The sequence below is a fragment of the Leifsonia aquatica H1aii genome (assembly GCF_000633535.1).
Lineage (GTDB): Bacteria > Actinomycetota > Actinomycetes > Actinomycetales > Microbacteriaceae > Leifsonia > Leifsonia aquatica_A.
In genome coordinates this window covers 1-55278 of the sequence record NZ_AYMR01000034.1, presented here as the reverse complement: position 1 = coordinate 55278, position 55278 = coordinate 1, and the positions used below count along the sequence as shown (strand labels likewise).

The window sequence follows — 55278 nt, the reverse complement described above, 5'->3', positions numbered from 1 at the left end:
GCCCGACTGGCTCCGGACGTCGCCGAGGCCGTCGCCGAGGCCGCGTCCACCGCCCACGGTGCGCTGGGCCTGCGGCACCTGTCGCGGATCGACCTCATCGTGGACGAAGCAGGAGTGCCGTGGTTCCTCGAGGCGAACGTGCTCCCCGGCCTGACGGAGACCTCGATCATGCCGCAGGCGATCGCCGCGTCGGGTCGGGATCTCGGCGAGGTCTACGCCGCTCTGGCCATCGCGGCCATCGCCGAGGGCTGACTCCGTCCGACCCCGTCGTCGGCCGTCGGATCCGCCGGCCCAGCTGCCTCAGTTGTAGCTGGGCTGGCCGATCTCGTCGAGGATGCGGTTCAGGTCCTGGATCGTCGCGAAATCCACCACGATCTGGCCTTTTCGTGCGCCGAGGGTGATCTTCACGCGGGTGTTCAGGCGGTCGCCGAGCTTCTCGGCGATCTCATCGAGGTGTCCGCGGTGCTTTCCGGGAGTCGCCTTCGAGCGGGCCGGCTTGGGGCTCTTGCTGGCAACCGCCTCCGCCGCGCGTACGGAGAGGTCCTCGTTGACGATCTTGTCGGCGAGCTTGACCATCGCCTCCTCACCCTCGCCCAGGGAGAGAATGGCGCGGGCGTGCCCGGCACTGAGGACGCCGGCCGCGACGCGACTCTGTACCGGAGCGGGGAGCTTCAGCAGCCGGATCGTGTTCGTGATCTGCGGACGCGAGCGTCCGATGCGGGTGGCGAGCTCGTCCTGCGTGATGCCGAAGTCAGCGAGGAGCTGCTGGTAGGCGGAGGCCTCTTCGAGCGGGTTCAGCTGCGACCGGTGCAGGTTCTCGAGAAGGGCGTCGCGGAGCATCGCGTCGTCCGCCGTGTCCTTGATGACGGCAGGGATGTTCGCGAGCCCGAGCTCCTTGGTCGCGCGCAGCCGGCGCTCGCCCATGATGAGTTCGTACTTGTCGGCCTGTCCGGCGAGGGGGCGGACGACGACGGGCTGCAGGACTCCGACCTCACGGATGCTCGCGATGAGCTCATCGAGAGCATCCTGGTCGAACTCGGTGCGCGGCTGCACCGGGTTCGGCACGATGTCGGCGGGGGAGAGGTAGGCCAGTCGGGCGCCGGGGACGGCGACGAGCTCATCGGAGACCTGGGCGGTGGAGTCCGGGAAGAACACGTCCACGGGGCGCGCCGACTGGTCCGACGTCGGGATCAGGGCGCCGATTCCGCGGCCCAGGCCGGTTCGCTTCGCTGCCATTAGCGGGGTGCTCCTCTTCGTGCGATTTCTGCGGCCGCTTCGAGGTACGACAGCGAGCCGGACGAGTTGGCGTCGTAGCTGATCACGCTCTGACCGTAGCTCGGTGCCTCCGAGATGCGGACCGAGCGGGGGATGATCGTGTCGAGGACCTCGTCGGGGAAGTGCTCGCGGACATCGGCCGCGACCTGGTGCGCGAGATTGGTCCGCGAGTCGTACATCGTCAGCAGGATCGTCGAGACGCGGAGCTTGGGGTTCAGGTGCCGTTCGATCAGCTGGATGTTCTTGAGCAGCTGGCTCAGGCCCTCCAGCGCGTAATACTCGCACTGGATCGGGATCAGCACCTCCGTCGCCGCCACGAAGGCGTTGATCGTAAGGAGCCCCAGCGACGGCGGGCAGTCGATCAGAACGTAGTCGATGTCGTACTCGTCGAGGAAGCGCTTCAGAGCGCGCTCGAGACGCTGCTCACGGGCCACCATCGACACGAGCTCGATCTCCGCGCCGGCGAGATCGATGGTCGCTGGAATGACGAACAGCCCGTCGAACTCCGGGCTCTTCTGGATGACCTCTTCGAGCTCCTTGTCGTCGACGATCACGTCGTAAACGCTCGGGGTGCCCTCGCGATGCTCGACACTCAACGCGGTGGAGGCGTTCCCCTGCGGATCCAGGTCGATCACCAGAACCCGCGCACCGGACTTCGCCAGCGCCGCCGACAGGTTCACCACGGTGGTCGTCTTGCCGACCCCGCCCTTCTGGTTGGAGATCGTGAATACGCGAGTCCGGGAGGGGAGGGGAAGAGTTGTCGATGCGATCGCTTGCCTCCTGCGCGCGAGTTCCTCGATCTCCCGAGCCAGGGGGGTCGATTCATCGAAGGCGGGCTGCTCCGCCTCGATGGACGGATCCTGGTCCGGTTGTTTCACGTGAAACCTCGTCGCTCGATCGGGTGCGCCGCACCGGTTTTCTCGGGACTGCGCGCCGAGGGCGCGCCACTGTTCAACTCTAGCTTGCCCATCCGACTCGCTCCCCCTGGTGTAGCCGTCGGTGCTGGCATCCGGGTACGGCTCGACCGGCCGAAGGGGACCGCTCGCCGGCGGCCACCGCATCCCAGGCCCGGGCTCGCTCCTCATCCGACCGGACCCCTGTGCCGCTCGACGCGCGCAGTGCCGCGGTCGCGGATGTGCGCTGATGCCGTCGCATGTCGCCGCCCCGGGGGTGAGTAGGTGGTTGGGAGGAGGGGTCGACGGGGAAGTGCGGGGAGGAGGCGGCTGGCGGGAAGGAGACGACGAATAGCGGGAAGGAGACGACTAGCGAGAACGAGACGAATAGCGGGAAGGAGACGACTCCTGGAGAGGAGTGCGGAGTCAGGGGGAAGGTCAATGCCGGGAGCGGAGTGCGTAGCCGGGGGAGAGGGGCACAGCCGGGGCGACGGGGCACGGCCGGGGCGCGGTGCGGGGTGAGAGAAGATGTCCTTGCCGCCGCGCTCGAGATCGGCATCGCCGGCTCCAGCTCCGGATCCGGCTCCGGCATCAGCAAGGGCATTCCACACGGCATCGCCGTCAGTTTCGGTGCCGCACCGGTTTCGGCTCCGGCTCGAACTCCGGCTCGAACTCCGGTGCGGACCCCGGCTCCAGCACCAGCACAATGCCGTTCCCGCTGGGATCAGCGGGAGCTGTGGGACGACGCACGGTCGACACGCCAGAAGCCAGCGGCTGGCAGCGGCTCTGGGCGAGACGGCGGGCAGGTGGAGCGCGCGGGCAACAGCCCCTCCGCGATCTGAAGCTGTCGCGAATGCGCGCGCGACACCGGGCTCCAGGACGGAGAGTGGGCCTGCCGCTACCCGCATCAACGTGTCCCGACCTGAGCGTTCGGGCGCTGCTCGATCACCCTCGACTCTTCCCTCGGTTGCCGATGAGGGAGTGCGGAGTGGATTCAACGCTGCCACCCGGCGCGGGATGTTTCACGTGAAACTGAGGGCGGAGTCGTACGTTTCACGTGAAAGGGTGGATGGCGCCGCGTGGGCCGGTGCGGTCGCTCGTGATTCGAGGGTGCGCGGTCCGTACTCAGCCTCCGCGTGGCGTCGAACGTGCGGGACAAGCAACGACGGCCCAGCGTCTCGGCCGCCACCCATCGGGCACCGACGGGCCAGCTCGGCCGCCCGGGCTATCGATCCAAGCGACCGCCCCGGCGGCAGGACCCTTGACCGGCGTAGGCCACCGCACCGTGGCGCGGAGGCGGCGCGCGTGACGGTGGCGCACCACCGGCGGCCGTACGACCCAGGGAACACGACGCGTGGATGGGCAAGACCGCGCGGCGCACGCACGAAGCCCTCACTCACTCACGGGATGCCAGCACTCCGGTGAGCGCAACGACGTGCACACGTGACCGTTCGCGCCGTCCCCTTTCGCGCGACGATCGCGCCCAGGGCCCCGATCTTCACGATCGTCTCCGCTCGACTCATCACACGCCGGCCGGGGGAGCAGTGAAACTGACGGGACCGTAGGGCGCGGTTTCACGTGAAACATGTGCGTGAGGCACTCACGGCGGCGTCCGGCATCGCGGCGGCGGCTCAGTAGGGCACGCGGTACCGGCGGGCGACGTCTCCGTGAGGCACACCCTGACTCGGGACAGATGAAGAGGGCGGCAGCACGAAGGGGGTCCGGTCCCTCGGCACAGCATGCCCGAGCGGATCGCGCCCACGCTACAACCGCCTCCCACGATTGCAGGTGTTTCACGTGAAACGCGTGGACTGCTGGAACGACCCCACCCCCGCTATGCTGCAACTCCATCCGGCAGGGAACTGACGTCTACAATGAACGCATCCGACTCGCGGCCGTCACGAGCTGACCGCTGGCTTCACGTGAAACGCTCTCTTCGAAGAGAGAACGGGCCTACCCACTCACCCAGCCGCGCGGCGGCGGACCAGCCCAGCCTCCCCTCTCTACTCCGGCTCTACCGAGAGTGGGACTGATCAAGCCCCATCGACGCGGCATCGATGGCATGCCCGTCCGCCGTCGGCCTGACTGTGACCACCGGCCAAGGCCACGAGTACACACAAGCGGGCGGACCACAGGATGTAGCCCGAGCTCCCTTCGGTCCGCCACCCGAAGACCGACTCCGGCGACACCGCGCGCCGCGCGCGTCGGCCAACGCGCGAGAGAGCGGGGGAGCGAGAGAGTAGCAGAATGGGGGAGCGGGGCAGGCAGAGCCGAAGGAGATCGACGGGAACCTGCCGGAGCAGCCGAAGAGGGCGGGCGGGCCGATCACCGCCGAGGCCGCGTCCGCGTCTTCCGCGCGCTGCGGACCGAAGATCCTGCAGCGCACGATCCTGCCGGCGTCCGCGACGGGAGCGCTACCCCAGCCGGCAGCGCGCAGAAACATGGACGGACCGATCGCCCGGACAGCGCCGACGAACTCGCACCGAGCGGTTCACCGGTCGACCTCCACGCTGTCGGGGGAGTGCATCGACATCCATACCTCCCACTCAGCGGAACGGACGCGCGACCTCCATCCACCGCTACCGAACAGGTCGAGGGAAACGGCACTGGTGCGACGCGATCGGGCCTCACATCGTGCACCTCGGGACGAGAAACAGCCGAAAAACAGCCGAAAACGTTGCGCCCGAGTCTCTCGAAACGCCCGGAGGATGGCTCTCTCAGCGCCGAAACACCCTGCTTCCGCGCTCACAGAGCCATTCTGCGCATGAAGCCACCGCGGCGATCCGCTCGGAATCCGCTTGGCCGGCACCGATATCCGGTCGAAAACCGGGTCGCGGGCGCCGCCCTCAGCGCACCGTGGCGCGAATGACCCGGGTGACCTCATCGAGGACGCCGTCGCCGAGGACCTCGACTGTCACGTCGTGGACGCGGAACCGGCGGATCTCCTTGGCGGCCGCGTCGACCTCCGCCTGCGCGCCGGCACCCTTCATGAGGACGAGCTCGCCGCCGTCCCTCAGGAGCGGGGCGGTGAGGGGAAGGAGCTTGCGGAAAGCGCTCACGGCCCGCGCGGTGACCTGATCCAGCGGAGCCTCCAGCTTCACGTCCTCGGCACGGGCACGGACGACATGCACATTCGAGAGTCCGAGCTCGTCGACCTGCTCGCTGAGCCAGGCGATCCGGCGCTCCATCGGCTCGATGAGCACGAACGAGACATCGGGACGAGCGATCGCCAGAACGAGACCGGGCAGTCCGGCGCCGCTGCCGATGTCGCCGACCACGCCGGGCCGGAGCAGCGGAGCGACGATCGCGCAGTTCAGGATGTGGCGGGACCAGAGCCGGGGGAGTTCGAGCGGACCGATCAGCCCACGCTCCTCGCCCTGCGCGGCAAGGTTCTCAGTGAACGTTCGAGCAACATCCAGGCGTGCGCCGAAGAGAAGCGCAGCGGCGGCGGGCTCGGCCTCGAGTGAATCCGTCACGGCGGCGCGCGGAATCAGGCCGCGGTGATGACCGTGTGACGGTCACGACCCTCGCCACGCGAGTTCGAGACGAAGCCCCGGTCGGAGACGATGTCGTGCACCAGCTTGCGCTCGTACGAAGACATCGGGGGCAGCGCCGCCTCGGCAGCGCCCTCGTCGATCCGGGCGATCGCCCGCTCCACGAGGATCCCGAGCTCCGCCTGGCGGGCATCGCGCGAACCGGCGATGTCCAGGATCAGTCGCGAGAAACCGCCGGTCTGGTTCTGCACGGCGAGACGAGTCAGCTCCTGCAGGGCGGCGACAGTGTCCGGCTTCGACAGCAGCTGCAGGTTGGTGCCGTCCTCCGCGTTCACCGAGATGTAGGCGCGTCCATTGCGGGCGTCGATGTCGATATCGCCGTCGATGTCGGCGATGTCGAGGAGCTCCTCGATGTAATCCGCGGCGATGTCGCCTTCACGGTCGAGCTCTCCGGGCGTCGGCTCCGAGCTCTCACCGTCGGCGAGTTCGGGCGCCGTCGTCGCGGCCTCCTCGATCTCGGCGTCCGCGGTCGGAAGAGAATTCGTCTCGGTCTGCACGTCGGTCATGGCTGTCCCTACTTCTTTCCGGCCTGCTTCTTGGCGCGGTTCTTGCTCACCGGCTGAACCCGCTGCGTGGTGATGGGCTTCTCCGGCTGCGCTTCTTCGATGGTGAGGACGATCGAGCCGTCCTGCGCGACGAGCTTGCCCTTCTTCGCGAGGCGGGCCTCACGCGCCTTGGCGGCGTCGGAACCGGGGGTCGGCATGTTGCGGATGACCAGGAACTGCTGGCCCATGGTCCAGATGTTCGAGGTGAGCCAGTAGAACATGACACCGAGCGGGAAGGCGAAGCCCGAGAACAGGAACACGAAGGGGAGCAGGTAGAGCAGGATCCGCTGCTGCTTGAACTGCGGGCTGGCCTTGGTCTCCGGCGACATGTTCTTGGAGACGATCTGCAGCTGGGTGAGGAACTGCGAGCCGGTCATCAGCACGACCATCACGGCGGCGATGACCATGACGACGACCTGCGGCGGGTTGGCGTTCATCGCGCCCTGGAAGCTCTGGTGCAGCGGAGCCACACCGAACAGGCTGGCACCGCCGAACTGGACCGCGAGCGCCTCGTTGAGCGGGCCGACGCCGGCGTGGCCGCTCTGGGCGCCGTTGAGCACCTGGAACAGCGAGAAGAAGATCGGCATCTGGAGCAGGAGCGGGAGGCAGGAGCTCAGCGGGTTCGTGCCCGTCTTCTTGTACAGCTCCATGGTCTCGCGGGACATGGCCTCACGCGAGAACTGGTCCTTCTTGCCCTTGTACTTGTCCTGGATCTTCTTCAGCTGCGGCGCCACCTCGAGCATGCGGCGCTGGTTCTTGATCTGACGGACGAAGATCGGGATGAGGGCGGCGCGGACGACGACGGTGAGGCCCACGATCGACAGCACCCAGGTGAGTCCGGCGGCCGGGTCGAGCCCGATCTGCGAGAACAGCCAGTGGAAGGCGACCAGGATCAGCTCCACGACCCATTTGATGGGCCAGAGGATCGTACCGATGAAGTCCATGTCTGCTTACTAAGCCTTTCCGTGGCTAAGAATACTGTGCTGCCCGCCGGCGCCGCCCGGCCGGGTGAAGCCGTTCGGTCCCGTGCTGTCCGCACGTCGAGCCACGACGAAACCGAAGGGGGTGACGCGATAGCGCTGCATCTTCTTCGCGGGGACGTCGTCGACCCCTCCCGCCGCCCACGGATGGCAGCGGGCGATGCGGCGCGCTCCCAGAGCGCTCCCCACGATCACTCCGTGCTGTTGAATGGCCTGCAGCGCGTAAGACGAGCACGAGGGGTAGTAGCGGCAGACGTCTCCGTAGAGCGGTGAGATGACCGCGCGATACGCTCGCAGGATCAGCACGGCGATGTTCCGCGGAACGAGCAGAACTGCGGTGATCGCGGCGTACATGGACGGACACTGCCCTTATCTGGTGGAACTACGGCGAACGTAGCGGCTGACGGCTCGGCTGACCTCTTCGTGCAGGGTAGCCCACCGCGCCTCCGCAGAAGCTGGTAATGCTCTGATCACGATGTCCACTCCGCCCACCGTCGCCGCGCTCTCGCGAAGCGCCGGGACCAGCTCGTAAGCGGCCGCCTTGAGGCGGCGGCGCACGAGGTTGCGGCGCACGGCGTTCCCGACGGCCTTGCTCACGATGAAACCGAATCGCACCACGTCGGGGTCGGAGTTCGGACGGACGTACGCGACCGTGTTCTCCGCGGTGAAACGGGAACCCTTGCGCACCGTCGCCCGGTAGTCCGCCCCCCGCGTGATGCGATTGGCTTTCGCGAGCACCGGTCGGGTCTAGGCCGAGATCTTCTCGCGGCCCTTGGAGCGGCGAGCCGACAGGATGGCGCGGCCGGCACGCGTACGCATGCGGAGGCGGAAGCCGTGCTTCTTGGCACGCTTGCGGTTGTTCGGCTGGAACGTTCTCTTGCTCATAATCTCTATCTCCGTGGTGGTCGCTTCGCAGGCCGGTGCTGATGGATGTAACCAGCACGGGGAGGCCAGAAAAGTTTCAGGGCAGCCTGAACGGCTGAAGTCAACTGATTAAAACTACGGCCTATAGAGGACCGAGGTCAAACCGATCGAGTCAAATCCACTGATTATGCACGGGATTTGCAGGATGCTTCGCAACGACGCGCCGTGTTTCGGCGACGTATTCCAGCAGCCGAATTTGATCCACATCCTGTGGACAAGTTAGCGTGAGGGCGAAAGTTATCCCCAGCCCATCCAAAAAAGGCCGGAGATCGCTACGGTATTGCACACGCAGCGGTGGATAACTCTGTGAATACCTCCGGGCGGCGAGCACGCCGCCGGCCTGACCCGAGTCATCCCGAGGACGACTTCTGTCTCTCGGCCGACGGCATCCAGATGAAAGCGAAGACGGGGAACGATGGCAGGCGGCGAAGAGTCCATTTCTGCGGCATGGCAATCCGTGCTGGGAAAGCTTGAGACGGACGATCGCATCACCCCGCAGCTCTACGGATTCCTCAGTCTGGTCGAGCCCAAGGGGATCATGGCCGGCACCTTCTATCTGGAGGTCCCCAACGAGTTCACCCGGGGCATGATCGAGCAGCGCAGCCGAGTCCCGCTGCTCAGCGCCATCGGTGCGCTCGACGAGACCCTCGCGGTCAACACCTTCGCCATCGTGGTCAACCCAGAGATCCAGCAGGAGACGATGGCCGGCCCGGTCGAGGCGGAGGCCGCACCATATCTGGAGGCCGGGACCCCGATGGTCTCCCCTCCGACCGAGATCACCGCACCGCCGCGCAACGGCGACACGCGTCTCAATTCCAAGTACAGCTTCGACAACTTCGTCATCGGCCAGTCGAACCGCTTCGCGCACGCGGCCGCGGTCGCCGTGGCCGAGGCGCCGGCGAAGGCCTACAACCCCCTCTTCATCTACGGCGACTCGGGGCTCGGCAAGACCCACCTCCTCCACGCCATCGGCCACTACGCGATGAGCCTCTATCCCGGCATCCGCGTCCGGTACGTGTCGAGTGAGGAGTTCACCAACGACTTCATCAACTCGATCGCGAACAACCGCGGCTCCTCCTTCCAGGCGCGCTACCGCAACATCGACATCCTGCTGATCGACGACATCCAGTTCCTGCAGCGTGCGGTGGAGACGCAGGAGGCGTTCTTCCACACCTTCAACACGCTGCACGACCACAACAAGCAGGTCGTCATCACCAGCGACCTGCCGCCGAAGCACCTCACCGGGTTCGAGGACCGGATGCGCTCGCGGTTCGAGTGGGGCCTGATCACCGACGTCCAGGTGCCCGACCTCGAGACCCGCATCGCGATCCTGCGCAAGAAGGCGCAGAGCGAGAAGATCCAGGTGCCCGACGACATCCTCGAATTCATGGCTTCGAAGGTGTCGAGCAACATTCGCGAGCTCGAGGGGACGCTCATCCGCGTCACCGCGTTCGCGAGCCTCAACCGCACCCCCGTCGACATGCCGCTCGTGCAGACGGTGCTCAAGGATCTGATCACGCTCGACGACGACAATGTGATCGCGCCGACGGACATCATCACCAACACGGCCGAGTACTTCAAGCTCAGCGTCGACGACCTCTACGGCTCGAGCCGGTCGCAGGCCGTCGCGACGGCACGCCAGATCGCCATGTATCTGTGCCGCGAGCTGACCAATCTCTCCCTCCCGAAGATCGGTCAGCTCTTCGGTGGACGCGACCACACCACCGTGATGTACGCGAACAAGAAGATCAGCGAGCTCATGAAGGAGCGGCGCTCGATCTACAACCAGGTGACCGAGCTCACCAGCCGCATCAAGCAGAACCACCGCTACGGCAAGTAGCGACGCTCCGCTCCGTCCGGCAACCCATCCGCCCCGGCCACGACCATCGGTCTGAGACCGCGGCGCGGCGACGGCCGATCGCTCGATGCCGACGCGCGCCACGCCGGGCGTCGACGTCGAGTGCGGGACGAGTTATCCCCAGATCTATCCCCAGAGTGGGGAGAGTTCGTTATTAACACGTGTGGATAACTTGTGGAGAAGTTCCGGAAACTCCGTCGTTTAATGGGGACGAACGACGACCGCCTGTGAAAAGGACCTCCGAGGACTTCCACTCGGGATGCGAGTGAACAGGCGGATTCCTCAGCTCATCAACAAGTCGCACCACTGTAGTTCCCTGTGATTTCCAGGCCTCCACAAAGTTATCCACAGTTTCCACAGCGGTTAACACGATTAATGATTAACTCTTCTCAGTTAAGGCCGGGCGACAACCTCAAGCGCTCGAACGAATGACAAACTTCTCGCCCAGAGGGCACGCGCTAGGATTCTTTCGATCCGTATCCGTCAGCTGGCAGGGGTGACTTCGTGAAGTTCCAAGCAAACCGGGATGTCTTCAGCGAGGCCGTCTCCTTCGCAGTGAAGCTCCTTCCGCAGCGGACGACACTGCCCATCCTCAGCGGCGTGCTCATCGAGACCACCGACTCAGGGCTGCAGTTGTCGTCGTTCGACTACGAGGTCTCCGCACAGACGCAGATCCCCGCCGAGGTCGAAGAGCCCGGTCGCGTCCTGGTCTCCGGTCGTCTTCTGGCCGAGATCGCCTCCAAACTCCCCAATGCGCCGGTGCAGTTCTCCACCGAGGACGCCAAGATCAGCGTGCGCGCGGGATCGGCCAACTTCACGTTGCTCTCCATGCCCGTCGAGGAATATCCGAGCATCCCGCAGGTCAGCGGAGAGGCCGGCCTGGTGCCGGCCGAGGAATTCGCCGAGGCCGTGGCACAGGTCGGCGTGGCCGCCTCGCGCGACGATGTGACCCCGGTCATCACCGGCGTCCAGCTCGAGGTCGGCGACAACACGCTCGGTCTGGTGGCCACGGACCGGTACCGCGTCGCCGTCCGGCAGATCGACTGGGACAACGGCACCACCTCGGGGGAGACCCACACCGCCCTCGTGCCCGCCCGCACCCTGACGGAGATCGGCAAGACCTTCGGCCACAGCGGAACCGTGTCGGTCTCGATCACCAACCGCGACGATCGGGAGCTGATCGCCTTCACGGCGGACAAGAAGACCGTGACGTCGCTTCTGATCAAGGGCAACTTCCCGCCGGTACGCCGCCTCTTCCCGGAGCAGGTCGACAACCACGCGGTGCTCAACACCGCCGAACTCATCGAGGCGACCCGTCGTGTCGCCCTCGTCCTCGAGCGCGAAGCCGCGCTCCGCTACACCTTCACCGCCGACGGACTGACGCTGGAAGCGATCGGCTCCGAGCAGGCTCAAGCATCCGAGAGCATCGACGCTCTCCTCACAGGCCAGGAGACCGTGGTTTCGTTGAAGCCGCAGTTCCTGCTCGATGGTCTCGGTGCCGTGCACTCCGAATTCGTGCGCATCTCCTTCACCAAGACCGAGAACCCCAACAAACCGGGACCTGTGCTCATCACGAGCCAGACCTCCAAGGACCAGGCGGGCTCGGACTCCTACAAGTACCTGCTGCAGCCCAACCTGCTCCTGCGCTAGGAACGGTCCCACTCCACGAGAGAAGAAGGACAATCATGCACATCGGCCTCATCGGTCTCGGACGCATGGGCAACAACATGCGTGCCCGTCTCGAGAAGAACGGCATCGAGGTCACCGGCTACGACACCAATCCCGAGGTGTCGGACGTCCCGACCCTGGCCGAGCTGGTCGCCGCGCTCCCCGCGCCGCGCACCGTCTGGGTCATGGTCCCGGCCGGCGAGATCACCGACTCCGTCATCCGCGACCTGGAGCCGCTTCTGGAGAAGGGCGACCTCGTCATCGACGGTGGCAACTCCCGCTTCACCGAGGACTTCACGCACGCCGAGCTGCTCGCCCCCAAGGGGATCGACTTCATGGACGCCGGCGTCTCCGGCGGCATCTGGGGTCTCGAGAACGGCTACGGGCTGATGGTCGGCGGTTCCAAAGAGCAGGTCGAGCGCGTCATGCCCGTCTTCGATGCGCTGCGACCGGAGGGTCCGCGCGAGGAGGGCTTCGTCCACGTCGGCGACGTGGGCGCCGGCCACTACGCGAAGATGGTGCACAACGGCATCGAGTACGCGCTGATGCAGGCGTATGCCGAGGGCTACGAACTCCTCGACACGCGCAAGGACATCATCCACGACGTCACCGGCACCTTCAAGGCGTGGCAGCGCGGAACCGTCGTGCGTTCCTGGCTGCTCGATCTCCTGGTGCGCGCCCTGGAACAGGACCCGGAGTTCGAGCACATCGAGGGCTTCGTGCAGGACTCGGGCGAGGGCCGTTGGACCGTGGAGGAGGCGCTCAACAACGCCGTCCCCGTGCCCACGATCAGCGCCTCGATCTTCGCCCGCTTCGTCTCCCGCCAGACGGACTCGCCCGCGATGAAGGCCGTCGCCGCTCTGCGCAACCAGTTCGGCGGCCACGCGGTGAAGGCCGTCGACTGACGAGCTAACCCTCTGTGCGAGTTACACATCTCTCCCTGACCGACTTCCGCAACTATCGCACCGCGGAGGTGCCGTTCGCGGCCGGCGCGAATCTCTTCGTCGGCCGCAACGGCCAGGGAAAGACGAATCTGGTCGAGTCGCTCGGCTACCTGAGCACCCTCGGGTCGCATCGGGTGTCGAGCGACCAGGCCATGATCCGCAAGGGGGCGGACGCCGCGATCGTCCGCTGCCGCATCCAGCACGAAGAGCGCGAGCTGCTCGTGGAGGTGCAGCTCAACCGCAGCACCGCCAATCGCGCGCAGGTCAACCGTTCGGCGATCAAGCCACGGGAACTGCCGCGGTACTTCTCGAGCGTGCTCTTCGCCCCGGAGGATCTCGCGCTGGTGCGCGGCGAGCCGGGGATCCGTCGCCGGTTCCTCGACCAGCTGCTCATCCAGCGCAACCCGCGCTATGCCGCGGTGATCGCCGACTACGAGCGCGTGCTCAAGCAGCGCAACACCCTGTTGAAGTCGGCGCGGGCGTCGCGGATCAAAGCCGACCAGCTCGGGACGCTGGACATCTGGGACGATCGGCTCGTCGCTCTGGGCTCCGAGCTGATCGATGCCCGGCTGGATCTCGTCGCCCGACTGAGCGAACCCCTCGTGACCGCCTATCGTTCGGTCGCCGGCGACGACCACCATCCGCGCCTCCTCCCGCAGCTCACGATCCGCGGCGCCCACGTCGACGACGAGGACGAAGAGGACAACGATGTCGTAACCGAGTCATCCGGTGTCGACACGGCGGACGTCTTCCGCCAGGGACTCGCCACGGTTCGTCCGAAGGAGCTGGAGCGGGGGCTGACCTTGGTCGGACCGCATCGCGACGACGTGCTCTTCGAGCTCAACGGCCTGCCGGCCAAGGGCTACGCGAGCCATGGCGAGTCCTGGTCCTTCGCCCTCGCCCTCAAGTTGGCGTCGGCTGAGCTGCTGCGGCACGAATCCAGCACCGGCGACCCGGTCCTCATCCTCGACGATGTGTTCGCCGAGCTCGATCAGTCGCGACGTCGGATGCTTGCAACCGCCGTATCCGGTTACGAGCAGGTGCTCATCACGGCGGCGGTCTACGACGACGTCCCGCCCGAGCTCGCCGCCCACACGGTGCGGATCGAGGCCGGGGCGGTGGTGGAGGCCACCGATGCCTGAGAGCACGGGTCCGAGCGAGGCGAGCCTGGTCTACCTCCGGATGAAGGAACTCTTCACCGGGACCCCTGTGCGCAGCCGCCGCGCGAAAGTGCGCGACGACGAGGTGGGCGGCAGCAAGCCGTTCACCGCCGGCCGCGATCCGCGCGGGCTGGGCGACGTGGTCGACGCCCTGGCCGCTCAGCTCGGCTGGACGTCCGCGCTCGCGCAGTCCGATCTCCTGGAGGGATGGCGTGAGCTCGCGGGGGAGGAGACGGCGAAGCACGCCGTTCCGGACGCCATCACGGACGGCGTCCTGGTCGTCCGGTGCGAGTCGACGGCGTGGGCGACGCAGCTGCGGATGATGCGCTCCGAGTTGCTCGTCCGGATCGGCGAGAGGTTCCCGGAGGCCGACATCCAGTCGATCCGCTTCCAGGGACCGGACGCCCCCTCGTGGAAACGCGGTCCCAGGTCGATTCCAGGGCGCGGCCCACGCGATACTTACGGCTGAGTGCACAAAAGAGGTAGCCCGCGCGAAGAAAACGCGTCAGAAGGGCATTTTCCGCCATTTCCCCAGCCCGCGCTTGGTAGAATGGAGAGTCACTGTTGAGTGCGGTCAGGAGCCTAATTTCATATGACGATGGAACCGAACGGGGCCGAGGCGGAACACGACTACGGCGCGAATGAGATCCAGATCCTCGAGGGTCTCGAAGCCGTCCGCAAGCGACCCGGAATGTACATCGGTTCCACCGGTCCACGGGGTCTCCATCACCTGGTCTACGAGATCGTCGACAACTCCGTCGACGAGGCGCTCGCCGGGCACGCCGACAACATCGAGGTCACGATCCTGGCCGACGGCGCCGTGCGCGTCATCGACAACGGCCGTGGCATCCCCGTGGACGAGCACCCGGTGCAGAAGAAGTCGACGGTGGAGGTCGTGCTCACGATCCTGCACGCCGGCGGCAAGTTCGGTGGCGGCGGATACGCCGTCTCCGGCGGTCTGCACGGCGTCGGCAGCTCGGTGGTGAACGCGCTCTCGTCGCGGCTCGACGTCGAGGTCTTCCGACAGGGTTCCGTCTGGCGGCAGAGCTACCGCGACGGTGTGCCGCAGGCGCCGCTCGAGCAGGGCGAGGCGTCGGACCGCACCGGCACGACGATCACGTTCTGGCCCAGCCCGCAGACGTTCGAGACGACCGTCTTCGACTACGACACGCTGCGGACCCGCTTCCAGCAGATGGCGTTCCTCAACAAGGGGCTCCGCATCGCGATCACCGACGAGCGCGCTCCCGAGATCATTCCCGTGGAGGGCGAGATCGAGGAGGAGAGTGAGGAGTTCACCGCGCGCAGCGAGGTGTTCCTCTACGAGCAGGGTCTCACCGACTACGTGCACTACCTCAACTCCGCCAAGAAGGCCGAGGTCGTGCACGACGAGATCATCTCGTTCGAGTCCGAGGACACCGAGCGCAAGATCGCGCTCGAGGTCGCCATGCAGTGGACCACGAGCTACAACGAGAGTGTCTTCACCTACGCCAACACGATCAACACCCACGAGGGTGGAACCCACGAAGAGGGTTTCCGAGCGGCGCTGACCACCCTGGTGAACAAGTACGCCCGCGAGAAGAACATCCTCAAGGAGAAGGACGACAACCTCTCCGGCGACGACGTGCGCGAGGGTCTCACCGCCGTGATCTCGGTGAAGCTCTCGGAGCCGCAGTTCGAGGGGCAGACGAAGACGAAGCTCGGCAACACCGAGGCCAAGGCGTTCGTGCAGAAGGTCGTCGGCGACCAGCTCGCCGATTGGTTCGACCGCAACCCGAACCAGGCCAAGGAGATCATCCGCAAGGCGCTCCAGGCCGCGACCGCCCGCATCGCCGCCCGCAAGGCGCGGGAGACCGCACGCCGCAAGGGGCTGCTCGAGAGCGGCGGGATGCCCGGCAAGCTCAAGGACTGCCAGTCGAAGGACCCGACTCTCTCGGAGATCTTCATCGTCGAGGGCGACTCCGCAGGCGGCTCCGCCGTGCAGGGCCGCAATCCCGAGACGCAGGCGATCCTCCCGCTTCGCGGCAAGATCCTCAACGTGGAGAAGGCCCGGCTCGACCGTGCGCTCGCGAACAACGAGGTGCAAGCGATGATCACCGCGTTCGGCGCGGGCATCGGCGAGGACTTCAACCCGGAGAAGGCGCGCTACCACAAGATCGTGCTCATGGCCGACGCCGACGTCGACGGCCAGCACATCACGACGTTGCTCCTGACCCTTTTGTTCCGCTACATGCGGCCGATGATCGAGCTCGGCTACGTCTACCTGGCGCAGCCGCCGCTCTACCGCCTCAAGTGGTCGAACGCCGAGCACGAGTACGTGTACTCCGACCGGGAGCGCGACGCGTATCTGTCGGACGGCCTCGCCGCCGGCAAGCGCATCCCGAAGGACAACGGCGTGCAGCGCTACAAGGGTCTGGGTGAGATGGACTACAAGGAGCTGTGGGAGACCACCATGAACCCGGAGACGCGCACGCTGCTCCAGGTGACGCTCGACGATGCGGCCGCCGCCGACGAGATCTTCGCCACGCTGATGGGCGAGGACGTCGAGTCGCGCCGCTCGTTCATCCAGACGAACGCGAAGGACGTGCGGTTCCTTGACATCTGATGAATCGACGCCCGACGAGAACGGCACCACGGGAGAGAACATCGTGACGGACGAAGACAACGCCGGCGCCGGTTTCGGCATCCACGGCAGGATCGACCAGGTCGACCTGCAGGCGGAGATGAAGCGCTCCTACCTCGACTACGCCATGAGCGTGATCGTGGGTCGCGCGCTGCCGGAGGTGCGCGACGGCCTGAAGCCCGTGCACCGTCGCGTGATCTACGCGATGTTCGACGGTGGGTACCGCCCCGACAAGGCGTTCTCGAAGTGCGCCCGTGTCGTCGGCGATGTGATGGGTCAGTTCCACCCCCACGGCGACTCGGCGATCTACGACGCGCTCGTGCGTCTCGTGCAGCCGTGGAGCCTCCGCTACCCGCTCGCGCTCGGTCAGGGCAACTTCGGCTCGCCGGGCAACGACGGGGCCGCCGCTCCGCGGTACACCGAGACGAAGATGGCGCCCCTTGCGCTCGAGATGGTCCGCGACATCGACGAGGAGACCGTCGACTTCCAGGACAACTACGATGGGCGCACCCAGGAGCCGGCCGTGCTCCCCAGCCGCTTCCCGAACCTGCTCGTCAATGGCTCGGTCGGCATCGCGGTCGGCATGGCGACGAACATCCCGCCGCACAACCTCCGCGAGGTCGCCGACGGCGCGCTCTGGCACCTGGCCCACCCGGAAGCCTCCCGCGAGGAGCTCCTGGAGGAGCTGATCAAGCGGATCAAGGGACCGGACTTCCCGACCGGCGCGCAGATCCTCGGCGTCAAGGGCATCCAGGACACTTACCGCACCGGCCGCGGCTCCATCACGATGCGGGCCGTCGTCAGCATCGAGGAGATCCAGGGCCGGGTCTGCCTGGTCGTCACCGAGCTGCCGTACCAGGTCAACCCGGACAATCTGGCGATCAAGATCGCCGAGCTGGTGAAGGACGGCCGCGTCGGCGGCATCGCCGACATCCGTGACGAGACCTCGGGCCGCACCGGCCAGCGTCTCGTCATCGTGCTCAAGCGCGACGCGGTGGCGAAGGTCGTGCTCAACAACCTGTACAAGCACACGCAGCTGCAGGAGAACTTCGGCGCCAACATGCTGGCGATCGTGGACAAGGTGCCGCGAACCCTCGCCCTGGATGGGTTCATCACCGCCTGGGTCGACCACCAGATCGAGGTCATCGTCCGGCGTACGCAGTTCCGCCTCCGGAAGAAGGAGGAGCGGGCGCACATCCTGCGCGGCTATCTCAAGGCGCTCGATGCGCTCGACGAGGTCATCGCGCTCATCCGCCGCTCGCCGACGGTCGAGGACGCGCGCGAGGGACTGAAGACCCTCCTCGACGTCGACGACATCCAGGCCGACGCCATCCTGACGATGCAGCTGCGACGTCTCGCCGCACTGGAGCGCCAGAAGATCATCGAGGAGCACGATCAGATCGAGCTCGACATCGCCGAACTCAAGGCGATCCTCGCCGACCCGACCCGTCAGCGCACGATCGTGAGCGAGGAGCTCACCGAGATCGTCGACCGGTTCGGCGACGACCGCCGAACCGAGGTCATGTTCGGCTTCGACGGCGACATGAGCGTCGAGGACCTCATCCCCGAAGAGGAGATGGTGGTCACCGTCACCCGTGGCGGCTACATCAAGCGGACCCGCAGCGACAACTACCGTCAGCAGCACCGCGGCGGCAAGGGCGTCAAGGGCGCACAGCTGCGCGGGGAGGACGTGGTCGACCACTTCTTCGTCACGACGACCCACCACTGGCTGCTCTTCTTCACCAACAAGGGCCGGGTCTACCGCGCCAAGGCGTACGAGGTGCAGGAGGCCGGCCGCGACGCGAAGGGCCAGCACGTCGCCAACCTGCTCGCGATGCAGCCGGACGAGGAGATCGCCGAGATCCTGGACATCCGGGACTACGAGGCGGCGAAGTACCTGGTGCTCGCCACCCGTGACGGGCTGATCAAGAAGACCGCGCTGAGCGAGTACGACACCAACCGCTCCGGCGGCATCATCGCGATCAAGCTCCGCGAGGAGGACGAGCTCGTCTCGGCACTCCTGGTGGAGGAGGACTCCGACCTGCTGCTCGTCTCGCGCAAGGGCATGTCCATCCGCTTCACCGCCTCGGATGAGGCGCTGCGACCGATGGGTCGCTCGACCTCCGGTGTGATCGGAATGCACTTCCGCGGGGAGGACAGCCTGCTCGACGCGTCCGTGGTCTCCGACGAGGGGTTCGTCTTCGTCGTGACCGAGGGCGGGTACGCCAAGCGCACCTCCGCCGACCAGTACCGCCTGCAGAACCGTGGCGGACTGGGCATCAAGGTGGCCAAGTTGAGCGATGATCGCGGCGATCTCGTGGGCGCTCTGATCGTGGACGAGGACGACGAGGTCTTGGTGGTTCTTGCCAGCGGCAAGGTGGTACGCTCTGCCGTGGCCGAGGTACCTGCCAAGGGCCGCGACACCATGGGTGTCGTCTTTGCACGTTTCGCCGAGACCGACAAGATCATCGCTCTGGCAAAGAACACCGAACGCAACCTCGATTCGCAGGATCCAGCGGACGACCAGACTGATGGGTCAGAATCGGAGGCCGTCGGGAAGGAAGAGACCGTAGATGAGCAGTAGCGTCGCCGAGAAACTGGCCAAGAAGTCGTCGCGCCGGCCCGCATCCTCCAAGCAGGTGCGGCTCAAGCTGGTGTACATCGACTTCTGGTCGACCGTGAAGCTCTCCTTCCTCGCCGGGATCTGCCTCGCGATCATCGCGATCGTGGGAACCTTCCTGATCTGGACCGTGCTCGACCGGACCGGGATCTTCGACCAGGTCAACAGCCTGGTGAAGGACATCTCCGGCGCCGGCGGCGGCGACCTGCGCGCCGTACTCGGCCTCGGCCAGGTGATGGGCTTCTCGCTCGTGGTGGCCATCCTCGACATCGTCGTGGTCACCGCACTCGGCGCGGTCTTCGCGCTCCTCTACAACCTTTCCGTGAAGATCACCGGCGGCCTGCTCGTCGGCTTCACCAACAACTGACGATCGAGCCCTGCTCGATTTCGTTTGCGGTGGCAGATCAGGTACCCTCTAATCTGTTGCCCATTCGGGGATATAGCTCAGGCGGTTAGAGCGCTTCGCTGATAACGAAGAGGTCCGAGGTTCAAGTCCTCGTATCCCCACCATGTACACCCACCCGGGGCCTTAGCTCAGTTGGTAGAGCGCCTGCTTTGCAAGCAGGATGTCAGGAGTTCGAATCTCCTAGGCTCCACCCTCCTTCACTCCCTCCTGTGAGCGGCCTTCGTCTCGGTCGTGCGGACCGTCGCGTGATCCTCCGCGGTGAGTTCCATCGGCGCGAGCTCGATGTCGACGCGGTCGATGCGGCCCGTGAACGCGAACGGAGGTCGATAGGCGGGCGTCACCGGTTGCCCGGTGTCCTCGCCGATGCCGAACGTGTCGATGCCGAATCGCGCGAACACCGTCCTGTCGGCGTGCGCCTGCGCGACCGGTGAACCGTCGACCGAGAGCGTGATCGTCCCGCCCTTGCCGATCCCACCCCCGTCGTAGTCGAAGGCGACCCGCACCACACCGGCTCCGACGCTGAGCGGATCCGGCGACGTGACCGAGGTGTAGACGCCGTAGTAGTTGTAGACGAAGGTGGGCACCCCGTCCTCGACGTAGAGCGACATGCCGCCGGCGACTCCGCCGATCGCCATGATCACGCCGCTCGTCTGGCCGCCGTTCGTCTGCAGCCGCGCCTCCAGCGTCCAGCTCCGGTTCTTCATCGAGGGAGCCGCCGTCTCCGGAAGGCGCGTGGCGCCCTCATAGAAGGTGAAGCGGGTGGCGTCCGCCGCGGACCCGGGTGGGTGCGGCTTCGGCTGGAGCAGCCGTCCGACCCCGCGGTCGTCGAGCGGATAGACGTGGTACCGCTCCGCCGCCTCGTCGAACGTCCTTTTGAGCTGCTCGACCCTCTCCGGATGCCGGTCGGCGAGGTCGCTGGCCTCGGTGAAGTCCTGATCGAGGTGGTAGAGCTCCCACCGGTCGTGCTCCCAGCCTCCGGGCGCGATGTCCTGCCGCCAGGGGAGGGTGTGCTGGGCGTTGGCCTTCCAGCCGTCCTGATAGATCGAGCGATTGCTCATGATCTCGAAGTACTGTTCGGTCCGGCCCTCGTAGGCGGGGTCGGTGAAGCTGGAGAGGAAGGATCGTCCGGCGAGGGGCAGCTGGTCGATGCCGTCCACGGTTCCCGGCATCTCGACGCCGGCGGCTTCGTACAGCGTCGGAGCGATGTCGACGAGGTGCAGGAATGGATCGCGTGGCCGCGGGTCGGGCGCGATCCGCGCCGGCCAGCTGACCACCATCGGGTTGCGCGAGCCGCCGAGGTGGGAGGCCACCTGCTTGACCCACTGGAACGGCGTGTTCCCGGCCCAGGCCCACCCGATCGGATAGTGCGGCTCGGTCTCGGGGCCGCCGAGCTTGTCCAGATCGGCGAGGATCTCGTCGATCGTCGGCACGATCCCGTTGAGGTTCTTGATCTCGTCCAGCGTGCCGTCCGGCCCGCCCTCCGCGGACGCGCCGTTGTCACCGACGATGTAGAGCACGAGCGTGTTGTCCGCGTCCGGCAGCCCCTTGATCGCGTCCAGCAATCGCCCCACCTCGTGGTCGGTGAAGGCGAAGTAGCCCGCGTAGTTCTCGAACAGGGCGCAGTAGACCCGCTGCTGTTCCGGCGAGAGCGTGTCCCACTCCTGCACCCAGTCGGGGCGGGGACTGATCCCACTGTCGGGCGGAACGATCCCCATCCTCTTCTGATTCTCGAAGACCTGCTCCCGATACTTCTCCCAGCCCATGTCGAACGCGCCGGCGAACCGGTCCCGCCACGGCTTGGCCACATGATGCGGGGCGTGCATCGCTCCCGGGGCGAAGTAGAGGAAGAACGGCTTGTCCGGACTGACGGACTTCGCGTAGCGCATCCGCGAGATGGCTCGGTCGGTCAGATCCGTCATGAGGTGGTAGCCCTCGTCCGGACCCCGGTCGGGTTCCACTGGCGTCGTGTTCTCGAACAGCACCGGGTAGTACTGGTGCGTCTCGCCGGCATTGAAGCCGTAGAAGTACTCGAAGCCGAGTCCGGTCGGCCAGCGGTCGAAAGGACCGGCCACGCTGGTCTCCCAGTCGGGGGTGTTGTGGTTCTTGCCGAACCACCAGGTCGCGTAGCCGTTGGCTTTGAGCACCTGGGCGATGGTCGCGGTCGATCGGGGGATCATCGTCGTGTAGCTCGGGAACCCGGTCGCCCATTCCATCAGGAAGCCGTTGCCGGCGTCGTGGTGGTTGCGCCCGGTGAGCAGCGCCGCACGGGACGGCCCGCAGACGGCCGTCGTGTGGAAGCGGTTGTAGCGCAGCCCTTCCGACGCGAGCGTGTCGAGATTCGGGGTCGGGATCAGGCCGCCGAACGTCGACGCCTGCCCGAAACCGACGTCGTCGAGCAGGATCACCACGATGTTCGGCGCGTCCGGGCCGGGCTGCGGGAGAGCCGGCCACGCGGCGGTCGACTCCTGGTAGGTCGTGCCCACGACACCCTCGAAGGGCGGATCGGGGATCGGGATCGAGGGACCTGCGGTCGTCGACGCGTCAGTCATACGAGCATTCTGACCACTCGGCGCCGGTGCGTCGAGACTGGATCCAACCGACCGGGCGCCCGCCGCGGCGACTCAGCGGTCGTGGGGCGGTTCGATCGCGCGTGTCGGGAACGGGCTCGAGTAGGCGATGCTCGTCGTCACGCTGCCGAGCGTTCCGACCTTTCCGCTCACCCGCTCGAGGTGGCGCATCGATGTGGCCACCACCTTGAGGATGAAGCAGTCGTCGCCCGTGACGTGGTGGGCCTCCACGACCTCCGGCGTCTCCGCGAGCAGATCGTGGAGCGGGGTGTAGACACTGCTCGGGTAGCGCAGGCGCAGGAACGCGAGGATGCCGTAGCCGAGCCGCTCGGGATCCACGAGCGCGCGGTATCCGGCGATGACCCCGGCCTCCTCGAGACGACGGACGCGTTCGGCGACCGCGCTGCCGGACATGTGCACGGTCCGCGCGAGCTCGGCGATCGACTGTCGGCCGTCCCGCTGGAGCTCGGCGAGGAGGGAGCGGTCGACGGGATCGACCTCGAACGGTGGATTGACGGCCATGCGCAGATTCTTCCACGGGATCGACGGCGTGATCCCGGGAAGACCGTGGATCGTCTGTTCAGTTCGATGATCCACCGCTCTAGCGTTGTGTGCATGACCGATTCGTCCGACGCCACCCGCCACTTCGCCGCCAAGCTGCGCTTCGAGACCGACCCCGCCGATGTGCGCGCGACGCAGCTGGCCGGGGAGGCGTTCGCACTGATCGACACCCGTGGCGAGGGCGCCTGGCGTCAGGGACGTGCGGCGGGAGCGGTACACCTGCCCACCGCGGAGATCGCGGGCCGGGCCGGCGCGCTCGTGCCCGCGGGCACACCCGTCGTCGTGTACTGCTGGGGACCGGGGTGCAACGGCTCGACGAAAGCGGCGCTCGCCTTCAGCCTGCAGGGCTACGAGGTGCGCGAGATGATCGGCGGCTTCGAATACTGGTCACGGGAGGGCCTGCCGGTCGAGGACGAGCACGGCGTGATCACCCGGACGCCCGATCCGCTCACGGCACCGGCCGATGGAGTGAGCTGCGCCTGCTGACGCCGGCCGAGACTCCTACTTGAGCAGCCGCGAGAGCACGCGGTCCGCCAGCGGCTTGCCGCCGGTCTGACAGGTGGGGCAGTACTGCAGCGTGGAATCGGCGAAGATGACCTGCCGGATGGTGTCGCCGCAGACGGGGCACGGCTGGCCGGTGCGGCCGTGGACGCGCAGGCCGGACTTCTTCTCGCCTTTGAGCTCGGAGGCGGCGAGGCCGTCGGCGCGGGCGAGCGCCTCGCGCAGCGTCCACTGCACGGCGTCGTACAACCGGTCGAGCTCATCGTCGGACATCGTCGCGGGCTTGAACGGCGACATCTTCGCCACGTGCAGGATCTCGTCCGAGTAGGCGTTGCCGATCCCGGCGATCAGCGATTGGTTGCGCAGCACGCCCTTGATCTGGGCACGCCCCTGTGCGGCCAGGATCGCGGCGAAGACGTCGCGCGTGAAGGAGGGATCGAGCGGGTCCGGTCCGAGTCGCGCGACGCCGGGGACCTCGGCGGGATCGCGCACCACGGAGAGCGACAGGCTCTTCTTGGTGCCTGCCTCCGTGATGTCGAAACCGGCCCCGTCGTCGAGCACCAGGCGGGCGGCGAGCGGGCCCTTGCCCGGACGGCCGGAGGGCGGAGGCGGAGGGGCGTCGCGCCAGCGGATCCAGCCGGCCCGCGCCAGATGGACGACGACGTGGAGGTCGCCCGCGGCGATGTCGAGGAACTTGCCGTGACGCGAGACTCCCGCGATGGTGAGCCCGTGCAGCGCGTCGACCGGGGGATCGACGGTCTTGAGCGCCGCGAACGCCGCAATGCTCAGCCGATCGATGACACGTCCGGCCAGCCGCCGGTCGAGGTCGGCGGCGAGTGCGGTGACTTCCGGAAGTTCGGGCACCACCCCAGTCTGCCCTTCTCCTCCGACAACGGCAGTAGGGTGTCGCCATGGATATCAGGGTTGCGGCATACGGCGTGATCGTCGACAACGGTCGGATCCTGCTCGCCCACTGGAACGAGGGCGGGCGCTCGGGCTGGACCCTGCCGGGCGGAGGGATCGATCCGGGCGAGGATCCGATCGACGCCGTCGTCCGTGAGATCGCCGAAGAGACGGGATACGAGGCCGTTGCCGGCGATCTGCTCGGCATCGACTCGAAGGTGGTTCCCGCCGAGCAGCGGTTCGTGCCGGACGCCGGCCCGCTTCACGCGCTCCGGATCGTCTATCGCGCATCCGTGGTCGGCGGCAGGCTGACGAACGAGCTCGACGGCTCCACCGACGAGGCGGCGTGGTTCGCCCTCACGGGCATCCCGAACCGGCGCGTCGACCTGGTCGACGTGGCCTTGGGGATGGCCGGACTGCGCTGACGACGCCGTCCGGCGGACGATTAGAGCGTGACGACGTCGCGCCGTTCGCTGGGGATGATGATCCACATCGCGATGTAGGCGATGAACTGGGGGCCGGGAAGCAGGCACGACAGCAGGAACAGCACACGGACCGTGGTGGGCGTGAGTCCGAATCGCTGCGCGAGACCCGCGCAGACACCGCCGAGCACCCGTCCCTGGAGGGGACGCTGGAGAATGTTCATGACTCCAGCGTCGCCCACCGGCACCACGACCGCTATCGGGGAAACCCCCCAATCCACCCCGGGATACCCCGAGGCGGATGCCGCCTGCTACTCCGCTGCGGGAGCGGTGGGCTCCTCGTCGGCGACCCAGAGCTCGTCGTCGGCGCGGAACGTCTGCCACACCGCGTAGAGCAGGCCGGCGGCGGCGATGACGCCGAGGCCGACAGCGATGATCGTGCCGGCGCCCGGACCGGACTTCTTCGGCGCGACCTGCACCTTGCGGGTGAACTCCTTGCGCGCCTGGGCGAAGTCGCCGTTGAACGCGGCCGCACGCGCGGCGCGGGCGTGGTCCACGACCGAGAGGGCGGTGCCGACGACGCCGCCCACAGCGGGGATCACGTCGCCGACGATGCGGTCGCGTGCGTACCCGGCGACATGGCCGGCGGTCTGCGCCGCCGACTGGGCGGCAGGGCGGACGTAGGAGTCGTAGCCCTCACGGACGCGTGGTGCGATCTCCTCGCGCGTGTAGTAGGCGGCCTGCTTGCGGGCCTCGGCGGCGACGGCGTTCGCACCGGCGAGCACCTCCTGCTGCTGACCCCACAGCTCCTCCGCGCTGCTGCGCAGTCGCTTGAGCTCCTTCTTGCGCTTCCGTGTCAGGCTCATTCTGGACCTCCATTGCGTCGGAATAGCGAACCGTCTCCATCTTGCCACCGAAAGGGCTGAGGATGGACCGAGAGCTGAAGACCGGTGCCGCGAACGGGCTAACCCCCTGTGCAAGAATTGGTGCCATGTCTAAGCACACCGCTGTCGCCACGCTCCACACCAACTACGGAGACATCAAGGTCAACCTCTTCGGCAACCACGCGCCGAAGACGGTGCGGAACTTCGTGGGCCTGGCGACCGGTGAGACCGAGTGGACCCACCCCGCCACCGGCGAGAAGACCAACACTCCGCTCTACGACGGCGTGATCTTCCACCGCATCATCCCCGGCTTCATGATCCAGGGCGGCGACCCGCTCGGCCAGGGCATCGGCGGACCGGGCTACCAGTTCGACGACGAGATCAACCCCGAGCTCGACTTCACGCAGTCCTACATGCTCGCCATGGCCAACGCCGGCATCCAGGGCGGACGCGGCACCAACGGCTCGCAGTTCTTCATCACGGTCGGACCGACCACCTGGCTCCAGGGCAAGCACACCATCTTCGGCGAGGTCGCGGACGACGCGTCGCGCAAGATCGTCGACAAGCTCGCCGAGGTGCCCACGGACGCCCGCGACCGGCCGCTCGACGACGTCGTCATCGAGTCGGTCGAGATCGAGCAGGTCTGAGACCGGACGGGCGAGTCGGAAGAATGTCTCAGCCCGTCGACGCGCGAGCGAGCTACTGCTATCGCCACCCGGACCGGGTCAGCTACGTGCTGTGCCAGCGGTGCGGGCGGACGATCTGCGGTGAGTGCCAGACCCCCGGAGCGGTCGGTTTCGTCTGCCCGGAGTGCATGGCGGAGCAGCGCGCCACCGCGCCCAAGACGAAGCCGGCCTGGATCCCCCGGCTGACCGGTCAGGGTGCGCCCGTCGTCACGTATGCGATCATCGCGCTCTGCGTGGTCGTGTACATCCTGCAGTCGCTCCCCGTGATCGGGAGCCAGGTGACGCTTGCCATCCAGTACGCGGGCGCGTACTCATACCCGTCTGGAACCGTTGCCGCCCTCCCGTTCGAGCCGTGGCGGATGTTCACCTCGGTGTTCGCGCACGCGAGCATCATCCACATCGCGCTCAACATGTACACGCTGTGGATCTTCGGAAGCATCCTCGAGCCGATGCTCGGGAGGCTGCGCTTCCTCGTGCTGTTCCTGATCAGCGGCTTCGCGGGATCGCTCGGCGTGCTGCTGCTGAGCAGCCCGCTCCAGCCGGTCGTGGGAGCCTCTGGAGCGATCTTCGGCCTGTTCGGCGCGTTCTTCATCATCCAGCGCCGGCTGGGCGGGAACGCGACCCAGATCCTGGTGCTGATGGTGCTCAACATCGCCATCGGCTTCCTCCCCGGGCTCAACATCGCCTGGCAGGCGCACGTCGGCGGTCTGGTCGGCGGCATCCTCGTGGGCCTGATCTACGTCGAGACGCGCAAGCCCTCCCGGCGGTCCCTCCAGCTGCCGCTGGTGATCGTCCTGAGCGTGCTGCTGATCGCCCTCAGCCTGATCCGCTTCCTGTAACCGTCATGTCCACAGCCGGTCCAGCGGCGTGGATAAGTTATCCACAGGTTTGTTAACAGTGGGGATAATTACACGCGTGTAACTCTCCACAGGCTTATTAACACTGGGGAGAACGGCCTCCATGGAGTTCTCCTCAGTGTGGATAAGACGGTGTGGATAACTGTGGAAACAAAGGAAGCCCGGTCCATCGCGGACCGGGCTTCTCGACGCGCAGCGTCGGACGGAGAAGGAGCGGCGTCAGCGCCACCGGGTGGTCATGAGGAAGCCGATGAAGGCGATGCCGAAGCCGACGAGGATGTTCCACGCGCCGAGCGCCGGGATGGGGAGCTGATTCTGGCTCACGTAGAAGACGATGATCCAGACCAGTCCGAGCAGCATGAAGCCGAACATCACCGGCTTGAACCAGACGGGGTTGGGCGCTTCTTCTCCGGAGGCGGCTGCGGTCCGCTCGGTGCGCTCGGGCTTGATCTTCGACTTGCTGCGTGCCATAGCACCACAGTGTAGCGGGACCGGTCTGAGCGTTCCGAAGCTTCTCGCCGACAACGGGCTCGAAAGCGGGCATCCGGCGGGGCTACGCCCAGGTTTTCCTCGTAGAATCTGCCATATGGCGGATCCGACCCAACCCGAGATGCGTCGTCCGCGCGGATCCGATCGACGCGCCCCCCAGGGGGAGTCGAAGGGCCGGGGCACGAAGGCCCGCAAGCCGCCTCGTCGCCCGACCGTGGTCGGAGTCCTCGGCGAGCTGCTGATCACGGCCGGTGTGCTCGTCCTGCTCTTCCTCGGCTGGCAGATGTGGTGGAACAACCTCGTCGTCGACAACCAGCAGAGTTCCGCCGCGGCGACTCAGAGTCAGCAGTGGCTCCAGGATGCCCTCAAGGCGCCGAAGCCGACTCCGACTCCCGATGCCAACGGTGCGGTCGACATCCCGGTCATGGCCCAGCCGGCCGACTACGAGGCGTTCGCCGTGCTCTACATCCCCCGGCTCGGTGCGGACTGGAAGCGCACCATCCGCCAGACGGTCGACGTGGAGAAGGTGCTCAACAGCTACACGGCCGGTGTCGGACACTACAGCGACACGCAGATGCCCGGTCAGGTGGGCAACTTCGCGGTGGCCGGTCACGACAGCGGCTGGGGGAACACCTTCATCGACCTCTCCAAGCTGCACATCGGGGACAAGATCTACGTCCAGACGAAGGACGGCTGGTACACCTATGTCTTCCGCAACTTCGAGTACGTGCAGCCGTCCGCCGTCCAGGTGCTCCTCCCGGTGCCGCGACAGCCGGCAGCGACCCCGACGGAGCGGCTCATGACGATCACCACCTGCAACCCGCCGTTCGCGGCCGGCGAGCGGTTGATCGCCTACAACGTGTTCGACAGCTATGCACCGGCGCAGGACGTGCCGAGCGAGCTCGCCGGGGTGCCCGGCCTCAGCACCAGTCAGGGAGGCTGACATGTACGCTGCGCTGTGGCGCATCCTGCCCGGACCGGTCTGGCTGCGCATCATCATCCTGCTGGTCCTGGTGGTCGCCGTGCTGTTCGCCTTGGTGACCTGGGCCTTCCCCTGGGTGGATTCGCTCTTGGGTCCGCAGGAAGGTACCGTGGGGCCGTGACCCGCGTACTCGTCATCGACAACTACGACAGCTTCGTCTACACGCTGAACGGATACCTCCGGGAGCTCGGCGCGCAGACGGACGTCGTACGCAACGACGACATCGCGGCGGCCGACATCCCGGCCCGTCTGGCGGAGTACGACGCCGTGCTGATCTCGCCCGGACCCGGCACGCCCGCGGATGCCGGCGTGTCGATCCCGGTGGTGACGCAGGCGTTCGCCACGGGGCAGCCGCTGCTCGGCGTGTGCCTCGGCCACCAGGCGATCGCCGAGGCGTTCGGCGGAGTGGTCACGAATGCCGAAGAGCTCATGCACGGCAAGACGTCGCAGGTCGGTCACGACGACAGCACGCTCTTCACGGGCGTCCCGCAGCCGTTCACGGCGACCCGCTATCACTCGCTGGCCGTCGTCGACGGCACCCTCCCGGACGAGCTCGTCATCACGGCGCGCACCCCGGGCGGCGTGATCATGGCGCTGCAGCATCGGGAGGCCCCGATCTACGGCGTGCAGTTCCACCCGGAGTCGGTGCTCACCGAGGGCGGCTACCGGATGCTCGGCAACTGGCTCGAGGTCGCCGGCCTGGCCGGCGCCGCGGAGGCGTCGCGGGCGCTGAACCCGCTGGTCAAGCTCGGCTGAACCGGCATCGCCCGCGAGGGGCGGACCGACTCACCCCGCCTCGGCTCAGCCCGAGCAGTACGTCAGGTCGACGGACGAGCCCTGCGGAACGTCGCCGGGTGCCACGGACTGCGAGTGCACGAGCGGTGCTCCGGAGTCCTGCGGGCAGGACGGGTCGGGCTTCGGGTTGCCGGTGAGACCCAGCTGAGACAGGATGCCGGTCGCCGCCTGGATGGTCTGCCCGGTCAGGTCGGTCAGCGTCACCTTGCCGCTCGACACCGTGAGCGAGATCGGGTCGCCCTCGTGCGCCTTGCCGGTCGACGCCGGATCGGTCGAGATCACGATGTCGGCCGCGACGGAGGACGAGTTCTCCGTCGTGACCGGGCCGATCGCGAGACCGGCCGCGGTGATCGCCGCCTTCGCCGCGTCCAGCGTCATGTTGTGGACGTCCGGGACGGCGACCGTCTTCTTGCCCGTCGAGACGTAGAGGTTGATGGTGTCGCCGGTCGCGACCACGATCCCGGCGCCGGGATCGCTGCGGATGATCTGGCCTTCGGCGTAGGTGGAGCTCGTCTCGGTGGTCTGTGTCCACTTGAGCTTCATCTTTTCGAGCGTCGCCGTGGCCTCGTCGACGGTCTGCCCCGACAGGCTGGGGACCGTGCGGGAGGTCTCGGGCATGGTCGTGGTGGGCGCGAGGCGGAGCACCCAGGCGAGCACGGCGACGATGACGACGGCCATCACCGCGATGCCGGCCCAGATCCAGATCACCGGGGGGCGGCGCTGGGTGCGCGTCATCGTCTGGTCCTCGGCGAGCTGCCGGAACGCGGCCTCCGGTCCGGACACCGAACTCGGCGGGGCGCCGAACAGGGTCTCGGCGAACTCGTCCGTCTCCTTGTGCACCGGGATCCGGCCCGCTGCGGCCTCCTCGAGGTCGGCGCGGAACTCGGCCACCGTCTGATAGCGCTCGAAGCGATCCTTCGTCAGCGCCCGGGCGACGACGACGTCCATCGCCGGCGAGACCTTGGGGTTGATGGTGCTCGGCGCGACCGGGGCCTCGCTGACGTGCTGGTAGGCGACGGCCACCGGGGTGTCCCCGCGGAACGGAGGCCGGCCGGCGAGCATCTCGAACAGCACGACGCCGGTGGAGTAGAGATCTGTGCGGGCATCGACCGACTCGCCCTTCGCCTGCTCCGGCGAGAAGTAGCTGGCCGTGCCGAGCACGGCGGTGGTCTGGGCCACGGTGGCCGAGGAGTCGCTGATCGCGCGTGCGATCCCGAAGTCCATCACCTTGACCTGACCGGTCTTGGTGATCATCACGTTGCCCGGCTTGATGTCGCGGTGCACGACTCCCGCGCGGTGCGAGTACTCGAGCGCCGTGAGGATGCCCTCGGTGATGCGGACCGCTTCGGAGACCTCGAGCGGGCCCTTCTTGATCAGGTCCTTCAGGAGGATGCCGTCGACGAACTCCATCACGATGAACGGCAGCTGCGCCTCGTGGCCGCTCGGCTCGTGGACCGTCTCCTCGCCCGCGTCGAACACGCGCACGATGGTGGGGTGGGCCATGCGCGCGGCCGCCTGGGCCTCCTGTCGGAAGCGCGTGCGGAACGCCGGGTCCGTCGCCAGGGACGGCTTCAGGAGTTTGATCGCCACGGTGCGCCCCAGCCGGGTGTCCGTGCCGCGATGCACGTCCGACATCCCGCCGCGCCCGACCAGTTCGCCCAGCTGATATCGGCCTGCGAGCAGGCGGCTATCTGGGCTCAATGCGGACTCCTTCTCAGGCGGTGGCTGTCGGATAGTGTATCGGGCTGTTTCTGAGGATCTCCCTCGTGCGGGGGTCAGACCGGTCGGACGGACGAGGTCAGGGGTTCGGCGTCGAGGTGCTGCTCGGGCTGATCGTGTAGTCGACGGTCGGGGACTGGGCCGACTCCACGGACTCGCCGCAGAAGATCGTGTACGAGAGCTTGTACGTGCCGGCCGCGGTCGGCGCCCACACCGTCGTGTTGCCCGACGTGGGCGTCTGCTGGGCGCCGTTCACGTACAGTGCGCGCCCGACGAGGTTCTGCCCGGCGGGGCAGCCCGCGGAGCCGAACGTGACCGTGATCTGGGTCGCGGGGTTCTGGAGCGGCTGCGGCGACGACGGGTTGGCCGAGACCGTGTCCGTCGGCGTCGGGATGGCCGCCACGTCGCCGTAGACCATCACCGTGACGGTGGAGCCCTTCGGGACGGGGCCGGTGGGGTTGACGCGGTAGACCGTGTTGACGGTGTCCTTGGACGTCGCCGGCGAGCCGGTCTGCACATCCGCCACCATGCCGAGGGACTGCAGCATCTGCCGGGCCTCGTCGCCGGTCTTGCCGAGGAACTCGCTCTCGGTGATCTGCGACGTGTTGGAGGTCGGTGTCGGCGTCGGCGAGGGGGGTGTGTTCGTGGGGGTCTGGCTCGTCGTGGAGGTCTGGGTCGGCTTGGGCTGGTTCGGCTGCGCCACCAGGGCGATGATCGTTCCGATCAGTACGAGCGCCAGCAGCGCGATGAGTGCGATCAGGGGCCATGTCCACGGACTGCGCTTCTTGGACTCGACGGGGGCTTCTTCGGCCTCCTGCGCGGCCTGCGCGGCGGTGGCGGACGGCAGGACGGTGGTGGCCTGGGTCGGTGCCCCCGCGGGGGACGGCATCAGCATGGTCGCGGCGTCGGTCGCGGCCACGCCACCCAGGATCGCGGGGACGGAGGCCGCAGCGGCGCGGACGTCGCCACGGCGCAGCGCCTGGGCGGCGCGCGCCAGGTGGGCGGCGGAGGCGGGCCGGTCGGCCGGGTTCTTGGCGATGCAGGCGAAGACCAGGTTGCGGACGGGCTCGGCGACCGTGGCCGGGAGCTCCGGCGGGGCCTCGTTGATCTGCGCCATGGCGATGGCGACCTGCGACTCGCCCGTGAAGGGCCGGCGGCCGGCGAGGCACTCGTAGGCCACGATTCCCAGCGAGTAGATGTCGGTCGTGGGCGAGGCCGGGTGACCCGACGCCTGCTCGGGCGAGAGGTACTGCACCGTTCCCATGACCTGGCCGGTCGCGGTGAGCGGCACCTGGTCCGCGATGCGGGCGATGCCGAAGTCGGTGATCTTGACGCGGCCGTCCGGGGTGATGAGCAGATTGCCCGGTTTGATGTCGCGGTGCACGAGGCCGGCGGCGTGCGCGGCGTGAAGAGCCGCGGCGGTCTGCGCCACGATGTCGAGCGTGCGGTCGGTGCTGAGCACGTGCTCCCGCTCGAGGATGCTCGAGAGCGCCTCGCCCGGGACGAGCTCCATCACGAGGAAGGCGCTGCCTTCCTCCTCGCCGTAGTCGTAGACGTTCGCGATGCCTTCGTGGTTGACGAGCGCGGCGTGGCGGGCCTCGGCGCGGAAGCGCTCGAGGAACCCGGGGTCGCCGAGGTACTCGTCCTTGAGGATCTTGATCGCCACAGTGCGGCCGATCACGAGGTCGGTGGCCTGCCACACCTCGCCCATGCCGCCGATCGCGATGCGCGACTGCAGCTCGTAACGTCCTCCGAAGGTGAGCCCTGCTGTGGGTCTCATTTATTCAGCACCGCCTCTAGTACTTTTTTCGCGATCGGAGCGGCGATCGAGTTGCCCGTGCCGCTCTGACCGCGTCCACCACCATTTTCCACGACAACCGCAACTGCGAACCGAGGGTCGTTCGCCGGGGCGAACCCGGTGAACCACAGCGTGTACGGCTCGCCTTCGCCGTTCTGCGCCGTCCCCGTCTTCCCGCCGACTTGAACCCCGTCTATTCTTGCATTGCTCGCCACTCCCTCATTGACTCCGTCGACCATCATCTGCTTGATCGTGTCGGCGTTCGCCTGGGACATCGGCTCCGAGAGCTGCTTCGCCTGGAAGCTCTCGATGGTCTGCAGATCCGACGTGCGGATCGAGTCGACCAGGTTCGGATACATCAGCTTCCCGCCGTTGGCGACCGCTGCCGAGACCATCGCCATCTGCAGCGGCGATGCCTTGTCGTCCTTCTGGCCGAACGAGCCGAGCGCGCGGAAGGCGGGCTCCTCGTAGAGCGGGTAGACGCTCTTCTCGACCGGGATCGGAATCTTCAGCGCCTGGTTGAAGCCGAACTTGTCCGCCTGGTCCTTGATGGTCTGCGCGTTCAGCTGCATGCCGAGCTCGGCGAACGGGATGTTGCACGACAGGATCTGCGCCGTGGCGATGGACACCGTGGCACCCGGCCCGCAGGTGGTCAGCGAGTCGTTCTTGACGACCGTGGGGGAGTCGGGCAGCTGCAGCGATGACGGGTTCGGCAGCTGGCTGTCCTTGGTGTAGTCGCCGGTGCCGAAGGCCGCAGCGCTCATGACGGGCTTGAACGTCGATCCGGGCGGGTTGAGGTTGCCGCCGATCGTCCGGTTGATCAAGGGGTCGCCCGGCGCGTCGAGCAGCTGTTGGTAGGTCGCGTTCACGGCCGCCGTGTCGTGTGACGCGAGCACGTTCGGATCGTAGTTGGGCTTGGAGACCATGGCGAGGATGCGACCGGTCTTCGGCTCCATCAGCACCACCGCACCCTGGTAGTCGCCCAACGCGTCCCACGCCGCCTGCTGCGCGACCGGGTCGATGGTCGTCTCGACCGACGCCCCCTGGGGGTTCTTACCGGTGAGGATCGAGTTGATCCGGTCGAAGAACTGCGAGTTCGAGGTGCCGCTGAGCTGCTCGTCGAGCGCCCCCTCCAGGCCCGTCGCCTCACCGTTGACCGGGTAGAAGCCCGTGATGGCCGAGTAGAGCGGTCCGTTGCTGTAGACGCGCTGCCACTTGTAGACGTCGTTCGCGGCGACGGACTGGGCGACCGGCTGGCCGGCGACCAGGATCGCACCACGCTGAGCGGCGTAGCTGTCGTTGCGGGCTCGGGTGTTGCGCGCGTCCGCTGAGAGTGTGTCGGCCTGGAACACCTGCAGGATCGTCGTGGACACCAGCAGGGCGAGGAACATCGCCAACACGATCGTGCTGACGCGTTTGATCTCCCGGTTCATGGGCTAGCTCACCACCAGACGGGGCTGATTGCGGACCGTGTCCGACAGCCGCAGGAGCAGCGCCACGATGATCCAGTTGGCCACCAGCGAGGACCCGCCGGCGGCGAGGAACGGGGTGGTCAGACCGGTCAGCGGGATGACGCGGGTGACACCGCCGATCACGATGAAGCACTGCAGTCCGACGGTGAACGCGAGGCCCACCGCGAGCAGCTTGCCGAAGTCGTCTTGGCCGGCGAAGCCGATGCGCAGGCCGCGGGCGACGAAGACCAGGTAGAGGGCGAAGATCGCGAAGAGACCGGCAAGGCCGAGCTCCTCCCCGAGGCTGGCGATGATGTAGTCGCTCTGCGAGACCGGGGTCACCCAGGGCTGCCCCTGACCGAGGCCGGTGCCGATGAGTCCGCCGTGCGCGAGGCCGAACAGACCCTGCACCAGCTGGAAGCTGCCGCCGTCGGAGTCGTAGACCTTCTGCGCGAACGGATTGAGCCAGTTCTCGAACCGGTCGTGAACGTAGACCAGCACCTGGCTGGCCACGACGGCGCCGCCGACGATGAGCAGGAGGCCGAGGATCACCCAGCTTATGCGCGCCGTCGCGACGTACAGCATCACCAGGAAGAGGCCGAAGATCAGCAGACCGGTGCCGAGGTCGCGCTGGAAGACGATCACGGCCATCGACATCAGCCACACGATGAGGATGGGGCCGAGGTCGCGGGCACGCGGGAAGCGGATGCCGAGGATCTTCTTGCCGACCATCGACAGCGAGTCGCGGGCCTGCACCAGGTAGCCGGCGAAGAAGATCGCGAGGCACAGCTTGGCGATCTCGCCAGGCTGGAAGCTGAACGGACCGATGCCGATCCAGACCCGCGCGCCGTAGATCTCCTTGCCGATGCCGGGGAGCATGGGCAGTAGCAGGAGGATGAGGGCGGCGAAGCCGAAGATGTACGTGTAGCGCTGCAGGATCCGGTGGTTGCGGATGACGATGATGACCGCGAGGGCGCAGACGATCGCGATCGCCGTCCAGGCGATCTGCTTGACGCCGGCGCTGTCCCAGCCGGAGTCCTTGAAGTGGATGTCGATGCGGTAGATCTCGGCGATCCCGATGCCGGTCAGCACAGTGGCGATCGGGAGCAGGAAGGGATCGGCCTGCGGGGCGACGAAGCGGAGCGCGATGTGCATCCCGATCACCAGTACCGAGAGGCCGGCGCCGAGATAGACGAGCGTCAGGTCGACATGGCCGAGTGCGCCGAGCTGGACGAGCACGACCGCAGCGGCGTTGATCGCGCAGGCGATGAGCAGCAGGAAGAGCTCGAGGTTGCGGAGCTTCGCCGGCAGCCGCAGCCGCTTGATCGGACCGGTGGCGGTCTTCGAGGCGGCCCGGGCCGATGACCGGGACTCCGCGACGCTACTGTTTGACGGCATCGCTCAACTGCTCCACGATCGAACGGGCCGCGGTGAGGTCGTCCGCGTTGATGGTCTGCTTCACCAGCTGCTTGTCGTACGTCGGCAAGGTGTCGAGGGCGACGTCCGTCTCCTCGTAGACGTGCGAGAGGCTGATCGGTCCGAGGTCCTGCTGGACGCCCTGGAAGATGGCGACCTTGCCCGTGGAGGACGCGCCGACGAAATAACGCGACTGGGTCCACTGGTAGCCGATGAACGCGGCGGCGACGATCGCGAGGACGAGCACGACCAGCCCGACCATCCAGGTCACCCGGCGGCGGCGTGCGCGGCGGGCGTCCTCCTCGATGAGCTCGTCGAGGTAGTCGTCGGACTGCGGCTCGAAGTGGGTGGGTCCGGAAGCGGGGCGCACAGGATGCAGGCGCAGCGTCGGCAGGCGAGAGGCGCGGGTCGCCGGCTTGGGTTCGCCGAACTGCAGCGGGGCCGCGGCGGAGCCGACCGTCACCGGTTCCTTCACCACGTCGCCCGGCGCCACGTCGGCGATGTCGAGGATCACGACGGTCACATTGTCGGGCGCGCCGGCGTCGAGGCTCTGCTTGAGCAGCTTCTCGGCGACCTGCCGGGGTGCGTCCCGCGTGGCCAGGGCCGCCTGGAGGTCGTCGTTCTTGACCACGCCGCTCAGTCCGTCGGAGCAGATGAGCCACCGGTCGCCCGGGCGGGTGTCGAGCACCCATGTGTCGATCTCGGGGGAGGCGTCCACGTCGCCCAGCACCCGCATCAGCACCGAGCGGCGCGGGTGGACCATCGCCTCCTCCTCGGTGATGCGGCCGCTGTCGACGAGACGCTGGACGAAGGTGTGGTCGGTCGAGACCTGCTTCAGCTCGCCGTCCCGGTAGAGGTAGATGCGGGAGTCGCCGATGTGGGCGAGCGCGATCTGGTCGCCGACGCGGATCATCGCGCTGACCGTGGTGCCCATCCCGGTGAGCTCGGGGTGCTCGAAGACGGTCTCGGCGAGGAGCGAGTTCGCGGCGATCAGCGCGGACTGCAGCGCGAACTCGGCCTCAGTGGCGGTGGCGTACTCGGTGTCCGCCTCGCGGATGCGGTTGACCGCGATGGCGCTGGCGACATCGCCTCCCGCGTGGCCGCCCATGCCATCGGCGACGACGAACAGCCCGTGACCCGCATAGCCGGAGTCCTGGTTGTTCGAACGGATCTTGCCGACGTGCGAGAGTGCCGCCGCCCGGTTCGTGGATGCCACGGCTACCGTCGCAGCTCGAACAGGGTCGTCCCGATCTTGATCGGGGTGTCGAGCGGGACCTGGGTCGGGACCGTCACGCGCCGGCCGTCGAGGAACGTGCCGTTGGTGGAGTCCAGATCCTGGATCATCCACTCATCGTTCCAGAGCAGCAGGCGTGCGTGGTGCGTGGAGGTGTAATCGTCGCGGATGACCAGTCCGGACTCGCTGGAGCGGCCGATCGTGATGGGGTCGCGCCCGAGGGGCAGCTCGGTGCCGGCGCGCGGGCCCGAGGTGATGACGAGGCGGTGGGCGGTCTGCACGCTGGCGGTGGTGCCGCCGGAGGCGGTGTTCGCGCCCGAGGGGAGGGTGGAGACCGGGGCGTGCCGCTGAACGGGCTCGGTGACGGCCGCGGCGGCCGCGCCTCCTGCGGCAGCGGCCGGTCCGACCGGGAACGGCGTCGCCGGAACGGCGGCCGCCTGTGCGTCCGGGAGCTTGCGCACGCGCTGTCCGAACAGATCGGTGCGCAGCGCGTAGACGATCCCGAAGACGAACAGCCAGAGCAGCAGGAGGAAGCCGAACCGCAGCACCAGCAGCGTCAGCTCGCTCGGGTTCACGAGGTGCTCCAGAAGTTGCCGACGTCGTGCCGGCGCGTCGCGTCGTCCGTCGGCGCCTGCGGCCGGTTCGGGGCGGCCTGCGGAAGCACGCGGAAGACGATGCGGGTGCGCCCGATCGTCACGACGGACTCCGGCTCCAGGATGCCCTTGCGCACGGGCTCGCCGTTCAGCTTGGAACCGTTGGTCGAGCCGAGGTCTTCGACCTGGGCGCGATGGCCGTCCCAGGTGATCATCACGTGCCGTCGCGAGATGCCGGTGTCGTCCACCGTGATGTCGGCGTCGCCGCCGCGTCCGACGACCGTGCGCGCGCGGGTGATCGGGTAGTGGGTGCCGTTGATGTCGAGGACGGGCGTCCAGGCGACGTCTCCCTTGACGTTCTCCGAGTCGACCTGGAGCATCCCCACCGAGATGTCGTCGTCCTGTGCGAGCTCGATCGAGATGCCGCCGGCGAACTGGTAGTGCTGAGTCGTCGCGTGCTTCTGCACGAAGCTGATGAGTTCGTCCGTCAGTGCGGCACCCATGGAATGCATGCGCTGATAGTCGGCGGCGGACATCCGCAGCACGAAGCGGTTGGGCGCGAGCACGCGGTCGCGTGCGACCACGGCCGCCTTCGTGTCGAGCTCCTTGCGCAGTGCGCTGGTGAGCTCGACCGGCTGCAGACCCGAGCGGAAGGTCTTCGCGAACGCGCCATTGACCGCGCGCTCGAGCCCCCGCTCGAAGTTGTCCAGTATGCCCACAGTCTCCCGCTCCCGGCTCGCCAGCTACATGCATGTTAGTCGGAACCTCTGCGAAGAGACCTCCGTGCGTCTGACCGTCCGGTGAAGATACACCTCCGGGTGGAGTCGCGCGAACCCCGCCGGACGCGCGGATTCGTGGTCGGGGCGGTTGTCGTGTTAGCCTTCCTTGGTTCGCGCGAGTGGCGGAATTGGCAGACGCGCTGGCTTCAGGTGCCAGTGCTCGAAAGGGCGTGGGGGTTCAAGTCCCCCCTCGCGCACGAACGAAGGGCCGGGACGACGGAAACGTCGGACCGGCCCTTCTGCCTGTCTCGTACGCGCTACTCGGCGAAGACCGTTTTGGCGATCCGGACGGCGGACATCGCCTTCGGCCAGCCGGCGTAGAAGGCCAGATGGATCATCGTCTCGATGGTCTCGGCCTCCGTGACGCCGTTGGCCTTCGCGAGCCGGAGGTGGTTGGGGAGCTGCTCGACGCTCCCCGAGGTGATGAGGCTCGCGACCGTGATGAGGCTGCGATCGCGTTTCGGCAGTTCCGGGCGCTCCCAGACATCGCCGAAGAGCACGTCATCGGTGAGCTGGGCCAGTTTGGGGGCGATGTCGCCGACGGCGGCCTGTGCGCGGGTCTGCCCGGTCGTGGGTGTTTCTGTCATCGGTAGTCCTCCGATCGTGGGGTGGCTGTGTTGCGTGTGGGAGAGGTCCTCTCCCCGGACGAGGTGTTCGCGGTCGCCGCCAGACTGCCGAGCAGACGGAGACGTTCGTCGGACGGCGAACCGGGCTCGGGTGCGCAGACGAACAGGACCAGACCCGGATCGGCGGGGAGGTCGAGGGCCTCGTAGTCGAGCTCGAGGTCGCCGACCTCGGGGTGATGGATGCGCTTGCGCCCAGAGCGGTGGAAACGGACGTCGTGACGCGCCCAGCGCAGACGGAACGTGTCGCTGCGGGTGACCAGTTCGCCGATGAGAGCGGTGAGCGCCTTGTCGTGCGGGTTCTGCCCCGCCGCGACGCGCAGGGAGGCGACGATGCTGTCCGCGCCCGCGTCCCAGTCCGTGTAGAAGAGGCGCGAAGCGGGGTCCAGGAAGGTGAAGCGGGCATTGTTCCGCCCGTTGGCAGGGTCGTCGAGGATCGGTGCGAAGACCAGGGCGCCCAGCGCGTTCGTGGCCAGCAGATCCTTGCGCTGGTTGCCGACGTAGGCGGGCGCGCCGATCGTGTCGAGCACGCGCTGCAGGACGGGCCGGACGGTTGTGCCCGTGGCACGCGCTCGTCGGCGGGCGGGACGTGGAGGCGCGGCGGCGCGCGCGAGGTCCTGCAGGTGCGCCGTCTCGGCGTCGTCGAGGCGGAGGGCGCGGGCGAGGGAGTCGAGCACCTCCGCCGACACGCCGGCCAGGGCACCGCGCTCCATCCGGGCGTAGTAGTCCACGCTCACCCCGGCGAGCATCGCGACCTCCTCGCGGCGCAAGCCGGTGACACGCCGCCTCCCGCCGCCGATGATCCCCGCCTGCTCGGGGGTGAGGCGTGCCCGGCGGGAGGCGAGGAATTCGCGGACCTCGGCGTGATTGTCCATGCCTTCACGCTACGTCCGTGGGGCCACGTCAGGGAGTGACTGCCAGTGCACGGATAACCGTTCACTCCCGCTGCACCCTCGGAGGGAGTCCACTGGACGTGAACGCACGGAAAGGAACCCTCCCATGACCGATTCCATCGCAGCCTCCGAACCCACCGCATCGCCCGATTCCACCGGGTCACCCGATTCCTCCGCCACCCGGGTCGCCGTCGTCACCGGCGCCTCCTCGGGTATCGGCGCCGCCACGGCGCGCGCCCTCGCCGCGAACGGGTACCGGGTGGCCCTGCTCGCCCGCCGGGTCGATCGCATCACGGCCCTCGCCGCTGAACTCGGGGGTGGCGCCCTCGCAATCGAGGCCGATGTCACCGATCGGGACACCCTGGTCGCGGCGGCCGGACGCGTGGAGCGTGAGCTCGGCCGAGCCGACGTGCTCGTCAACAACGCCGGGATCATGCTGCTCGGCCCGTTCTCGTCCGAGCAGCGCGACGACTACCGGCGGATGGTCGAGGTCAATCTGCTCGGCGCCATCACGGCGACCGAGGTGTTCCTCGCTCAGCTGCAGGACGGCGGCGGCGACATCGTCAACCTCTCGTCGGTCGCCGGTCGCACCGCACGCTCCGGCAACGCGGTCTACGCCGCGACCAAGTGGGGGATCAACGGCTGGTCCGAATCGCTCCGTCAGCAACTGCTGCCCGGGATCCGCGTCACCGTGATCGAGCCGGGCGCGGTCGCCACCGAGCTGCCGACGCACATCACCCACGGCGAGACGCGCCAGGGCACCGAGAGCTTCTATGACACCGTGCAGGTGACGGCGGAGGATGTGGCCGAGGTGATCGCGTTCGCGGTCACACGACCACGCCACTTCGCGATCAACGAGGTGCTGGTGCGGCCCTCGGACCAGCTCGGCTGATCCCGGTGGGCCACGGCCCGTTCAGCCGCGCTCGCGCACGAGTGCGGCGATGAGCCGTTCGGCGTCGGCCTCCCACCCGGGGCGTTCGGCGGAGGAGCCGATCCCGTGGAGCGCCGTCAGGACGACGCCGGGGGTGAGGTCGTTGAGGAGGCGGCCTTCTGCGGTGGCCGCATCGACGAGCGGGGCGATGACGTCCGCCAGGGTGGCGGCGCCTTCGGCCTGCATGTCGGGACGGTCGCGCATCTGCGCCCCGAGCGTGTGGGCGAGGGCGGGCTCGGCGACGATCCGCTGGACGAACGTGCGGAGGAAGGCGGCGAGGGCTGCTGCGGGCGGCCCCTCGTCGAGCAGGCGTCGTGCGTCGTCCTGGAGGGCCTCGACCTCGTCGCGATAGACGGCCGCTGCGAGGGCGTCCCGGGTCGGGAAGTGGCGGTAGAGCGTTCCGACGCCGACCCCGGCCAGGCCCGCGAAGTCGTCGAAGCGGCGGTCGAACTCGCCGCGATGGAAGGCGTCGCGCGCGGCGGCGACGATCGCTTCGCGGTTGCGCCGGGCATCGGTCCGCTCGGTTCGGGCCACGGTCCCGCCCCTCTCTCGTTGACAAGTGGAGATCGTCTCCATATCGTACAAGTGGAGGCGGTCTCCACTTTATCGGAGGCGGGAGCGCATGAAGGTCGTGATGTTCGGGCGGGGCGTGATCGCGTCGATCTACGGGTGGGCCTTGGAACGCGCCGGTCACGAGGTGGAGGTCCTGGTGCGGCCCGGCCGGGCAGCGGAGTACGGGGACGGCACCGAGCTCGACCTGCTCGACGCACGCCGACGGCCCGGCGGCGTGCGGGTGAGAGAGAGCTGGTCGCCGCGCTACCGGGAGGAGCTCGCGCCCGATCACGATGTCGAGGTGATCGTGGTCAGTGTCGGCCACCAGGCGCTCGCGGAGGTCGCGGAGTTCCTGGCGCCACGCATCGGCGGAGCGACGGTGCTCGTGTTCGGCAACATCTGGACGGACCCGCCGGCGGCCGCGGCTCCCCTCCCCGCGGAGCGGCTCGCCTGGGGATTCCCTCAGGCCGGCGGCGGATTCGATGCCGCGGGGACGCTGCAGGGCGCGCTGATGAAGCGGATTCTCTTCGGGACACTCGACGGAGCGGCGCCGACCGCCCGCGAGCGCGCCGTGCGCGACCTGTTTGCGAGCGCCGGACTCACGGTGGCGGAGCAACGGGACATCCGGGGCTGGCTGTTGGCGCACTTCGTCGCCGATGCCGGGATGCACGCCGCGGCCCTCGGGGCAGGGTCGCTCTCGGCGATGATCGGTCGACCGCGCAGCCTCCGCGAGGCGTTCCTGGTGGGCCGCGAACTCTTCCCGGTGCTGCGGCGGCGTGGCGTGGATCCTCGCGACCAGCGGGCGAGCCTGATGCTGTTCCGGAGGCCGTCCTGGCTCATGGCGGCGCTGGCGGCGCTGGCGACGAGGTACGTGCCGATTGCGCGGGCGAGCCTTGCCGCACACACCGACGCGTACGCCGCCGAACCGCGGCGGGTGGTCCTGGATGCGCTCGCCGAAGCGCGCCGGCTCGGCGTTCCCACACCGCGGCTCGAACGCGCCGCCGCACTCCTCCGGCCCGACCATCCGGTCGACCCGGCGAGCTGATCGGAACAGGCCGGGCGCCGCGCGCGCTACTCCGCCAGGTTGGTGCTGATCGCGTCGAGGGCGAGGCTCTTGGCGTGCAACGCGGCATCGCCGAGGCGGTCGGTGGTCGCGGCGACGAGGCCCTCGATGAGGATGGCCTGGGGCAGCCGCGAGGCGAGAGTGATCTCGTCGCGGAACGTCAGATCGGGCATCGTGACGACGAGCGCCAGGGTCGCCGCGAGAGCGATCGGGCTGCGACCGAAGGCGGTGACCGCGATGACGTCGGCCCCGGCGGCGTTCGCGGCGGCGACCGTGCGCAGGGTGACGGCGTTGGAGCCGCTGCCGCTGATGACGAGGAGCAGGTCGCCGGGCTGCAGGAGCCGGGCGGTGATCTGCTGCCCGATGACGTCGGACTGGGCTTCCGCGGCGCGGCCGATGCTGGTCAGCCGGGCGGCGGCGTCCCAGGCGAGCGGGGCGGAGAGGCCATTGCCGACGACGACCACGCGACGGGCGCCCGCGAGCAGGGCGACGGCCCGCTCGATCGAGTCCGGGTCGAGCAGGGCGAGCATGTCGGAGACGCGGTCGGCCAGCTGGGTGAAGGTGTGCGCGACGATGCCGGCGGACCCGGTCGGGGAGGCGGCGGTCGAAGCCGGCAACGCGGCCGCATCCCGGGCCAGCAGCACGCGCAGCTGCTGGTAGCCGGTGAAGCCGAGGCTCTGGCAGGTGCGGACGACGGTGGCGCGGGACGCCCCCGAGAGGTCGGCCACCTGCTGGGAGCTGAGCTCGACGATCTCGGCGGAGCGTTCCAGCAGCACGGCGGCGACCGCGCGCTCGGTGGGCAGCAGGGAGGGCAGGAGGCTGCGGATGGTCGCGATGACGGCACCGGGACGCTGGTCGCCGGGCCGCAGATCGCCGGCACGCTCCTCGCTCATGCGCCGCTGCCCGCCGCGTCGGCGATGCGGGCGACCTCCGCGGCGTCGAGGTCGAAGATCTCGGCGCCGTCGTCCGGGCCCGGTGCGGGGAGGAAGACGGCGCGCGGCTCACCCGTTGCGGGCAGCTCGACGACCGCGAAGCCGGAACCCGTCACGGCGCGCTCGGTCCCTGCGGCGGCGATGGGGTCGGAGCTGTTCGCGACACCCGGGGCGACGACGACGGGGATGCCGCGGGCGACGGTCGCGAGGGCGTGGTGGTAGTGGCCGCCCAGGATCAGGCGCACGTCGCCGCCGGCGCAGACGTCGAGCAAGGCTTCCGGGTTGCTCAGCTCCAGGGCGGCGAGGAGGGCGCTCGCCGCGGGGACGGGCGGATGGTGCAGGGCGACCACCGTGCCGTGCGGCGCCGGAACGGCGAGGACAGCCGCCAGCCGGTCCAGCTGGTCGGCGTCGAGGGCACCGTAGCCGGCTCCGGGGACCGAGGTGTCGAGGGTGACGATCCGGAAGCCGTTGTGCAGGCTGACCGTCTCGCGGGCTCCGAGGACGGCCTCGAAACCGGCACGGAGGTCGTGGTTGCCCATCGCGTAGACCAGGTCGGCGCCGCGGTCGGTGGCGAACGGGGCGAGCCGGGAGGCGAGCAGACGGTAGCTGTGCTCGCCGCCGTCGTCCGACAGGTCGCCGGTCGCCACGACGACGTCGATCGCGTCGAGGGAGGCGGCACGGTCGAGCGTCCGGTCCAGCGCGGCGAGGGTGTCCACCCGGCCGTAGTGGAGGCTGCCGTCGCTGAACAGGTGGGTGTCGCTCAGGTGCAGGATGCGGAGGCCCGGGGGCGTCGCGGCTGGGGTCACGAGGTCACCCTACTGGCTCGGCCGCTCCGGCGGCGGAGCGCGCCGACCACCGGGAGCTGCCAGCGTCCGGCGATGATGCGGTGGCGCACCATTCCCGAGAGCTGATCGATGACCATCGTGACCACGACGACCACGAGCATCAGCATCCCGACGACGTCCCAGACCCGGAACTGGATGTTGTCGACGAGCATCTTGCCGATGCCGCCGGCGCCGATGAGGCCCAGGATGGCGGAGGCGCGCACGTTGATCTCGAAGCGGTAGAGCCAGAAGGCGAGCACGTCGGGAACCGCGCTCGGCCACACGCCCCAGCGCATGATCTGCACTCGGGAGGCGCCGGCGGCGGTGGCCGCCTCGATGGGACCGCGGTCGACCGACTCGAAGCTCTCGTATCCCCACTTGCCGAGCGTGCCGATCGAGCCGATCGCGATCGCCAGCGCCCCGGTGTAGGCCGTCAGCCCGGTGACCGAGAGCATGAGCACGGCGATGACGACCTCGGGCACCGCGCGCAGCACGGCGAACACCGCGCGCAGGGGCCAGCGCACGATCGCGGGCGTGAGACCCCGGGTCGCGAGCAGGCTGAGCGGGAAGGACACGATCACGCCCAGCACCGTGCCGAACCACGCCATCGCGACCGAGAGCATCGTGGCCGAAAGGGCATCCGGAAGCTTCGACCAGGCCGGCGGGAGGAACATCAGGCCGAGGTAGTGGGCGAGCTTCTGCGGCAGTTGCAGGAGGGCGTCCCAGGAGATGTCGATGCCCCAGAACGCGGCCACGACGACGGCGGTGACCACGATGCCGACGACGGCGCGGCCGAGCCGGAGGGGGCGCTTCGGGCGCTCCTGGCCGGGACGCGGTGCTCCGGGTGTGCCGCGTTCGGCGGTCGCTGTCGCGGGGCCGGTTCCGGTGAGCGCGGTCATCGCAGCAGCCTCCGTCGGGCGACGGAGCTGAGCAGCTCGAGCAGCACGACGAGCACCAGGACCTCCAGGATGATCATGCTCAGGTAGTGGTACTGGTAGAACGTCCTCACCTTGTCGATCAGCATGCCCAGGCCGCCTGCGCCGACGAGGCCGATGACCGTCGAGGCGCGGATGTTCAGCTCGAGCACGTAGATGGTCTGGGAGAGGTACGTGGGTGCGACCTCCGGCACCATCGCGGCCCGGTTCGCCCGGAACCAGGTGGCCCCCGACGCGAGGGCCGCCTCCTGGCCGCCGCGGTCGAGGCCGTCGAGCGCTTCGGACACGAGTTTGACCAGGATGCCCACGTTGAACAGCACGAGCGCGAGGATGCCGGAGAGCGCCCCCGTGCCGACCACGGTGACGAAGAGGGAGGCGTAGAGCAGGTCGGGCACGCTGCGCACGACGTTCATCACGAACCGCACGACGCCGAGGACGGGCCCGTTGGGGTTGGTCGCGCGCGAGGCGAGGAACGAGAGCGGCAGGGCGATCACGACGCTGACGGCGGTGGCGATGACGGCCATCTGGACGGTCTGGAGCAGGGCGGGCAGCGTCTCGGGGAAGAACGAGTAGTCCGGCTGGAACAGCTGGACGAAGGTGCTCGACGCGTTCTGCGCGTTGGCGAACAGTGCGCCGACGTCGACCTGGACCGCGACGGCGGACCAGACCGTGATGCCGGCGACGACCACGACGGCGAGGGCGGCCTTCCAGCCGGTGCGCGGACGGGTCGGGCGCAGCGACCCCGCGGGACCGGACGCCGTGGTCACAGCTGCACCGCCGGGGCGTCGAGCACGTCGTCCGCGGTGAGCGACCGGCCGTAGATGGACTCGAACACGGCCTCGTCGGCGTCGGCCCCGGTGCCGTCGAAGACGATCTCGCCGCTGCGCAGCCCGATCAGCCGCGAGCCGTAACGGCGGGCGAGATCGAGGAAGTGCAGGTTCACCACGACGGTGATCCCGAGCTCCGCATTGATCCGCTGCAGGTCGCGCATCACGACGTGGGAGGTCGGCGGGTCGAGGGAGGCCACCGGCTCGTCGGCCAGGATGACCTTCGGCCGCTGCGCGAGCGTGCGGGCGATCGCCACGCGCTGCTGCTGGCCGCCGGAGAGCTCGGACGCGCTCGCGTACGCCTTCGGCACGATCTCGACGCGTTCGAGGGCCTGCATGGCGAGCTCCACGTCGTCCTTCGCCCAGGCTCCGAGCAGCGCCCGCCAGGCGGACGTGTGGTAGAGCCGGCCCATCAGGACATTGTTGAGCACCGTCGTGCGTTTGGCGAGGTTGAAGCTCTGGAAGACCATGCCGACGTCGCTGCGGAGCTCGCGCAGCGCACGTCCGCGCAGCCCCTTCAGTCGCTGGTCGCCGACCGTGATCTCGCCAGAGGTGATCGGGACCAGCCCGTTGATGGTGCGGATCAGGGTCGATTTGCCCGCGCCGGAGAGACCGACGACGGCGGCCATCTCGCCCGGGGCGATCTCGAGGCTGACGTCGCGGAGGCCCGTGTAGCCGTTGGGGTAGGTGACCCCGACGTTCTCGAACCGGACGCCGGCGCCGGTGGATGCGGTGGATGCGGTCACGTCTCTCCCTCTCTCCTGCATGGTGCGGGCCCCGCCGGCGTGAATCGTGCCGGCGGGGCCGTGGTGGGTCGGATCAGCCGAGGCCGATGCTGGCCGCGGCCTCCTGCGTCTTCTTCAGGCTGGCCGGGTCGGCGTCGACGAGTCCCGTGATCTGGTAGATCGCGGTGAGGGCCTTGACGCCCTCGTCCGTGCTCGCGTAGTCCTTCATCGCGTCGGCGATCTTGGTCTGCCATTTCGAGCTGATCTTGCCGGTGATCGAGACGCCGTCGTTGGGGATCTCGTCGGTCAGGGCGAAGACGACGACCTTCTGGCCGACGTCGGGGGTGTCCTTCGCGACCACGCTGCGGGCGTCCCAGTAGCTCGTGCCGACCTCGGCGTCGCCGTTGTAGACGGCGAGCACACTGGCGTCGTTGGCCGTGACCTGGACGGTCTTGATGTCCTTGTCGACGTCGAGGCCGGCCTTCTTCATCGCTGCGACCGGGAAGATGTAGCCGGCCGGGGAGGCCGCCTGGAGGAGCGAGACGGTCGCGCCCTTGATCTTGGTGATGCTGTCGAGCCCGGCAGGGCCGGTGCCCTTCTCGGTGCCGTTGCAGTAGAGCATGCCGTTGGCGCCGGCCACCGGCTTGTCGGAGCAGTACTTGTCGGGCTGGTTCGTGAAGAACTGCGCGGCGTAGCTGCTCTTGCCGTTGCGCTGGGTCTGCAGCGCCGGGACCGCGCCGTACTTGTCGCACGCCTGGCTCATCTGCAGGCTCGGGAGCATGCCGATCTGCGCCTGGTTGCTGCCGATGGCCTCCACGGCGGCCTGGTAGTCCTGGGTGATGACGCCCTTGACCGGGATGCCGAGGCGCTTCGTGAGCGCATCCTCCAGCGGCTTGACCGTCTCGACGAGCTTGCTGGCGTCGCCGGAGGGGACGAGCGCGAGCGTGAGCTGCGTGGGGTCGGCGGCCTTGTCGTCCGCGCTGCCGGAGCAGACGGAGGCCGGGGTGCTGGTGCCACCGGCGGCGGCGGTCTGCTGGCTCACGCCGCAGCCGCTGAGGGCCAGGACGGTGAGGAGCGCGAGGCCGGTGGCGCTCGCGGCGGCGGTCGTGCGGAGTTTCATTGCGGTTCCCATTCTGTGCGGGTGGTGGGTCGAACGGTGCGGTTGCGGTGGGTCGGTGGAGAAGCGGTCAGGCGGAGGTCGCGATGGAGGAGGCGGCGCGCTCGACCGGGTGCGAGGAGGCGAACGCGATCGGATCGGCGGCCCAGGCGGCGATGCCCGGGTAGAGCTCCGGGAAGGACGAGGCCACGAGGTTCGCCGGCCCGGCACGGTGCCCGAACCGGTCGATCAGCGCGGTCGCGCACCCCGCAGCCAGAGGGGCGGCGAGGTCGTTGCCCCAGATGTCGCCGACCGAGAGGAGGCGGTGCGGATCCCGGCCGTCGAGGAGGCGGGGGAGGAGGCTCGTCCAGCCGGCCGGCTTGCGCGCCTGGGCGTGCACACGGTCGATCGAATCGAGCAGGCCGAGCGCGGCGAGCGTCTCGGTCACGCCGTCGAGGGGGGCGTTGGTCACGAGCACGCGTTCGGTCGTGCCGGCCAGGCCGTCGAGGAACTCGGCGAGACCGGCCGGTGCCGACACGTCCACGCGTCCGCCGGCGAGCTCGCGGCGGCTGCGCTGGTAGGCGCGCTCGAGCAGGTCCTCGTCCGCGTGGCCCGCGGCGAGCTCGGCGACCGCGGCGTAACCGTCCGCGTAGGCGGGGGACCCGGGCTCGCCGTCCAGGAACGCCCCGAGGCGGGCACGCAGGTCGGCGTCAAGTTCCGATCCCGCAGCGCCGTCGTGGTCGAGGATCCCCGCGATGACGGCCTCGGCGTAGGCCCAGACCGGGGCATCGCCGATGCACACGGTCCCGTCGAAGTCGAGGACGAGCACGGGCGGGGCGGGGGTGTTTCCGTCGATCACGTTCAGCAGCATAGGCCTCCATGAACGTTCTGTTCATAGAAATCTGCCGCATGAAACGATCGTTCACGCAGTGTTAACGCGCACGTCCGCTCGTAGACTCGGGGCGTGGCCGACGGCACCCCCGCCCCGAGCGAAGCCCTGCTCGACGCATTCGGGCAGAGCAGCTGGGTGCTGCTGCCCGCAGCGCCGGTGCGCGCGATCGCCGCGGAGCTCGGCGCTGACGTCGTCGACGACGCCTTCGCGTGGGGCGAGAACCCGCATCTGGGCGAAGGCGGTGGCGTGCTCGTGCTGACGGCGGCGATGAACGGGTGGATGCTCCTGCACGGGGCGTCGGAGACCGTCGGTGCTGCGGCGGCCGAGCTGAGCGAGCGCCGGGACGTCTACCGCGCGATGATCGATGTGCGGCTTCCGGCGATGAGCTGGGCGTACCTGGAGGCAGGGATGCCCGTGCGCTCGGTCTCGCTCGAGCTCGGCGACGAGGGCGACCTGGTGGCGCGCACCGCGGGCGACCCGCTGCCGTTCGAACGCGACGGCGCGCTCGGCGCGGGAGGCCCGCACGGGCTCGACTCCTTCCTCTATCCGATGGCGATCCTCGGTGAGCATGGCGTGACCCTGGACGAGCTGGAGCGCGGGCTCGACCGGCCGAGCGTCACCCTGCGGATCCGTTGACCCGGTAGCGCAGCAGCACGGTCCCTCCGGGGAACGACCGCTCCTCGAGCAGATCGAGCCGCAATCGCAGTGCCCGGGGGAGGGCGGGTGTGCCGCCTCCCACGCTCACCGGGACGACGAACAGCGAGACCTCGTCGATGAGACCGGCCCGGAACGCCGCCGCCGCGAGCGTCGGGCCGCCCACCGACACATCCCGCTCGGAGGTCTCGACGAGTGCGCGGACGACGACGGGATCGAACGTGCGCTCGATCCGGCTGCGCGCCATCTCGACCGCGGGGAGCGTGGACGAGTAGACCACCTTGTCGATGTCGCGCCACACGTCGGCGAACGCGCCGACGACGGGAGCGTCGCCCGGGCCGGGCAGATCGTCCCATACGCGCATGGTCTCGTACATGCGACGGCCGAAGAGGTACGTGCCGACCGCGCGCTCGCGGCGGTTGATGAACGCGTGCACATCGTCATCGGGTGCGGCCCAGTCGAAGGAGCTCGAGGCGTCGACGGTGTAGCCGTCGAGCGAGACGCTCGTGGAGAAGAGGAGGCGGCCCATGCGCCGACCCTAGGACGCCGGGCCGCCTGCGGCCAGCCCTAGCCGCCGATCCGCGGGAAGAGCGCGGCCAGCGCACTCAGCTCGTCGCCGAAGACCAGCGGCACGACCAGATCGATCGTGACGGCGATCCCGACGGCGAGGAGCGCGGCGCCGGCCGCGATCACGACGAGGACCGAGAACAGCCTCAGATAGGCGTTCTCCGCCACTGTCGCCAGCACCCCTCGTGCCCGGCGACCCGGCCCGCTCACCCGGGTGACGGGTGCGGTGGCCGTGAGGCGGTGGTCCAGTGTCGTCATCATTCTCTCCCTGCTTCCCCCCGGAAGCGGCCGGACCCCCGTCCGGCCGATGCATCCAGTCAACCGGGAGCGCCGTCGCGCGGCATCCTCCCGCGGTGGGGACCGTGTCATCCCTCGGTATGATTCCTCGAGCACCGGTGGATCGGTGCTCGAGGAGCAAGGGGGCGCCGATGACAGCACGCAGACCGTTGTGGATCGCCGTGATCGCGGTCGGGACGGCCGCAGTGCTCGGCCTGGGGGCGACGACCCTCACGCTGTTCCTCCGAGCCCAGGAGGCCGCCCGGCCGGAGGCACAGGTGTCGCGCTACCTCTCTTATGTGAAGCGGGGCGAGATCGAGGCCGCGATGAAGCTGGAGGGCCGGAAGGTCGATCCCGGACAGCTGCTGCTCACCGATGCCGCGTACGCGAAGGTCCCGGAGCAGCTGTCGTCGTACCGGATCGAGAGGGTGCGCACGGTCGGCTCCGACCGCGTGCGCGTGGATGCGCGGATCTTCGCCGGCGGAAAGACGGGGTCGGTCGCGTTCACCCTGCGGCACGGCGACGACGGCCCGGCGGGCGTGCTGGGCCTGCACGCCTGGAGACTGCAGCCCGTGCCGCTCTCGACGCTGACGGTGGCGGTGGGCACGCACGACTCGGTGGACGCGACGATCGACGGCGCGGCACTGCACTGGGACGGGAAGGTCCGGCAGCTGCTCGCCTTCCCTGGCCGCTACTCACTCGCCGCCGCGGGCGGCAACACCTGGTACTCGATCGCGGGCGCCGACGCCGCCGTCACCGGATTCGGTCAGGGGGTCGACCTGCGCGCCTCCAGCACCCTGACGCCGGCGGGGGTCGAGGCGGCAACGGCCGCGACCACCGCGTGGGTGAACACGTGTCTGGCCGGCGGCGCCCAGCCCCCGGGCTGCCCGTTCGGTCTGGCATCGGGGGCGCCCGCCGGGGAGAACTGGACCAACGTGCGCTGGGAGCTCACGGCGGCACCGGCCGTCTCGTTCGGCGCCTGGGACTTCGACTGCGCGGAGGGCACGATTCTCGCGAGCGGGTGCTGGCCGGTGACCACGGCGACGTCGGGAACCGCGGACTTCCACGCCGACTACAGCATCCCCGCGACCGGAGAGACCGGGGAGATCTACTCGGACAGCCCCGGAAAGGTCGAGGTGCAGGGCTCGATCCTCACGATCGGCGGGGACGGGGCGACGTTCCAGTCGATCAGCTGGAACTGACCTCGCAGCCGCAACCCAGGGCGGGCGCCGGGATGCTTTCGTCGCGGTCCGCCAGCCGTTGTGCCAGCCGGGCACGGCGGCGCTCCAGCTCGGCGATCTCGGCATCCAGCTCGGCGATCCCCGCGCGGTAGGCCGCGACCGAGGCAGGGCACTCGTCGCTGCGGGTGTGGCCGGAGCCGAGGCAGTCGATGAAGGGTGCGGCCTTTCCGGGCGGGATGCCGGTGCGGGCCAGCTCCCGGATCTCCAGGACGGCGCGGAGCTGCTCGTCGTCGTAGTCGCGGTAGCCGTTGGGCAGCCGCTCGGGTTCGACGAGGCCGAGCTGCTCGTAGTACCGCACTGCCTTCACCGTGACGCCCGCCCGTCCGGCGAGCTCGCTGATCTGCATGAGAGCCTCCGCCGTCAGCGTAAACCGTTCCCTCGGGGTCAGGGTCAAGCGCGCTACACTATTAGTTAGTGCCCTAACGAATCGAGGAGACATGCCCGGACGTTTCATGCGGTGGTACACGCGCTGGAACGAGAAGCTCATCCGTGTGGCCGGTCCCGCCCAGCTGGGCGCCGGGCATCCCGAGGGTCCCGATCGCCGTTCGCCGGCCGCACCGTGCCCGATGTGCGGGCGACCCATGACCGAGCACACCGTGCTGCGACCCGAGGGTCAGCGGGACGCGACCCGCCTCGTCTGCCCCGCGGTGGCCGGGGCCGCCTGATCCGGAATCGTCACTGCGCGCTCGTGGCCGCCGCGATGATGCCGTGCAGGCTGCCGCGCAGGCTCTCCAGCTCGCTGATCGGCAGTCCGAGACGCTCGACGATGCGGTGGGGAATCTTCTCCGCCTCCGTCCGCAGGGCACGTCCGGCCGGCGTCAGGCGCACCTCGAGGGTGCGCTCGTCGGCGGTGCTGCGCTTGCGTTCGACGTATCCCGTGGTCTCCAGCCGCTTGAGCAGCGGAGAGAGGGTGGCCGGTTCGAGCTGGAGCGCCTCGCTCAGATCCTTGACCGAGCGCGGCTCGTGCTCCCAGAGTGCGAGCATGACGAGGTACTGCGGGTGGGTCAGCGAGAGCGGCTCGAGCACTGGCCGGTACAGGGCGATCACGCTCCTGGCCGCGACGGCGAGGCCGTAGCAGACCTGGTTCTCCAGGGCGAGCAGGTCATCGGACACGGGGCCAGTCTAGGCGCGCGAGAACTCCGAGGCGCGCGCGACCTGCTCGGCCGTGAGCCGCACGCCGGTGTAGCGCTCGAACTGGCGCGCGGCCTGCAGGGCGATGACCTCCGCTCCCGTGATGAGGGTCTTGCCGGCCTCGCGTCCCGCCTGCACCAGCGGTGTCTCGGAGGGGAAGGCGACGACGTCGAACACCGTCGTCGCGCGCTCGATGTGCTGCTCGCCGAAGGCCAGCGCCGCCTCGTGGTCGCCGCGCATCCCGAGCGGGGTGACATTGACGATCACGTCGAAGTCGGCGGCCGGCTCGTCGGCGGTCCAGGAGTAGTCGTAGCGCTCGGCCAGGGCGGTTCCGGCCTCCGCGTTGCGGGCCAGGACGGTCAGGTCGTCGAAGCCGGCGCCGCGGAAGGCGGCGACGACCGCCTTGGCCATGCCGCCCGAGCCGCGCAGCAGCACGCGCTGGGCGGGGTCGACCTCGTGCTCGGCGAGAAGCTGGGCGACCGCCTCGTAGTCGGTGTTCGAGGCGGTCAGGAGGCCGTCCTCGTTGACGACCGTGTTCACGGACTCGATGGCGACGGCCGACGGCTCGAGGGTGTCGACCAGCGGGATGATCGCCTCCTTGAATGGCATCGAGACCGAGCAGCCGCGGAAGCCGAGCGCACGGATCCCGCGCACCGCACCCTCCAGGTCGCTCGTCGTGAACGCCTTGTAGAGGAAGTTCAGGCCCAGCTCGTCGTAGAGGTAGTTGTGGAACCGGGTGCCGATGTTGCTCGGACGGGCGGCCAGCGAGATGCAGACCTGCATGTCCTTGTTCAGGATGGGCATGGGTTCATTGTCGCAGTGCGGGTTGTCGATTCTGAGAGGCGATTTTGACCTTCCAGAAGTAGTATGCGGACATGACTGATGTCCGCGACTCGCTCACTCCTGTACCTCTTGTTGGTTGGGAGGCGGTCGTGAGCGCAGTAGAACCGACCTCGCCACCAACCAGAAGCCGGTATCGCACGATCAAGAATCACGGCCATTCGACCGATGGAGTCCATGTCGTGCGCAGGGGCGAAGCGCGCGCAGCCGGGTCGTCGACGTGGCACAGCGTGCTGAGCGTGCTCGCCGCATATGCGCGACCAACCAACGGTGCGGTCGCGGATCAACTCGTGCGCGCGGGCTCTGACCTCGAACGGAAGTTCACGGTCGAGATCAAGACCTACGGGCAGGCTGGCGCGCGCGACGACGATCTCAACGCGCTTTCAGTTGCCACGAGTCAGGCACTTTCTCGGATATCGGGATGGAAGGACGTCGTTTTCGCCGAGGCTGTCATCGAGTCAATGGACGACCGAGCAGCCCATCTCCTCGGTCGAACCGAGGCAGGGGAGGACGCTGTCGTCGATGTCCCAAGAGAGCTAGCAGATCATTGGAGGGTGTCCGCTGGAGACGCCGTGTATGTGCTCCAGAGAACATTGGTATCGAGTGTCGTCGTCACGATCCTTCCGGCTGCACGTGAAAGCGTGCCGAGTGAGAGGGCGGCATTCATTCGGTCGATCCATCCGGAGAGGACTGAGGCCGAGATAGACCGATTGCGACAGTTGGCAGCCAGTGGTGCGGTGGGACGTCGAACCGTTCGGCGGGCTGGGTGACGCCTCGGCTCGAGTGGCGAGCCGCGCGGAGCATTGATCGTTCGATACTTCAACGGTTCTCATGTACTTCACCCCGTCCTCGCCAGCCGGGCGGACGGCCTCTTCCACATGCGACTCCGTGGGAAGAAGAAGTCGAAAAATGGATCCATGAGCAGAAACCACCTCTCCGGCCAAAGCTGCACATGTCGCTGGGCTTTGAGGGGGAAGATCTCGTCGCGGTCGTCGTTGTCGAGGATTCCTCTGACGGGCCAGAGTTCTTTCATATCGCGGTAGTGGCGATCGAGCACGAGCGACGAGCAGCTGGGCGCGGTGCCATAGCGATCGAGCACGCGATCGATTTGGCATTGGCTGCCGCGGCGCCGCATGTGGAGCGGCTTATCGTTACGGCCAACATTCACGAGCGCAATAGGCCGAGCGAGTCCGTCTTTGCTCGTACAGGATTCACTCCAGACACAGGGGTTGGTCGGGACGCGTACCGGCAATGGCTTCTCTCAATCGACATTGCTGACTAGGTCCGCGGCGCCTCACCCCTCGGCGCCGGCGACCACCGTGCCGATTCCGAGCGCCGCGAGGATGCCCGCGGAGACGCGCTCGAGCACACGGGTCACGCGCGGGCGCTTGAGCCAGGCGACCATGCGGGAGGCGAGCAGCGTGATGACGACCAGGTAGAGCCCGCCGATGACGGCGTCGACCGCGCCGAGCAGCATCGTCTCGCCGAAGCCGGCGTGGGCCGAGACGAACTGGGGTACCACGGCGAGGAAGAAGAGGCCGACCTTGGGATTCAAGAGGGTGGAGAGCAGTCCGGCGAGGAGGCTCGGGGCGGAACCGCGGCGGCGCACGGCGGGGGCGCCATCCGCGGGGGTGCCATTCCCGTCGGTGGGCTCGGCGGTCGCGACGGCACCGGGATCGGCCGTGACCGCGCGGGCGCTGCGGCGGGTCGCCAGGAACGCGGACACCCCGAGGTAGATGAGGTACAGGCCGCCCACGATCTTCACGACACGGAAGAGCTCGGCGGACTGCTCCAGCAGCGTCGCCAGCCCGACGGCGACGAGCGCCGCCCAGACGAGCGACCCGACGGCGCACCCGGCCGCCGCCGCGAATCCGTCGCGTGCGCGGCCCATGCTGTACCGCAGCACGAGGAACGTGTCGGGGCCGGGAGTGAGCGCGAGCACCAGGCAGAGCCCGGCGAACGCCAGGATCGAGAGCGCCGTCATGCGACGATCCTAGGGCGTGGTCAGCCCGTCGCTTCCACCTCGTCCAGCCGCAGCACCGCCGATGGGCCCGCCGGGTCGAGTACCGGCAGAGCCCCGGCGAACGCCAGGATCGAGAGCGCCGTCATGCGACGATCCTAGGGCGTGGTCAGCCCGTCGCTTCCACCTCGTCCAGACGCAGCACCGCCGACGGGCCCGCCGGGTCGAGTAC

At 68.3% G+C, this 55278-nt stretch carries 60 protein-coding genes and 3 tRNA genes (1 of these 63 only partly in view); 26 read left to right on the top strand and 37 right to left on the bottom strand.

Annotation, left to right across the window (positions count from 1 at the left end):
• On the top strand, nucleotides 1-252 hold the 3' end of the coding sequence (locus U870_RS0120650; protein ID WP_025159257.1) for a D-alanine--D-alanine ligase family protein. 714 nt of this gene lie to the left of the window's left edge; only the last 252 of its 966 coding nucleotides appear in the window; its start codon lies beyond the left edge, outside the window; the stop codon is at nucleotides 250-252.
• Between the two features lie 48 nt (nucleotides 253-300).
• On the opposite strand, the gene U870_RS0120645 is transcribed toward U870_RS0120650, so the two are convergent.
• From U870_RS0120645 to rpmH, 8 genes are all read right to left on the bottom strand, one after another.
• Nucleotides 301-1236, bottom strand: coding sequence for a ParB/RepB/Spo0J family partition protein (locus U870_RS0120645; protein WP_025159256.1), 936 nt, complete (start codon nucleotides 1234-1236; stop codon nucleotides 301-303).
• Nucleotides 1236-2153: a ParA family protein gene (locus U870_RS0120640; RefSeq protein ID WP_025159255.1), complete on the bottom strand. Its 918-nt coding sequence runs from the start codon at nucleotides 2151-2153 to the stop codon at nucleotides 1236-1238. Before U870_RS0120640 ends, U870_RS0120645 begins: the two co-directional genes overlap by 1 nt.
• A 2861-nt stretch (nucleotides 2154-5014) precedes the next feature.
• Entirely contained in the window at nucleotides 5015-5644 is a 630-nt protein-coding gene (rsmG, locus tag U870_RS0120630) for a 16S rRNA (guanine(527)-N(7))-methyltransferase RsmG (protein WP_025159254.1), read from the bottom strand.
• Between the two features lie 14 nt (nucleotides 5645-5658).
• The gene (locus U870_RS0120625) at nucleotides 5659-6228 is read right to left on the bottom strand and encodes a protein jag (protein ID WP_025159253.1); all 570 of its coding nucleotides are present in this window, start codon (nucleotides 6226-6228) and stop codon (nucleotides 5659-5661) included.
• Between the two features lie 8 nt (nucleotides 6229-6236).
• A complete protein-coding gene (yidC, locus tag U870_RS0120620) occupies nucleotides 6237-7211 on the bottom strand; it encodes a membrane protein insertase YidC (RefSeq protein WP_025159252.1) in 975 nt (324 codons plus the stop codon).
• 9 nt (nucleotides 7212-7220) lie between these two features.
• Entirely contained in the window at nucleotides 7221-7601 is a 381-nt protein-coding gene (gene yidD / locus U870_RS0120615) for a membrane protein insertion efficiency factor YidD (protein ID WP_025159251.1), read from the bottom strand.
• Between the two features lie 15 nt (nucleotides 7602-7616).
• The gene (gene rnpA, locus U870_RS0120610) at nucleotides 7617-7985 is read right to left on the bottom strand and encodes a ribonuclease P protein component (protein WP_025159250.1); all 369 of its coding nucleotides are present in this window, start codon (nucleotides 7983-7985) and stop codon (nucleotides 7617-7619) included.
• Between the two features lie 9 nt (nucleotides 7986-7994).
• Entirely contained in the window at nucleotides 7995-8132 is a 138-nt protein-coding gene (gene rpmH, locus U870_RS0120605; RefSeq protein WP_025159249.1) for a 50S ribosomal protein L34, read from the bottom strand.
• A 454-nt stretch (nucleotides 8133-8586) separates the two neighbouring features.
• On the opposite strand from rpmH, the gene dnaA reads away from it, so the two are divergent.
• From dnaA to U870_RS0120555, 10 genes are all read left to right on the top strand, one after another.
• Nucleotides 8587-10011: a chromosomal replication initiator protein DnaA gene (gene dnaA / locus U870_RS0120600; RefSeq protein WP_025159248.1), complete on the top strand. Its 1425-nt coding sequence runs from the start codon at nucleotides 8587-8589 to the stop codon at nucleotides 10009-10011.
• A gap of 522 nt (nucleotides 10012-10533) precedes the next feature.
• Nucleotides 10534-11679, top strand: coding sequence for a DNA polymerase III subunit beta (gene dnaN, locus U870_RS0120595; protein ID WP_025159247.1), 1146 nt, complete (start codon nucleotides 10534-10536; stop codon nucleotides 11677-11679).
• Nucleotides 11680-11714: 35 nt separating this feature from the next.
• Nucleotides 11715-12602, top strand: a complete 888-nt coding sequence (gnd, locus tag U870_RS0120590; protein ID WP_025159246.1) for a phosphogluconate dehydrogenase (NAD(+)-dependent, decarboxylating) — start codon at nucleotides 11715-11717, stop codon at nucleotides 12600-12602.
• Nucleotides 12603-12616: 14 nt separating this feature from the next.
• Nucleotides 12617-13783 (top strand): DNA replication/repair protein RecF, encoded by a 1167-nt coding sequence (recF, locus tag U870_RS0120585; RefSeq protein ID WP_025159245.1) that lies wholly within the window; start codon nucleotides 12617-12619, stop codon nucleotides 13781-13783.
• Complete coding sequence (locus U870_RS0120580; RefSeq protein ID WP_025159244.1) at nucleotides 13776-14270, top strand: DUF721 domain-containing protein; 495 nt, start codon at nucleotides 13776-13778, stop codon at nucleotides 14268-14270. Before recF ends, U870_RS0120580 begins: the two co-directional genes overlap by 8 nt.
• A 123-nt stretch (nucleotides 14271-14393) precedes the next feature.
• The gene (gyrB, locus tag U870_RS0120575; RefSeq protein WP_025159243.1) at nucleotides 14394-16403 is read left to right on the top strand and encodes a DNA topoisomerase (ATP-hydrolyzing) subunit B; all 2010 of its coding nucleotides are present in this window, start codon (nucleotides 14394-14396) and stop codon (nucleotides 16401-16403) included.
• Between the two features lie 43 nt (nucleotides 16404-16446).
• Nucleotides 16447-19005: a DNA gyrase subunit A gene (gyrA, locus tag U870_RS0120570; protein ID WP_025159242.1), complete on the top strand. Its 2559-nt coding sequence runs from the start codon at nucleotides 16447-16449 to the stop codon at nucleotides 19003-19005.
• Nucleotides 18995-19408 carry a DUF3566 domain-containing protein gene (locus U870_RS0120565; protein ID WP_025159241.1) on the top strand — a complete coding sequence of 138 codons (414 nt, stop codon included), beginning with the start codon at nucleotides 18995-18997 and terminating at the stop codon, nucleotides 19406-19408. The genes gyrA and U870_RS0120565 overlap by 11 nt, the downstream gene beginning before the upstream one ends.
• Before the next feature lie 66 nt (nucleotides 19409-19474).
• A tRNA-Ile gene (locus U870_RS0120560) sits at nucleotides 19475-19551 on the top strand.
• A gap of 13 nt (nucleotides 19552-19564) precedes the next feature.
• Nucleotides 19565-19637, top strand: a tRNA-Ala gene (locus U870_RS0120555).
• A 7-nt stretch (nucleotides 19638-19644) separates the two neighbouring features.
• Here U870_RS0120555 and U870_RS0120550 read toward each other — a convergent pair.
• Complete coding sequence (locus U870_RS0120550; protein WP_025159240.1) at nucleotides 19645-21996, bottom strand: arylsulfatase; 2352 nt, start codon at nucleotides 21994-21996, stop codon at nucleotides 19645-19647.
• A gap of 72 nt (nucleotides 21997-22068) precedes the next feature.
• A complete protein-coding gene (locus tag U870_RS0120545) occupies nucleotides 22069-22536 on the bottom strand; it encodes an Lrp/AsnC family transcriptional regulator (protein ID WP_025159239.1) in 468 nt (155 codons plus the stop codon).
• 93 nt (nucleotides 22537-22629) lie between these two features.
• Between U870_RS0120545 and U870_RS0120540 the strand changes: the two genes are divergently transcribed.
• Entirely contained in the window at nucleotides 22630-23061 is a 432-nt protein-coding gene (locus U870_RS0120540; RefSeq protein WP_025159238.1) for a rhodanese-like domain-containing protein, read from the top strand.
• Between the two features lie 15 nt (nucleotides 23062-23076).
• Here U870_RS0120540 and U870_RS0120535 read toward each other — a convergent pair whose 3' ends face one another.
• Nucleotides 23077-23940: an Fpg/Nei family DNA glycosylase gene (locus U870_RS0120535; RefSeq protein WP_025159237.1), complete on the bottom strand. Its 864-nt coding sequence runs from the start codon at nucleotides 23938-23940 to the stop codon at nucleotides 23077-23079.
• A gap of 47 nt (nucleotides 23941-23987) precedes the next feature.
• On the opposite strand from U870_RS0120535, the gene U870_RS0120530 reads away from it, so the two are divergent.
• On the top strand, nucleotides 23988-24404 hold the full coding sequence (locus tag U870_RS0120530; protein ID WP_025159236.1) for an NUDIX hydrolase: 417 nt from the start codon (nucleotides 23988-23990) through the stop codon (nucleotides 24402-24404).
• A gap of 20 nt (nucleotides 24405-24424) precedes the next feature.
• Here the strand turns inward: U870_RS0120530 and U870_RS0120525 are convergent, their stop codons facing one another.
• Both U870_RS0120525 and U870_RS0120520 read right to left on the bottom strand, forming a co-directional pair.
• Entirely contained in the window at nucleotides 24425-24625 is a 201-nt protein-coding gene (locus tag U870_RS0120525) for a PspC domain-containing protein (protein ID WP_025159235.1), read from the bottom strand.
• Nucleotides 24626-24712: 87 nt separating this feature from the next.
• A complete protein-coding gene (locus U870_RS0120520) occupies nucleotides 24713-25267 on the bottom strand; it encodes a hypothetical protein (RefSeq protein WP_025159234.1) in 555 nt (184 codons plus the stop codon).
• Between the two features lie 125 nt (nucleotides 25268-25392).
• On the opposite strand from U870_RS0120520, the gene U870_RS0120515 reads away from it, so the two are divergent.
• Together U870_RS0120515 and U870_RS0120510 are read left to right on the top strand one after the other, a co-directional pair.
• Nucleotides 25393-25932: a peptidylprolyl isomerase gene (locus U870_RS0120515; protein WP_025159233.1), complete on the top strand. Its 540-nt coding sequence runs from the start codon at nucleotides 25393-25395 to the stop codon at nucleotides 25930-25932.
• A gap of 23 nt (nucleotides 25933-25955) precedes the next feature.
• A complete protein-coding gene (locus U870_RS0120510; RefSeq protein ID WP_025159232.1) occupies nucleotides 25956-26810 on the top strand; it encodes a rhomboid family intramembrane serine protease in 855 nt (284 codons plus the stop codon).
• Nucleotides 26811-27047: 237 nt separating this feature from the next.
• On the opposite strand, the gene U870_RS0120505 is transcribed toward U870_RS0120510, so the two are convergent.
• Nucleotides 27048-27299 carry a cell division protein CrgA gene (locus U870_RS0120505; RefSeq protein WP_025159231.1) on the bottom strand — a complete coding sequence of 84 codons (252 nt, stop codon included), beginning with the start codon at nucleotides 27297-27299 and terminating at the stop codon, nucleotides 27048-27050.
• Between the two features lie 115 nt (nucleotides 27300-27414).
• Between U870_RS0120505 and U870_RS0120500 the strand changes: the two genes are divergently transcribed.
• Genes U870_RS0120500 through U870_RS0120490 form a run of 3 tightly spaced genes read left to right on the top strand, consistent with a single transcriptional unit; the run spans nucleotide 27415 to nucleotide 29055 of the window.
• Nucleotides 27415-28260, top strand: coding sequence for a class E sortase (locus tag U870_RS0120500; RefSeq protein WP_240183768.1), 846 nt, complete (start codon nucleotides 27415-27417; stop codon nucleotides 28258-28260).
• Between the two features lies 1 nt (nucleotide 28261).
• On the top strand, nucleotides 28262-28420 hold the full coding sequence (locus tag U870_RS24720) for a hypothetical protein (RefSeq protein WP_043710616.1): 159 nt from the start codon (nucleotides 28262-28264) through the stop codon (nucleotides 28418-28420).
• Nucleotides 28417-29055, top strand: coding sequence for an anthranilate synthase component II (locus U870_RS0120490; RefSeq protein WP_025159229.1), 639 nt, complete (start codon nucleotides 28417-28419; stop codon nucleotides 29053-29055). The genes U870_RS24720 and U870_RS0120490 overlap by 4 nt, the downstream gene beginning before the upstream one ends.
• A 45-nt stretch (nucleotides 29056-29100) precedes the next feature.
• Here the strand turns inward: U870_RS0120490 and pknB are convergent, their stop codons facing one another.
• From pknB to U870_RS0120455, 7 genes are all read right to left on the bottom strand, one after another.
• Nucleotides 29101-30795 (bottom strand): Stk1 family PASTA domain-containing Ser/Thr kinase, encoded by a 1695-nt coding sequence (gene pknB / locus U870_RS0120485; protein ID WP_025159228.1) that lies wholly within the window; start codon nucleotides 30793-30795, stop codon nucleotides 29101-29103.
• Nucleotides 30796-30892: 97 nt separating this feature from the next.
• Nucleotides 30893-32593 (bottom strand): serine/threonine-protein kinase, encoded by a 1701-nt coding sequence (locus tag U870_RS0120480; protein WP_025159227.1) that lies wholly within the window; start codon nucleotides 32591-32593, stop codon nucleotides 30893-30895.
• Nucleotides 32590-34044, bottom strand: a complete 1455-nt coding sequence (locus U870_RS0120475) for a peptidoglycan D,D-transpeptidase FtsI family protein (RefSeq protein WP_025159226.1) — start codon at nucleotides 34042-34044, stop codon at nucleotides 32590-32592. Before U870_RS0120475 ends, U870_RS0120480 begins: the two co-directional genes overlap by 4 nt.
• Nucleotides 34045-34047: 3 nt before the next feature.
• Nucleotides 34048-35460: an FtsW/RodA/SpoVE family cell cycle protein gene (locus U870_RS0120470; RefSeq protein WP_025159225.1), complete on the bottom strand. Its 1413-nt coding sequence runs from the start codon at nucleotides 35458-35460 to the stop codon at nucleotides 34048-34050.
• Nucleotides 35444-36694, bottom strand: a complete 1251-nt coding sequence (locus U870_RS0120465) for a PP2C family protein-serine/threonine phosphatase (RefSeq protein WP_025159224.1) — start codon at nucleotides 36692-36694, stop codon at nucleotides 35444-35446. The genes U870_RS0120470 and U870_RS0120465 overlap by 17 nt, the downstream gene beginning before the upstream one ends.
• A 2-nt stretch (nucleotides 36695-36696) precedes the next feature.
• On the bottom strand, nucleotides 36697-37287 hold the full coding sequence (locus U870_RS0120460) for an FHA domain-containing protein FhaB/FipA (RefSeq protein ID WP_025159223.1): 591 nt from the start codon (nucleotides 37285-37287) through the stop codon (nucleotides 36697-36699).
• Nucleotides 37284-38024: an FhaA domain-containing protein gene (locus U870_RS0120455; protein WP_025159222.1), complete on the bottom strand. Its 741-nt coding sequence runs from the start codon at nucleotides 38022-38024 to the stop codon at nucleotides 37284-37286. The genes U870_RS0120460 and U870_RS0120455 overlap by 4 nt, the downstream gene beginning before the upstream one ends.
• A gap of 173 nt (nucleotides 38025-38197) precedes the next feature.
• On the opposite strand from U870_RS0120455, the gene U870_RS0120450 reads away from it, so the two are divergent.
• Nucleotides 38198-38281 (top strand) — tRNA-Leu (locus U870_RS0120450).
• A gap of 60 nt (nucleotides 38282-38341) precedes the next feature.
• On the opposite strand, the gene U870_RS0120445 is transcribed toward U870_RS0120450, so the two are convergent.
• Nucleotides 38342-38671, bottom strand: coding sequence for a carboxymuconolactone decarboxylase family protein (locus U870_RS0120445; RefSeq protein ID WP_025159221.1), 330 nt, complete (start codon nucleotides 38669-38671; stop codon nucleotides 38342-38344).
• A complete protein-coding gene (locus tag U870_RS0120440) occupies nucleotides 38668-39582 on the bottom strand; it encodes a helix-turn-helix transcriptional regulator (protein ID WP_025159220.1) in 915 nt (304 codons plus the stop codon). Before U870_RS0120440 ends, U870_RS0120445 begins: the two co-directional genes overlap by 4 nt.
• Nucleotides 39583-39706: 124 nt before the next feature.
• On the opposite strand from U870_RS0120440, the gene U870_RS0120435 reads away from it, so the two are divergent.
• A complete protein-coding gene (locus U870_RS0120435; RefSeq protein ID WP_025159219.1) occupies nucleotides 39707-40492 on the top strand; it encodes an SDR family oxidoreductase in 786 nt (261 codons plus the stop codon).
• 21 nt (nucleotides 40493-40513) lie between these two features.
• Here U870_RS0120435 and U870_RS0120430 read toward each other — a convergent pair whose 3' ends face one another.
• Nucleotides 40514-41065, bottom strand: a complete 552-nt coding sequence (locus U870_RS0120430; RefSeq protein WP_025159218.1) for a TetR/AcrR family transcriptional regulator — start codon at nucleotides 41063-41065, stop codon at nucleotides 40514-40516.
• Nucleotides 41066-41153: 88 nt separating this feature from the next.
• On the opposite strand from U870_RS0120430, the gene U870_RS0120425 reads away from it, so the two are divergent.
• A complete protein-coding gene (locus U870_RS0120425) occupies nucleotides 41154-42128 on the top strand; it encodes a ketopantoate reductase family protein (RefSeq protein ID WP_025159217.1) in 975 nt (324 codons plus the stop codon).
• A 26-nt stretch (nucleotides 42129-42154) separates the two neighbouring features.
• Here the strand turns inward: U870_RS0120425 and U870_RS0120420 are convergent, their stop codons facing one another.
• The 7 genes from U870_RS0120420 to U870_RS0120390 all read right to left on the bottom strand — a co-directional run bounded on the left by U870_RS0120420 (nucleotide 42155) and on the right by U870_RS0120390 (nucleotide 48344).
• Nucleotides 42155-43039 (bottom strand): MurR/RpiR family transcriptional regulator, encoded by an 885-nt coding sequence (locus tag U870_RS0120420; RefSeq protein WP_025159216.1) that lies wholly within the window; start codon nucleotides 43037-43039, stop codon nucleotides 42155-42157.
• Nucleotides 43036-43884: a metallophosphoesterase gene (locus U870_RS0120415; protein WP_025159215.1), complete on the bottom strand. Its 849-nt coding sequence runs from the start codon at nucleotides 43882-43884 to the stop codon at nucleotides 43036-43038. Before U870_RS0120415 ends, U870_RS0120420 begins: the two co-directional genes overlap by 4 nt.
• A complete protein-coding gene (gene phnE, locus U870_RS0120410; protein ID WP_025159214.1) occupies nucleotides 43881-44801 on the bottom strand; it encodes a phosphonate ABC transporter, permease protein PhnE in 921 nt (306 codons plus the stop codon). Before phnE (U870_RS0120410) ends, U870_RS0120415 begins: the two co-directional genes overlap by 4 nt.
• On the bottom strand, nucleotides 44798-45604 hold the full coding sequence (gene phnE, locus U870_RS0120405; RefSeq protein WP_025159213.1) for a phosphonate ABC transporter, permease protein PhnE: 807 nt from the start codon (nucleotides 45602-45604) through the stop codon (nucleotides 44798-44800). The genes phnE (U870_RS0120410) and phnE (U870_RS0120405) overlap by 4 nt, the downstream gene beginning before the upstream one ends.
• Nucleotides 45601-46410, bottom strand: coding sequence for a phosphonate ABC transporter ATP-binding protein (phnC, locus tag U870_RS0120400; RefSeq protein ID WP_025159212.1), 810 nt, complete (start codon nucleotides 46408-46410; stop codon nucleotides 45601-45603). Before phnC ends, phnE (U870_RS0120405) begins: the two co-directional genes overlap by 4 nt.
• A 73-nt stretch (nucleotides 46411-46483) precedes the next feature.
• Nucleotides 46484-47509, bottom strand: a complete 1026-nt coding sequence (gene phnD / locus U870_RS0120395; protein WP_025159211.1) for a phosphate/phosphite/phosphonate ABC transporter substrate-binding protein — start codon at nucleotides 47507-47509, stop codon at nucleotides 46484-46486.
• 67 nt (nucleotides 47510-47576) lie between these two features.
• A complete protein-coding gene (locus U870_RS0120390) occupies nucleotides 47577-48344 on the bottom strand; it encodes an HAD family hydrolase (protein WP_162819215.1) in 768 nt (255 codons plus the stop codon).
• Nucleotides 48345-48449: 105 nt separating this feature from the next.
• Here U870_RS0120390 and U870_RS0120385 point away from each other — a divergent pair, with 105 nt between their 5' ends.
• Nucleotides 48450-49013, top strand: coding sequence for a hypothetical protein (locus U870_RS0120385; protein WP_025159209.1), 564 nt, complete (start codon nucleotides 48450-48452; stop codon nucleotides 49011-49013).
• Here U870_RS0120385 and U870_RS0120380 read toward each other — a convergent pair.
• Together U870_RS0120380 and U870_RS0120375 are read right to left on the bottom strand one after the other, a co-directional pair.
• Complete coding sequence (locus tag U870_RS0120380; protein ID WP_025159208.1) at nucleotides 48994-49560, bottom strand: dihydrofolate reductase family protein; 567 nt, start codon at nucleotides 49558-49560, stop codon at nucleotides 48994-48996. The genes U870_RS0120385 and U870_RS0120380 overlap by 20 nt on opposite strands.
• Nucleotides 49561-49598: 38 nt before the next feature.
• Nucleotides 49599-49856 carry a hypothetical protein gene (locus U870_RS0120375; RefSeq protein ID WP_025159207.1) on the bottom strand — a complete coding sequence of 86 codons (258 nt, stop codon included), beginning with the start codon at nucleotides 49854-49856 and terminating at the stop codon, nucleotides 49599-49601.
• Nucleotides 49857-50026: 170 nt separating this feature from the next.
• On the opposite strand from U870_RS0120375, the gene U870_RS0120370 reads away from it, so the two are divergent.
• On the top strand, nucleotides 50027-51076 hold the full coding sequence (locus tag U870_RS0120370) for a hypothetical protein (RefSeq protein WP_162819214.1): 1050 nt from the start codon (nucleotides 50027-50029) through the stop codon (nucleotides 51074-51076).
• Here U870_RS0120370 and U870_RS0120365 read toward each other — a convergent pair.
• Entirely contained in the window at nucleotides 51063-51509 is a 447-nt protein-coding gene (locus U870_RS0120365; protein WP_240183767.1) for a MerR family transcriptional regulator, read from the bottom strand. The genes U870_RS0120370 and U870_RS0120365 overlap by 14 nt on opposite strands.
• Nucleotides 51510-51552: 43 nt before the next feature.
• Between U870_RS0120365 and U870_RS0120360 the strand changes: the two genes are divergently transcribed.
• Nucleotides 51553-51780, top strand: a complete 228-nt coding sequence (locus tag U870_RS0120360) for a hypothetical protein (RefSeq protein WP_025159204.1) — start codon at nucleotides 51553-51555, stop codon at nucleotides 51778-51780.
• Between the two features lie 10 nt (nucleotides 51781-51790).
• On the opposite strand, the gene U870_RS0120355 is transcribed toward U870_RS0120360, so the two are convergent.
• Complete coding sequence (locus U870_RS0120355; RefSeq protein ID WP_025159203.1) at nucleotides 51791-52228, bottom strand: MarR family winged helix-turn-helix transcriptional regulator; 438 nt, start codon at nucleotides 52226-52228, stop codon at nucleotides 51791-51793.
• Between the two features lie 9 nt (nucleotides 52229-52237).
• The gene (locus U870_RS0120350) at nucleotides 52238-53050 is read right to left on the bottom strand and encodes a shikimate 5-dehydrogenase (protein ID WP_025159202.1); all 813 of its coding nucleotides are present in this window, start codon (nucleotides 53048-53050) and stop codon (nucleotides 52238-52240) included.
• A 275-nt stretch (nucleotides 53051-53325) separates the two neighbouring features.
• Here U870_RS0120350 and U870_RS24500 point away from each other — a divergent pair, with 275 nt between their 5' ends.
• Nucleotides 53326-53856: a hypothetical protein gene (locus U870_RS24500; protein ID WP_162819213.1), complete on the top strand. Its 531-nt coding sequence runs from the start codon at nucleotides 53326-53328 to the stop codon at nucleotides 53854-53856.
• Complete coding sequence (locus U870_RS25130) at nucleotides 53853-54368, top strand: GNAT family N-acetyltransferase (protein WP_345817888.1); 516 nt, start codon at nucleotides 53853-53855, stop codon at nucleotides 54366-54368. Before U870_RS24500 ends, U870_RS25130 begins: the two co-directional genes overlap by 4 nt.
• Nucleotides 54369-54380: 12 nt before the next feature.
• Here U870_RS25130 and U870_RS0120340 read toward each other — a convergent pair whose 3' ends face one another.
• On the bottom strand, nucleotides 54381-55070 hold the full coding sequence (locus U870_RS0120340; protein ID WP_025159200.1) for a LysE family translocator: 690 nt from the start codon (nucleotides 55068-55070) through the stop codon (nucleotides 54381-54383).
• Between the last annotated feature and the right edge of the window lie 208 nt (nucleotides 55071-55278).

Bases quoted from the DNA above. Each gene is read 5' to 3' on its own strand.
- U870_RS0120645 (WP_025159256.1), bottom strand. From the start codon at position 1,236: ATGGCAGCGAAGCGAACCGGCCTGGGCCGCGGAATCGGCGCCCTGATC.
- U870_RS0120625 (WP_025159253.1), bottom strand. From the start codon at position 6,228: ATGACCGACGTGCAGACCGAGACGAATTCTCTTCCGACCGCGGACGCC.
- yidC (WP_025159252.1), bottom strand. From the start codon at position 7,211: ATGGACTTCATCGGTACGATCCTCTGGCCCATCAAATGGGTCGTGGAG.
- yidD (WP_025159251.1), bottom strand. From the start codon at position 7,601: ATGTACGCCGCGATCACCGCAGTTCTGCTCGTTCCGCGGAACATCGCC.
- rpmH (WP_025159249.1), bottom strand. From the start codon at position 8,132: ATGAGCAAGAGAACGTTCCAGCCGAACAACCGCAAGCGTGCCAAGAAG.
- dnaA (WP_025159248.1), top strand. From the start codon at position 8,587: ATGGCAGGCGGCGAAGAGTCCATTTCTGCGGCATGGCAATCCGTGCTG.
- gnd (WP_025159246.1), top strand. From the start codon at position 11,715: ATGCACATCGGCCTCATCGGTCTCGGACGCATGGGCAACAACATGCGT.
- U870_RS0120580 (WP_025159244.1), top strand. From the start codon at position 13,776: ATGCCTGAGAGCACGGGTCCGAGCGAGGCGAGCCTGGTCTACCTCCGG.
- gyrB (WP_025159243.1), top strand. From the start codon at position 14,394: ATGACGATGGAACCGAACGGGGCCGAGGCGGAACACGACTACGGCGCG.
- U870_RS0120565 (WP_025159241.1), top strand. From the start codon at position 18,995: ATGAGCAGTAGCGTCGCCGAGAAACTGGCCAAGAAGTCGTCGCGCCGG.
- U870_RS0120550 (WP_025159240.1), bottom strand. From the start codon at position 21,996: ATGACTGACGCGTCGACGACCGCAGGTCCCTCGATCCCGATCCCCGAT.
- U870_RS0120545 (WP_025159239.1), bottom strand. From the start codon at position 22,536: ATGGCCGTCAATCCACCGTTCGAGGTCGATCCCGTCGACCGCTCCCTC.
- U870_RS0120540 (WP_025159238.1), top strand. From the start codon at position 22,630: ATGACCGATTCGTCCGACGCCACCCGCCACTTCGCCGCCAAGCTGCGC.
- U870_RS0120530 (WP_025159236.1), top strand. From the start codon at position 23,988: ATGGATATCAGGGTTGCGGCATACGGCGTGATCGTCGACAACGGTCGG.
- U870_RS0120525 (WP_025159235.1), bottom strand. From the start codon at position 24,625: ATGAACATTCTCCAGCGTCCCCTCCAGGGACGGGTGCTCGGCGGTGTC.
- U870_RS0120520 (WP_025159234.1), bottom strand. From the start codon at position 25,267: ATGAGCCTGACACGGAAGCGCAAGAAGGAGCTCAAGCGACTGCGCAGC.
- U870_RS0120515 (WP_025159233.1), top strand. From the start codon at position 25,393: ATGTCTAAGCACACCGCTGTCGCCACGCTCCACACCAACTACGGAGAC.
- U870_RS0120510 (WP_025159232.1), top strand. From the start codon at position 25,956: ATGTCTCAGCCCGTCGACGCGCGAGCGAGCTACTGCTATCGCCACCCG.
- U870_RS0120505 (WP_025159231.1), bottom strand. From the start codon at position 27,299: ATGGCACGCAGCAAGTCGAAGATCAAGCCCGAGCGCACCGAGCGGACC.
- U870_RS0120500 (WP_240183768.1), top strand. From the start codon at position 27,415: ATGGCGGATCCGACCCAACCCGAGATGCGTCGTCCGCGCGGATCCGAT.
- U870_RS24720 (WP_043710616.1), top strand. From the start codon at position 28,262: ATGTACGCTGCGCTGTGGCGCATCCTGCCCGGACCGGTCTGGCTGCGC.
- U870_RS0120480 (WP_025159227.1), bottom strand. From the start codon at position 32,593: ATGAGACCCACAGCAGGGCTCACCTTCGGAGGACGTTACGAGCTGCAG.
- U870_RS0120475 (WP_025159226.1), bottom strand. From the start codon at position 34,044: ATGAACCGGGAGATCAAACGCGTCAGCACGATCGTGTTGGCGATGTTC.
- U870_RS0120470 (WP_025159225.1), bottom strand. From the start codon at position 35,460: ATGCCGTCAAACAGTAGCGTCGCGGAGTCCCGGTCATCGGCCCGGGCC.
- U870_RS0120445 (WP_025159221.1), bottom strand. From the start codon at position 38,671: ATGACAGAAACACCCACGACCGGGCAGACCCGCGCACAGGCCGCCGTC.
- U870_RS0120440 (WP_025159220.1), bottom strand. From the start codon at position 39,582: ATGGACAATCACGCCGAGGTCCGCGAATTCCTCGCCTCCCGCCGGGCA.
- U870_RS0120435 (WP_025159219.1), top strand. From the start codon at position 39,707: ATGACCGATTCCATCGCAGCCTCCGAACCCACCGCATCGCCCGATTCC.
- U870_RS0120425 (WP_025159217.1), top strand. From the start codon at position 41,154: ATGAAGGTCGTGATGTTCGGGCGGGGCGTGATCGCGTCGATCTACGGG.
- U870_RS0120420 (WP_025159216.1), bottom strand. From the start codon at position 43,039: ATGAGCGAGGAGCGTGCCGGCGATCTGCGGCCCGGCGACCAGCGTCCC.
- phnE (WP_025159214.1), bottom strand. From the start codon at position 44,801: ATGACCGCGCTCACCGGAACCGGCCCCGCGACAGCGACCGCCGAACGC.
- phnD (WP_025159211.1), bottom strand. From the start codon at position 47,509: ATGAAACTCCGCACGACCGCCGCCGCGAGCGCCACCGGCCTCGCGCTC.
- U870_RS0120380 (WP_025159208.1), bottom strand. From the start codon at position 49,560: ATGGGCCGCCTCCTCTTCTCCACGAGCGTCTCGCTCGACGGCTACACC.
- U870_RS0120375 (WP_025159207.1), bottom strand. From the start codon at position 49,856: ATGACGACACTGGACCACCGCCTCACGGCCACCGCACCCGTCACCCGG.
- U870_RS0120370 (WP_162819214.1), top strand. From the start codon at position 50,027: ATGACAGCACGCAGACCGTTGTGGATCGCCGTGATCGCGGTCGGGACG.
- U870_RS0120360 (WP_025159204.1), top strand. From the start codon at position 51,553: ATGCCCGGACGTTTCATGCGGTGGTACACGCGCTGGAACGAGAAGCTC.
- U870_RS0120350 (WP_025159202.1), bottom strand. From the start codon at position 53,050: ATGCCCATCCTGAACAAGGACATGCAGGTCTGCATCTCGCTGGCCGCC.
- U870_RS0120340 (WP_025159200.1), bottom strand. From the start codon at position 55,070: ATGACGGCGCTCTCGATCCTGGCGTTCGCCGGGCTCTGCCTGGTGCTC.